Below are 45,751 nucleotides of genomic sequence, written 5' to 3'. Positions count from 1 at the left end.
TTGTCTGCTGCTGGTCGTCTTGGGACTCGTCGCCTGCGGCGGCGATTCTCCGACGGCGCCGACCCGGCGGAACCCGAGGACCCCCACGACCCCGACGACCCCGCCCACGGGCACTCTGACGGCTACGTTGTCTAGTATTCAGACAGAGCTGTTCAATCCGTCGTGCGTCGGGCACCACGGCCCCTCCGTGACTGAGGCCGATCTCGACATCTCGGAGGGTCGCTCGTTCGAGAATCTCGTGAATGTGATGAGCACCCAGGTGGGATTGGACCTCGTCGAACCGGGCGATGCAGAGAACAGCTACCTGATTCACAAGCTCGACGGCCGGGCGGGGATCGTCGGCGCACGAATGCCCCCGAACGGTCCCTTCATCACGGACGAGGCGCTCGACATCATCAAGCGGTGGATCAACGACGGCGCACGGGACAATTGATTCTCGGCCGGCCGCGGGGCACTGCGGGCGGTCGGGCGGACGCCGCTGCAGCCTGTCGCCGAAGAGGATGGCTGCCAGGGAGGCAAAGGTGAAGGGACACTCCGGTTGGCTGGTGGGGACGACGCTGCCATTGCTTCTGCTGCTCGCGCCGTACACGGCCACCGCATCCGACGACTGGCCGCAGTTCCGGGGACCCGAGGGGACGGCCGTGGTGGCCGACGACCCCGCGCTCCCCGAGATCTGGAGCGCAACGGAGAACGTAGCCTGGAAGACGCCGATCCCGGGTCGGGGATGGTCGAGCCCCATCGTCCGGGGCGATCGCGTCTTCGTGACGTCGGTGGTCGCCGAGGAGGACTACCAGGGTCCGCGGCCGGGGCTGTACCTGCCGGAAACCGGCAACGAGACACCGCCCGATCCGCCGCCGGGCACCCATCACTGGATGGTGTTCTGCCTCGACCTGGAGAGCGGCGCGCTCGTCTGGCAGCGCACGGCGCATTCCGGCCTCGTCGCGTCGACCATCCACCCGAAAAACTCCTTCGCGTCGGCCACGCCGGTCACCGACGGCGAGCGGGTCTACGCCCTGTTCGGCAATCTCGGCCTGTTCGCCTACGACCTCGACGGCAACCTCGTCTGGTCCCGCCCGGTGGAGCACCACATGGATCAGTGGGGATGGGGCGCCGGCTCGTCGCCCACCCTGCTGGACGATCAGGTGCTCGTGATGCACGACAACGACGAGGAGTCCTACCTGGCGTCGTTCGACACGGCCACCGGCGAGCAGAACTGGCGGGTAGCGCGCGACGAGGTGAGCGCCTGGTCGACGCCGTTCATCTGGCGCAACGACCTGCGCACCGAGATCGTGACGGTCGCCAAGACCCAGGTGCGGTCGTACGACCCGTCCGGCAAACTGCTCTGGTGGTTCGCGGGCCGCATGACGAACGTGACGGTGCCGACCCCGATCCCGGGCGACGGGATCCTCTACGTCAGCTCCGGCTACGTCGGCAACAACCACCGGCCGGTCTACGCCGTGCTGCCGGGCGCCGAGGGCGACATCACCCTCGGGCCCAATCAGCGCGCCAACGAATACATCCGCTGGTACCAGCCGCGCATCGGGTCCTACAACCCGTCGCCGCTGCTCTACCGGGGCATCTACTACACGCTGCACGACCGGGGGTTCTTCACCGCCCACGACGCGCGCACGGGCCGCACGGTCTACGACCGCGTCCGCATCGAGCGCGGCGCGACCTTCACGTCGTCGCCCTGGGCCTACAACGGCAAGATCTTCGCCCTGAGCGAGGACGGCGACACCTACGTCATCGCGGCCGGGCCGGACTTCTCGGTGCTCGGCAAAAACGTCCTCGGCGAAATGGCGCTCGCTTCCCCCGCTGTGGTGGGGCGCACCCTGCTGCTGCGCACAGCGTCGCACCTGTACGCCGTCCGGCGGTAGATGGCGGCGATGAGCTCGCTGGCCGATGTCTTTCCGCGTGCTGAACCGGATGCGCGACGAGCGAATCGTAGCGCAGTACCCCGTAGGCGGCGCGACCGCTGTCCTGTTCTACGCCGACCGGGAGCGCCTGCGACGGATCCTGACCACCCACGCCATCGCGGCGGAGATCCCGAACGATGCCTGATCACCTGCCGGCCGAGGTGAAGGACCTCCTGCAACGAAAGCGGCGTTGGCACCGGGAGCAATCGAAGGCGCCCCTCCAGGAAAAGGTACGTATCCTCCTGGAGTTGCAGCGGCAGGATCTGCCCCTCCTCGCCCGCCAACGCCCGCTCCGACCGTGGGAGCGCCCGTGGGACGTAATCCCGTAGAAGCGGATGCGATCCGGCGCCGGAACCGCGCTCCACGCGGTCTACGGAACGAATGCCGGGGTCCGCACAAGCACGTACGTGACGTGACCGCCATCCGGCACCAGGTAGCCGTGCGGCGTTCGCGCCGGGATATGGAGCACGTCGCCGGCCGCTACCGGATGACGTTCACCACCCGCGATGCCGCTGCCCCGGCTGCCGTCCCGGTCCAGCATCTCTCCGCCCACCAGTAGGCTCCCGGCACCGCTCTGAATCAGCACCACGTCGATGATCTCGTCGTGGATCTCCGGCACCCCATCCGCATCGCGGTGGATGAAGCGGAAGCGGTGGGCGCCGCTCGGGTTGCCGTAGTCGGCCAGCGTCTCGCGGGCGGAGCGGTCCGGGCGAATCCTGGTCGCCAGGGCCGCGTTGCGCCGATCCAGCTCCGCCGCGCTCCACATCGCGAACCCCGGCGGCTCGAAGTCGAGCACCGGTGTGTCGGCGCGCGCCACCGGCTCGCCGGTGAACGCCGGGAGCCTGACCAGCACGTAAGTCAGGTGGCCGCCCTCCGGCACCAGGTAACGGTGCGGCGTGTCCGCCGGAATATGGGCAACGTCACCCGCACCGACCGGATATTCCACCCCACCGGCTATGTCACTTCCCCGGTACTCGCCGTTGGCGCCGGCCCGGTCGACCATCTCACCGCCGACCACGAGCGTGCCCGCCCCGCTCTGGATGAACACCACGTCCTCAATGTTCGCGTGCTGCTCGGGCATGCCATCGACATCCCGCCGAATAAAGCGAAACCGGTGGGCGCCGCCCGGGTTGCCGTAGTCGGCCAGCGTCTCGCGGGCGGAGCCGTCCGGGCGTGCCTGCTCCGCAAGAGCCGCGTTCCGTTGCGCGAGCTCCGCCGCGCTCCACATGACGAATCCAGGCGGCTCGGTCTGCGCGGCGCCGAGAGCGGGGAAGATCATGATTGCAGCAAGAACGCGGTGAAGAAGCGTCTGAATCGTCATTGAGGTTTCCTGTTCCGGCTCCACTCGTACGTGCAGACCGTCGACGCCGTTACCCGTTCTCCGCCTTCAGTATCCTCCGTTATAGTAGGTACTCTCGTCCAGCACGTCCCTACATGCCTGCAGCAGGTCGTCTCTGCGAGAACGAGTGAAGAAGCTCCCGACAACACCGCTCATCGGGTTCAAGCCAAACCCGGGGTTCGTTCTTGTGCCAATTCTTACAATATGCTCCTTGGCTTCTTCGTCCGTCGCAGCCGTTATACCTTCGTCACGTAGAATGCGCTCAACTTCCAGGGCGACGGCGAGAGGACACCAAGTGCGGCTCACCGGATCATAGTTGCACCCGTCAACGACCATGGGATCGCCAGACTCCACCGACTCGACAAGCACCGTCAACTGATTCCGGTTGAGCTGTTCGATCCCTTTTCTCAGGGCCATGTAGCGCGGATCATCTCTAGAGCTATGGTGTCTTTCTGACATATCACATACCCTCCATCCTGGCCTCTCAGTCCATCTCTAACCCATCACCAGCATTGCCACGATACTACCAACAACACTGATAACGAAAGTAATCACTCCCGTAACGATATGCGGGCGGGCCTTGATCAGCTTCTCGGCCCAGCCATCAGAGATCCCCTCCGGGTCCGGTCTACGGGTCTCACCCTGGCACTCTCCGTCAGTCTGACAGAAAACGACCGCACAAAAAGGGTATCCCGGTTCGAGCGGAATACTTCCAGTGCCGGCATTAAACACGGTGATGTAAAGCGTATCGCTGTAATTTGGATCTACCTTCAGGTTAGAAACAATGAGGCCCTTGGACGCCAAAGAAGCCCGAGAACATATGAAGCCCAGCACTTGAGGACCAGTCGTTATATGTTCCATTGTTTCAAGAACAACGCATCGTTCGGCTTGAGGACGAAGTCTTCGTGCACTTTGTGAACGGACGCACCGCCCCTCTTTACGTGAACGCCCTTTATCGAGAGATCGCGGCTCATTCCGCCCGCACCGGTGTACTCGAGAACCCTCAATTCCCCATCAGGTTTCTTTTCTCGTATCTCTACATTGTGCGTCGCCCACTCAGATGTCCTGATGAATGTCAAGTCTCGCGTCCTCCCATCTGGTCAGTATAGTATCCGAACACCGAATCAACCAATCTGCCGTGCGGGAGCGTTCAGGAAGGAATCACCGGCGAGATCACGCAGCGGTTGCCGGAGACGTTTCCGACCGATGACAGTGCGGGGCTGCGGCGGAAGTGCGAAGCGCGACCAACGTCGCCTAGCCACACATTGACCTCAGCGAGAATGGACTTCGCGGTCGACGTCATCTTCGTCGAGGAGCCGCTGGGCGCGACCGCCTCTCAGTCGACGCAGAATGGGCCCCGTGGCGCCGCTAACGAGCGGGAACACGCAACCGTCGCCGAGCTCTGATCCGTCGAGCGTCGAACCACCCGCCACATCAGCCAAGCGCTCATCACCCGCCAAATGATCCTTCCAACCCATCGCGCACGAGGTCTTGCTGCGGCCGCCCCAAAGAAAAAGCCCCGGGCGGTGGTCGAACCGGACCAGCCGCCCGAGGCGTTTGCTGTAGTTCCGTGCAAGAGCGGCTAACGCACCTGCGGCTGCGCCTTGGCAGCCTGGTCGGACTTCTCCTGCTTCTCCTCGGGCTTGGCAGGCTGCGCCGGAGGCGGCTGCGGCTGCTGCGCGGGCAGCGAGTACTGGTCGATGAGCTCCGGCCGCGGCCCGGCCGTGGAAATGCCGGCGCCGTCCATCAGGAACGTGACCACCTCGATGGTGGCGCGCGACGGCCGCGGGAGCCCGCCACGGAACCCCTCGGCGATGAACAGCGGCGTGCGGCCCTGCTCGTTCGGCTGCGTCCAGACGTGGATATCGGCTCCGTAGTCGGCGAGCTGCTGCACCACCGTCGGGAAGCTGGCGAACGCGGCGCCGTGCACCGCGGTGTCGCCGTTGTCGTCGACGGCGTCGAGGTTGGCGCCGAGCTCGACCAGCAACTCGACCGCGTCACGCGCCTCGGCCTCCGAGCCGGCTTCCTCCTCCGGCGCCGTGGTGCCGAGCCCGGCTGCCGCCATCAGCGGCGTGGAGCCCTCGACGTTCGGAATGAACGGGTCCGCACCGAGTTCCAGCAGCAACTGCATGAACGGCGCGTCGGCCCTGTCCGCGGCCATCAGGAACGCCGTTGCTCCCTCCATGCCGAGCCGCGACGCGGTGTGCGGCGGACGGACGGCGCTGTTGAGCTGCAGGTTGACGTCCGCACCCAGATCCGCGAGCTTGCGCACGAACTGCAGCCCGGTCAGGCTGCCGGACCCGATGGGCGGCGGGTCGCCGCGGTCGCTTGCATCCGGCTTCCTCACCCACGACATCGTGTGCAGCGGAGCGAATCCGCTGCGCTGGTCGTTCGGGTCGGCGCCGGCCTCGATCAAGTCGACCGCGAGCTCGAAGTGGCCATTGCGGACCGCAAAGAGCAGCGGGCTCATGCCGTCGTCGATCGGCCGGTAGCTGGCGTTGTTGACCGCAGCGTCAGGACCGTCCTTCACGCGTTCGAGGACCGCGTTCACATCCACTCCTGCCTCGAGGAGCCGGTGCACGACGTCGATGTTGCCCTCGCGCACCGCGAAGAACAGCGGTGTGAACCCGGACCTCAGAGACGCGTGCACATCCCCGCCCGCGTCGAGCAGGGCATTGACGATGCCCAGGTGCCCCTCCGAGGCAGCCCACATCAGCGCGGTCTGCTCCCGCCGCTCGCGAGCATCCGGGTCGGCGCCCGCGGACAGCAGCGCCTTCACCGCGGCGAGGCTTCCGGTGCGCGCCGCGGTCATCAGCACCGTCTCTCCGCCCAGCAGCGCCACGTTCGGGTCGGCCCCTGCGTCGAGCAGGAGACGCACGAAGTCGGCGTTGCCGTTGGTGGCAACCAGCGACAGCGCCGGCACGCCGTAGCGGTTCACCGCGTTGGCGTCGGCGCCCGCCTCGAGCAGCAGCCGGGCCGTATCGAGGTCGTCGTGGTAGGCCGCCCAGTGCAGGGCGGTCGTTCCGTCGACCTGCGGGGCGTTCACGTCCGCGCCGTCGGCGAGCAGGGTGCGGACGATCTTGCCCTGCCCCTGCTCGGCCGCGTCTGCGAGGGTGGTCTCCTCCGCCGCCGTGGCCGCACCGGCCGCGGCGAGCGTCAGGACGGAGAGTCCAGCGATCAGTCGTCGCCAATCCATGTGTCGTCTCCCGTCACTTCCAGGTGACCGAACCACCGCTAGACCGGCACCGCGTCGACCAGCCTCTCGATCCGGCCGTCGCCGTCGCCGAACGAATCCAGGTGCACGCCCACCCGGTCGAGCAGCGTCAGATGCAGGTTGCCTAGCGAGACACCCTTGTCGTAGCGGATGTGCTGCCCGCCGTTCATGCCGCACGCGGCACCGCCGGTCACCAGGATCGGCAGGTTCTCGTGGTCGTGCAGACTGGAGTTGCCCATCCCGCTGCCATACATGTAGACGGTGTTGTCGAGCAGCGACCCGTCCCCGTCCGGCGTGTTCTTCAGCTTCTCGAGGAACTCGGCGAACAGCGACAGGTGGAACGTGTTGATCATGGAGATCTTCAGCAGCTTCTCCGGATCGTTCCCGTGGTGGCTGGTCGGGTGGTGCGGGTCCGGCACCCCAATCTCGGGATACGTGCGGTTGCTCAGCTCGCGGGTGAGCTGGAAACTGACTACACGCGTGATGTCCGCCTGGAAAGCGAGCGCCTGCAGGTCGAACATGAGCCGCGCGTGATCCGCGAACGAGGCAGGAACCCCGACGGGGCGATCCACGTCAGGCATCTCGTTGTCGATGGCGCTGTTCTCCGCCCGCTGGATCTGCCGCTCGATCTCGCGGACGCTGTCGATGTACTGGTCGACGCGCACGCGGTCGGCCGCCCCCACCTCGCGCTTCAGGCGCGCGATGTCGGCGCTGAACGAATCGAGCAGGCTGCCTCGGCTCCGGAGTGCCGCCTGCCGCTCGGCGGCCGTGCCGCCCTCGCCGAACAGGCGCTCGAAGACGATGCGCGGATGCGCCTCGGACGGCAGCGGCGTGGTCGGCGACGACCACGACAGGCAGTTCTGGTAGACGCAGGCGTAGCCGTTGTTGCACACCCCGGCGAGCGGGTTCAGGTCCATCGACAGCTCCAGCGAGGGAAGCTGCGTGTCCCGCCCGATCTTCTTCGCCGCGATCTGGTCGACCGTCGTCCCCAGGTGATAGTCGGAGCTCTCGGTGTGCTTGGCGTAGGCCGCGCTGAGGAATCCGGAGTTCGACGTGTCGTGCGTCCCCGGATACGAGAGCTGCAGCTCAAGGTTGGTGACGACCGTCAACTGCTCCTTGACCGGCTCGAGCGGACTCAGTATCGGGGTCAACTGCCCCAGGGGCCCGTCCTCGGCCGGCGTCCAGCGCCCGTGGTCGCATCCCATCGGGATGAACACGAAGCCGAGCCTCGACACCGGACGGGCCGGCGTGTTGGCCAGCGCGGTCGCCGCGGGCACCATCGCGTCGAGCAGCGGCAACGCCAGGGTGGCCTGCAGCCCGCGCAGGAAAGTACGCCGCGGGAGGGCCTTCTTCGTGATGATCATGACGATCTCCTCATCTGGAATGGAACGCTCTTGACGATTTCCACTACGAGCGACGACAGGCGGTAACCGTCCTGCTCGGTGGCGCGCAGGATCCGGCGAATGGTCGGCTGGTCGTAGTACTCGACGCCGCGCCCGAGCGCGAACGTGAGCAGCTTCTCGGCAATCGTGCCGGCGAACAGGTCGGTGCGGGTCAGCAGTCCCGCTTCCAGGCCGTCGATCCCGTTGAACTCACCCACCAGGGGCAGGCCCCCGGAGACGTCGATGGACGCGGTGTCGCCCTCGTGATCGCGCCAGCGGCCGACGGCGTCGAAATTCTCGAGCGCGAAACCGACCGGATCGATGGTGCGGTGACAGTTCGCGCAGACCGGGTTGCTGCGGTGTGCGGCGAGCCGCTCCCGCATCGGCAGGTTGGCGACGACCTCGTTCTCTTCGAGCGCCGGCACGTTCGGCAGCGGCGGCGGAGGCGGCGCACCGAAGATGTTCGACAGCACCCACACGCCGCGGATCACCGGCGAGGTGCGCGTTGCGTAAGAGGTCACCGACAGGATGCTGCCGTGCCGCAGCAGCCCGCCGCGCCGGCTCTCCGGATCGAGCTGCACGCGGCGGAAGCGCGTCCCGTACACGCCGGGAATGCCGTAGTGCTTGGCGAGCCGCTCGTTGAGGAACGTGTAGTCCGCGTCGAGCAGCTCCGCCACGCCGCGGTCCTCGCGCAGCACGCTGTCGAAGAAGCGCTCCGTCTCCTCCCGCATCGCCCGGCGCAGGTTGTCGTCGAAGTCCGTGAACAGGCGCGGGTTCGGGCTGACGGAGACCAGGTTGCGGAGTTGCAGCCACTGTCCCGCGAAGTTGCTCGCGAGGTTGTAGGAGCGCGGATCGGCCAGCATCCGGCGGGTCTGCCGCTCCAACTCGTCGGGATTGCTCAACTCGCCGCGAACCGCGGCATCGAGGAGCTCGTCGTCCGGGACGCTGCTCCACAGGAAAAACGACAGGCGGGACGCCAGCTCGAGATCGCCTATCGGGTACGCGCCGCCGGCGATGTCCAGCGGATCCAGCTCCACGCGGAAGAGGAACTCCGGATTGATGAGGACCGCGCCGAGCGCTTTCTCGATACCGCTGTCGAAGTCGCCCGCCGCGCGCCCTTCGCGGTAGAAGGCCAGCGGCCCTTCGAGGTCCTCCACGGAAACGGGCCGGCGGTAGGCGCGGCGCATCAGGGTCGAGAGGATCTCCCGCGCGCACGGTTCTTCGTCGGCCGACCCATCCGGCCGGCAGACGAAGATGCGGTTGCGGCTCGGCGTCTCGGTCGCGCCCTGCGGCGCGTACGGTCCGGTCACCGTCACCTGGTAGACGGCGGGCGTCTGCCGGGGATGCCGGGTCTCGTTGAAGTGCGACTGCAGGGGCTGGCGCTCGGTCTCGGGCACCGAGTCTCCGTCCCGCGCGAACGTCACGCCGAGCTGGTGCGGACCGGCGGCGACGGGCACGCGTACCTTCAGGTTCCGATCCAGCAGCGTGTCGTCGTTGCCTTCCGGCCGCGCGATCGTGAAGCTCGCTATCGGCATGCGGTCGAGCAGGAACTGCAGCTCGTGCGACCGCGGATCGCGCAGGCCGCCGATGTTGCCGCTGCGATTGCGGGCGAGGAGCACCTGTATGTCGTACTGTCCGTCCTGCGGGAAGGTGTGCGACACGACCACGCCGCCCCGCGTGCCGATCGGCAGCCCCGGCACGTGCGCTTCCTGCGTGGTGTCCGGAGGCACGCGGATCACGGCGCTCTCGACGGATTCCTGCTGCGCGCCGACGGCCAGCCGGCTGATCTTGCGCGCCGCGGAGATGTAGCGGTCCAGAAGCGCCGGCGAGAGATTCCCCACCGTCACGTTGTCGAAACCGTATCCGCTCTCGTCCGGCAGCAGCAGCGTGGTGGCGTCGATGTCCAGCGCCAGCAGATCGCGGATGGAGTTCTGATACTCGGTGCGATTGAGACGCCGGAGCGTCTCCGTCCGACCCGGATTCGGATTCGCCTCCGACGCGGCATCGAGCGACGTCTCCAGCCACTCGAGCATCGCCTGACGGGCCTCGGCGGGCGGCTGCGGCCGATTGGACGGCGGCATGGTGCCGGTGCGCAGCTTCTGCACCACCTTTTCCCACGTCTCGGCACCCTCGGCGACGTGCAGCGTATCGAGTTCCTGCAGGGTGAGACCCGCTGTCTCGAGCCTGTCGTTGTGGCAGGTCACGCAGTAGCGGTTGAGCAACTGCCGGCTGTCGGTCGCACCGGCCGGCACCTCGGCTGCCGCCGGCGCGCCGGCGCTCGCCGGCGGCGAAGCCGGCTCCTGTGCGGAGAGTTCGGCGGGCAAACCCGCCGACGCCGCCAGGACCAGCCCCGCGTACAGGATTCCGATCCTGGGGATGCACTTCCGCATGCTGTGAGTCATCCGCGCATTGTAGGTTTCGACCCGGTGAAATTCAAGGAAGAAGTCGCAAGCGTCGGCGTCTATCTGGCTTCGCCGGTGCGCTCCTGCGCCCGGTAACCGGCCAGAATGCCCTCCATGCCGAGGTTACCCTCGTGGCAGGCGTATTCGAACAGCGGATCCTCGCTGCGTCGGAGCGGAATCATTACCGTCCAGGGACGAGTCCACGTAGTGGAGTCCTCGAACGTGACCTCGTAGTTGAGCGTGTCCGGTCCGACGCGCGTGAATCGCTCCACAACAGTCAGATCCTCGGACGCGCCCCAGAAGGCCCCCAGGCGCGAGTAGTTCTTCGTCTCCACCACCAGGGTGTCGCGTTCCCAGCGGCCGCGCGAATCGCCGTGCAACTGCCGGATCCGGCTGCTCGGGTGCGGCGGTCCGTCAATCGGAATCACGCGCGCGTCGTGGATCATCTCCATCAGGACCACCGCGTAGTCGCGACTCTGAAAGATCTGGTAATAGCTGTTGTAGCCGGCGAAGAGCGACGGCACGCCGAACGTGATGCAGCGCTCGCTCAGCGGCCGGTCGACCCACGAGTCGGCCTTTTCGGCTATGGGCGCCGGGGGCTGTCCGCGCCCGACGCGCTCGGCGTCCGGCGTCCGCGCCGGAATGCGCCCGTCGGGAGGGTCGACAATCAGCGAGGTCCGGTTGTCGAAGTCACGCTCCACCAGCCAGAACTGGTTGTAGTTTCCGGTCCCCGCATCGTACGACTCGACGTCGGTGATCCCGGCCAAGGCCGCCAGCGCCAACTGATCGCCGAAGACGGCGTCGAGGCCGCTCGCCGTGACGTCGGCCGCGGCCGCCCTGAACGCCGCGAGCTCCTCGTCGGTCAACCGGGACCGGCCGGCCCACACCTCCGGCCGCTCCAAGGGCGTCGCACTGTTGTTCGCCCAGACGCCCTGCAGATCCGGGTAGCCGTCGGGGGTTCGGGGGACTCTCCACTCGTCAGCGGCCGGTTGCGCCCACACCAGGGAAGGGGCGAGCATCGTCAACACGACGGCCGCTCCGACGCCGGCAACGACAAACCGTCCAGCCATCGGTACCCTCGCTTTCTCGACCGTCCGCTGTCGTGTCCGGCGCGCCCGGACCGTTCCCTACGGCACTGGAATTCCGAGCCCTGCGGCGCTGACTTCCGAGCTCTCCGCTGCAACAGACTGCCGCGGCCGGGTCACTCCGGGATCGTGTAGTCGGCCGCCCACTCGTGGACGCCCCAATGAATGACCAGCCGACCGGCGTCAGCCGTTGCCGGCACGAGAGCGGCGCCGAGCGGGCGGGTGTCGAGCCCATCCTGCGAATAGGCCAAGTCGATCTCGGCGGCGTCGAAGGCCGGATCGTGCTGCGTGCCCCACGAGTCCGCCTCGTGGTTGAAGACGAGGCGCCACCCGCTCCCGCTCCGCTTCAGCCACAGGCCGTACGAGCCGGCAAACCCCGGGGCGAGATTGCCGGTCGGAAGCGTCACGTCGCCGAAACGTAGCGGGGTCTCGTTCCGGAGCCGAATTACCGCCGCGCGCGTCAACCTCACGACTTCTCCCTCAGCCAGCGTCTCGACCCCGGCGAAGTCCTCGAGATCCGCGCTCTGCTCCTGCCAGAAGAGCACCGCGAGGCGCGCGTCGCCCGGCAACTCGACGGCCGATTCGTGCCTCTCGGAGAGCCGCAGGAAGCGGGCGCCGGCGCTCGTGTCGGAGTCGAACCGAAGCGATTCCGTCTCGTTGGCAACGCGAGGGCCCTCGTCCTCCTCCGGTTCTTCCCCTTCCGTTTCGTCCCCCTCCGACTCGACGACAGCCGCGTTGGCTTCGTCGCTCTCCTCCGCCAGCTCCGGCGCCTCTTCCTCCTCGCCCTCGTCGGGTTCCGGAGGATCGGCGAAGCGGAAATCGGCCGCCCAGCGGTGGTCGCGCCAGCGCAACACCAACTGCCCGGTGGACTCCCCGGTGGGAACCAGCGCGGCAGAGAAGGCCTCCTGCATGCCCGCGGCCGCACGGGCCAGCGCGACCTGACCGAGCACGGTCGTGTCCCGCCCGGCGGCGTCGGCGTCCGCGCCCGCCTCGTGCCCGTCTTCCCCAGCGTCGCCCGTCTCGTCCCGGTCGGCGTCCGGTTTCCCCCGCAGGTCGACCGACCAACCGCCGGCGGTGCGCGCCAGCCACAGTTCCAGGGTCTTCGTGGCGGGGTCCGGCGACTCGCTGCCGCCGGGCTGCGAACCGTCGAGCGTACCGATGCGCAGCCGCGGCATGGCCTCGATTTCGCCGACGCGGACCCGCGTGCTCGACGCGGAATCGTTAGCCGTCAACAGCCCCCGATAAACGGGGTCACCGGCGTCGAGTCCCGGCTCGAAGGAGACCGCGACCGGGCGCAGGTTCAGGGTGAGCTCCGTGCGGACGACGTCCACCGGCGCGGAATCGGCACTGCCCTGCTGGGCCCCGGCGGCAACCGGAACCAGCAGGCACGCGCCGAGTCCGCACACCAGCAGACCTGACTTCGTCGAAGACATCGGCTATCCGTGCGTGTCGGCGAGCCTCGTCTAGTCCTGATCGTTCGTCGTCGAGGCGTCGTCGAGCTCGGTGTAGCTGAGGAACGCGAGGGCCATCTCGTCGTTGGTTCGCTGTCCGAAGCCGACGCTGCGGTCGGCGTTGAAGCCGCGCCGCACCCCACGCTCCTCCGTGCTGTCGTACCAGAAGCTCGCCTCGATGCGGGTGCCCTTCGGCAGCAGCTTCGGCTCGCGGTACTTGTAGGTCACCTGCCAGCCCTGGTCGTAGTGCGGCACGTCGAGCAACAGCTCCTCCGTACCGTCGGGATAGTAGGCGGTGTAGCGGGACGCGATCGCGCGCAGGTGCGCGTGCGGCCACAGGTTCAGCACCAGGATGTCCTTCTCGAGCGTGCGGGCCATGCCGACCCGGTAGCGGGGGTGGTTCGGCGGAATTTCGAACCCGTTGTTGCCGAGGGTATCGGTGATCACCTGGTGGGCGACCGGCCGATCCTCGACGAAGAACCCGACCTCCGCCTGGCTCGTGAACGACGTCCCGGGGCCCGGCTCCTTGTTGAAGTGCATGTTGAAGTTGAGGACCGACCCCTTCTCGACCAGCAGGCCGTAGCCGTCGGGGAGCATACCCGACTCGCCGCCCTCCGCCACGCAGCTCAGCAGGCCGCCCAGGGCCACCGCCGACTTGTTCGCGCCCGTGATGACCTTGCCGTCCTCGGGCCGCACGAACGCGCACATGTGATGCACGCCCGAGCCCTCGGCGCCGGTCCGCAGCTCCCAGCCGCGCACCCAGACGTCCTCCGGCACCACGTCCTCCGGGATCCGGACGTCGAACGAGATGTTGATGTCGAAGGCGTCGTCCGGCACCACGAACGGCTCTTCCATGCGCACGACGAAGTCGGGCGTGCCGTGGGACCAGCCGTCATGCAGGTCTTCCGGCCAGACCGGCGCCGGCGGCGCAGCGGCCCGGTCGCCGGCGGGCGCGCCCGCGTCGACCCAGGTCAGGATCGTGTCGATCTCGGCGTCGGTCAGCCCGCGCTCGTTCTCGAAGACCCCCTTCGGCTCGGAAGCGAACCAGGGCGGCATCTCGCGCGACTCGACCTTGCGGGCGATGGCGCGGGCCCAGGGGCGGGTCTCCTCGTAGGTCATGAACGACATGGGAGCTACCAGACCGCTGATGTTGTGGCCCGACGGACGGTGACAGGTCTGGCAGTTCTCCTGGACGATGGGCAGCACGTCCTTGTAGTACGTCGCCGCAGCCTCGTTGGCCGCCGACGCCGGACCCGCCAACCCGATCACGACGCCGAGCGCCGCGACGACCGACACGATGCGTGAAAACGTGGTCATTCCTGGATCTCCTCACCGTCCGCGGAAGGCCGACTGATGCATCTCGACTCACAAGGGTACACGATCTACCCGACACCCGAACAAGCGCCCCTGTCGACACCTCCATCGACCATCGACGGGGGTTCAACGTGCCGTCTTCTACTGCTCGGACGCTTCCCGCTCTTGCGCGCGGGCGCCGGAGAGCAGATTGAGCATCCCGTAGTTCCCCTCGTGGCAGGCGTACTCGAACAACGGCGCCGCCCCGCGCTTCATCGGTATCGCCGCCGTGAACGGCCGCGTGAAGCTGGTCGGGTCGTCGACGGTGAACTCGTAGAGAAGCGTATCCTCCGCCACCCGCCGGAACCGCTCCGTCAGGTGGAGGGTTCGTCCTGTCCCGATCGCCGATACCACCGATGGACTGAAGCTGGAGGTGAGGCCGGTGAAGTTGGTGGTCTCGACGACCAGCGTGTCACCCTCCCAGTGGCCGCGCGAGCTGCCCATCCACTGCCGCATGTCCTCGGGCAGCGCGTCACGCCCGTCGAGCGGCACGATGCGCGCGTCGTGGACCATCTCGTTGAGGATGACCACGTGGTCCGACGTCTGGAAGAGCTGCATGTTCTGGTTGTAGCCGCCGGGCACGATAGGCGGGCCGGTGTTGAATCCGAGCAGGCAGCGCTCGGCGAGCCCGCGGTCCTCCGGACCGTGCGTCCCGATGCCGCCCACCCGGAACCGTACCGGGCGATCCGGCGGCGCCGTGTCGTCGTTGGACGTGGCCTGCCGCTTCGCTTCCGGCCGCGGCTCGGGGAGCCGGCCGGTCGGCGGCTCGACAATCAGCGACGTGCGGCGGTCATCCACCACGCCGGCTCCGCGGTCGAACCAGAAGTTGTTGTAGGCGCCGACGTCGCCGCCGACCGGCAACGGCTCGGTGCGGATCTCGCTCGGCCGATCCGCCTCGATGGCCCGCTGCACCGCGGCCGTTTCGATCTCCGCGGCCTCTTCCGGCGTCAGCAGCGCCTGGTCGGCGCGGTCCTCGGGCCGCTGCAACGGCGTCAGCGTGCGGAAGTCCCAGACCCCCTGCAGGTTCGGCTTGCCGTCGGCGAGGCGCGGCGGCTCGAACCTGGGCTGGGCCGCGGCCGGCGCCGTCGAGCCCAGGGCGAGCGCGAATACGATCAGCGCTACGGCGCATCGTCGGTTACTCATAGCAAGCTCCTGGATGTTCATGGGGGCAAGTCGCAACTCGTGCGGATCAACGAGCGTCGCCGCATTATAGGCGCTACGGACGCTCGCCTCATCGAATCCGGACTGCCGTGGTCCACGCGAGCCCGCTGCGTCGGGGTTGACGTCGCTCGTCTGCAGTTGCAGCGCAACCGAGTCGGCTGTTCCGACTGTCCGGATGCCGGGTCAGGAAGGCGCGCCTCGGCGTCCGATCTGCGCGCGGATACGTGTGATACTATAGACATGAACCCCCCGGGAGAGAGACCATGACGGACCAACAGGCTCTGCTCAGCGCCGCACTGGGGGTTGGGGCCATCTGCGCCACTGTCGCGGGATCCTCGTGCTCGACGAACGCGCGGATCGGTGATCTCCAGGCGAACCTGCTCGATTTCCGAGCAGAGGTCAGATCGGAGATCCAAAGCGTGCGCGACGAGATACAGGGCGTGCGGAGCCTCTTGATCGACCACCTCGAGGGGCACGATCAAGGCGCGCCGGACGACTGACACGCGGCTAAAGCTAAACGGCGGTCACCGTCCTTGCGGCGGGTCCAGCACCGACAGCGCGTTGTCTGCGAGCCGGCGTCCGGTCAGTCCGGATTGACGCAGGCGAAGTTCGCCGCGTCGTCGATGCTGCCGCTGCCGTCGTAGCGGGCCACCCGCGGATAGACGCAGAGCGGGCGTGAACGGCGCACCTCGCCGTTCACCACCTTCGACGCGATGATCCGGTCCGGCGCCTCGCCCTGTTCCACCCAGCGCTCGATGGCCGCCACCGCGTCGAAGCGGTCGGGACCGGGACCGCCGCGGCAGTGCGCCACCCCCGGCGCCATGAACAGGCGGTAGAAGTCGGTGGTCTGCTCCAGGCCGCCCATCGCGGCCAGCACGTCCTCGTAGTACTGCACCGCGTAGTGACCGGTGATGAGCGCGTCGGCCCAACCGTGGTAGCTGATGAGCTTGCCGCCCCGCGCCTTGAACGCCGACAGGTCCGGGTCGATGGCGTTCAGCGCCGTGGCCAGCGTTTCGTCGTTGCCCAGGGAACGGTTGTTGGCGCGGTCCCAGTCCGCGTCGAAGTCGAAGCGGTTGAGGTCGTAGTCCGGATCCTCGAAAACGCTGTACTTCATGAACTGGGCGGTGCTGCCGCCCGGCTCGGTGATGCCCGACCAATAGCGGGCCCAGCCGCCGAGGCCGTCCGGCGCCTCGAAGTGCTCGCTGCCCAGCGCGTAGCCGGGAAACAGCGACTCCCCGGTGCTTGGCCGCACCGGTCCGGCGTAGATCGCCCGCGCCGCGGCGACCTGTCCCGCGGTCAGGCAGTCCCCGGCGTCCTCCCCCTCGCACTGCAGCACGCCGGGATCGAAGTCGCAGTTGCGGGGATCGTCGATCAATTCGTCCTCCAGCCCGTCCAGTCCGTCGCACGCCGCCATCACGGCGGCTCCGAGCACGGGCAGCTTGGCGCGCGGGAGGTCCTGCTCCGGGTCCCGAGTGGTAGCGAGCCCGGCCCAGAGCTCAGCGGTCATCAGGCCGATCCAGTGGTTGGCCGGCGCGCCCGCCACGATGCCGTCGTAATCTTCGGGGTAGCGTTGCGCCTCCATCAACGCGTGATGACCGCCCTGCGAGCAACCGACGAAGTATGAGAAGTCGGCATCGCGGCCGTAGTAGGCGCGGGCAACCGCTTTTCCGGCCACGGTTGCCTCGTGCTGCGCGCGGTACCCGAAGTCGACCAGCCGCACCGGGTGTCCCAGCGACCAGCTTCCGTCGAAGCCGCTCGTGCTGGTGTGGCCGTTGTCGGTCGCCACCGCCGCGTACCCTCCGGCCACCGCCGCGGCGAGCTGCCGGTAGCGGATGGCGCCGGCCGAGCCCCCGGATCCGATGCCCTGGAACCGGCCGTTCCAGTCGTCCGCGGGAGGCAGCCAGACCTCGAACCGGATCTCCGAGCCTGCCTCCGGACTCGCCAGGCCCGCCACACGGCAGAAGGAGACGTCCTCCACCGTGAAGCCGCGCGAACTGAAGGTCTCGGGCGGCGCAAAGGGAGGCGTTATCTCCTCCGCGACGGTGATCGTCGTATGCGGCAGGCCGAGGTCGGCCCCCATGACGGCGGCGCAGGCGTCACCCTGAGCGGCGGCTGCGACGGCCGGCGCCCCAACCGCGCGGTGAGCGCCGATTCCGACGGACGACAGCGTCCCGAGAGTGGCACAGACCGTCGCGAGACAGAACGCATGGAACAACCGGGCCGTCATGGAACCTCCCCGCCGGACGTGACCCGGCTACTGCTCGGACGCCTCCCGCTCCTGCGCGCGGGCGCCGGAGAGCAGATTGAGCATCCCGTAGTTCCCCTCGTGGCAGGCGTACTCGAAGAGCGGCGCCGCCCCGCGCTTCATCGGTATCGCCGCCGTGAACGGCCGGGTGAAGCTGGCCGGGTCGTTGACGGTGAACTCGTAGAGAAGCGTGTCCTCGGCAATGCGGCTGAACCGCTCGGTCAGATGCAGCGTGGCGCCGGTTCCCACTGCCGAACGCACCGAGGGAGCAAAGCTCGCGGTCAGGCCGGTGAAGTTGGTGGTCTGCACCACCAGGGTGTCGCCCTCCCAGTGGCCGCGCGAGCTGCCCATCCACTGCCGCATGTCCTCGGGCAGCGCGTCACGCCCGTCGAGCGGCACGATGCGCGCGTCGTGGACCATCTCGTTGAGGATGACCACGTGGTCCGACGTCTGGAAGAGCTGCATGTTCTGGTTGTAGCCGCCGGGCACGATAGGCGGGCCGGTGTTGAATCCGAGCAGGCAGCGCTCGGCCAGACCGCGGTCCTCGGGACCGTGCGTCCCGATGCCGCCCACGCGGAAGCGCACCGGCCGGTCCGGCAGCGACGTGTCGTCGTTGGTCGTCTCCTGCCGCCTGGCCTCCGGCTTCGGCTCGGGAATCCGCCCGTTCGGCGGGTCGACGATGAGGGACGTGCGGTGGTCGTCCACCACGCCGGCCCCGCGGTCGAACCAGAAGTTGTTGTACCCGCCGACATTGCCGCCGACCGGCAACGGCTCGGTGCGAATCTCGCTCGGCCGATCCGCCTCGATGGCCCGCTGCACCGCGGCCGCCTCGATCTCCGCCGCCTCCTCCGGCGTCAGCAACGCCTGGTCGGCGCGGTCCTCGGGCCGCTGCAGCGGGGTCAGCGTGCGGAAGTCCCAGACCCCCTGCAGGTCCGGCTTGCCGTCCGCGAGGCGCGGCGGCTCGAACTCGGACTGGGCCGCGGCCGGCGCGGCGGACACCGGCGCGAAGGCGAGCAAAATCAGAACGAAGGCGAATCCCCGGTTACTCATCGCATGCTCCTCGCTTGGCCGTGCCGGCGGGACGCTCCGCCTCCGGCGGGTTCCAGGCACTCTTTCGCATTATAGGCGCTGGGCGCGAAGGCGCATGACGCCCGCCCGATGATACGTGCCATACTATAGGCATGAACCCCCGGGAGTGACGACATGACGGACAGGCAGGTTCTGCTCAGCGCTGCGCTGGGGGTTGGCGCCATCTGCACGACGGTCGCAGGCTCCTCGAGCTCGACGAACGCGAGAATCGACGATCTCCACGCCAACCTGATGGATTTCCGAGCGGCTGTTCGCGCGGAGTTCCAGAGCGTGCGCGACGAAGTGCGCGGCGAGATTCAGAGCGTGCGCGGCGAGATTCGGAGCGTGCGCGACGAACTGGAGGGCGTCCGAGCGGAGATCCGGGACGTACGAGTTGAACTCCGGGACGTGCGCGACGAACTGGGGGGCGTGCGCGGATTGTTGATCGATCACCTCGACGGGCATGAGCGAGACGGACCCGGCGAGTGAGCGGTCCGGATCCTGCTGTTGGCAGGCGATGGAGACGCCCTCACCGGAGCGCATTGGAGCCGGCCCGGAACGCCGCCATCACCTGCCTCGTCTAACGCGTTGCCGTTCGGCAACAGCGTCGGCCAGCCGCCGGGCGGCATCGCCGGGCGGACCGGTTGAGGAGACACCGCTCGAACGGGTCGTCGCGACGGCGCGTCAGTCCTCGGCCGGCCGTAGCGTCAACCGGTGCGCGGCCCGCTCCTCCACCGCCCCACGCGTAAAGAGCAGGGGGAAGTACTCGCCGTTGCCGAGGTTCGGCGCCAGGTTGCCGTAGTACGGGCTGCCGGGCTGGGCCGACTGCCCCGGGGCGTTGCTCGCGACGGAGCGATCCGGATCCGCAAGGTCGATGATGCGCCGGAAGTTGGCGCCGGTGGCGTTGAGCGAGCCGAAGCCGCCGGGACGCTCCACCGCCGGCAGGTCGAACGCCGGGGCCAGCATGTGCGCCAGCTCGCTGGCGTGGACCCGGCCGTGGCGCCACTCGGCCCGGTCGGGACCGAGCTCCTCGCCAAGCCGCTCGATCGCGGCCGTCAAGCCCTGCTCGACAAGCGCCTGCCGCTCGGCCGCGGGCGTTTCATCGTCCCGGACGGCATCGTCGACTGCGGCGTTCCAGCGCACGTAGAGCGCTCCCGCGATGCTCTCCCGCGAGACCGTAGCGTCCCAGTCGGCGATCAGGCCGCGCGCCCATTCCACATCCGGGTCGTCGGACGTCCAGCCCCGGAAGGCCGGGATGTCCCGCTCGGCCGCGAGCAGGCGAGAGTCGTGCTGGATGCGCTTGTGGTCCTCCACGGAGAGCACCTCGCCCGCGCCGAGGATCTGGTGCAGGCGCGCTATGCGCGACGTCTCCACGCCGCGCGAGGTGTGGTAGAAGACCGGCCGCCCCTCGTAGCCGGGCGGGTGAACATTGTTGTTGGCCGTCGCGACGTAGCCCCGCTCGGGATTGAACTCCCGCGGCAGGTCCTCCCGAAACCCTTGCCACTCGTAGTCGCCGTTGCCGGGCACCGGCAGCCGGCCATTCCAGCCGTCGCGGTCCGGGGTCAGGCCGGTCACCTGCAGGGCGATGTTGCCGTCCGCGTCGCCGCAGACCAGGCTGTGCGTCGGGACCAACCAGTGCATCGCGCGCTCGAAGAAATCGGCGCAGCTCTCCGCCTGGGCGAGCTGGAAGCTGCCCTTGTAGGCGGCGGTGCCGGGCTCTTGCACGACCGAGCGCACGGCGTAGGCGACGCGGTTCTCCAGATCCTCGTAGAAGACGGGGCCGTGCCGGCTGAACTTCAGCACCACCGGCTCGGGCTCCTGCCCCTTGACCGGGATCTCCTCCTCGATGACCCGCAGCGGCTCCCAGCCGTCCTGCCAGCGCACCAGGTCCGGATCCTCCGGGTGCAGCTCCTCGACGTAGACGTCGACCATGTCGGTGCCGGCGAAGGTGAAGCCCCACGCCATGCGGTCGTTGCTGCCCGCGTCGACCCCGGCGAAGGGCGGCTCGCCGCCCCCGATGACGTTCCAGCCGGGCGCCACCAGGTGCACGAAGTAGCGCAGCGCCGGCATTTCGATGCGCCGGTGGGGATCGTTGGCGAGAATCGGCACCCCGGACGGCGAGCGCTCGCCGGTCATGACCCAGTTGTTGCTCCCTTCGGTCGCGATCGGCCGGGGCGAGACCTGGCGGGTCTGCAACCCCGGAGCCGCGACCAGTGCACGGTACGGCTCGACGATCTCCAGCGCGGGCAGACGCCCCGTCACGAACGGGTCGCCGTCCCCGGCGCGCATGGCGTCGAGGATCTCCTCGGTGATGATGCTGACGTCGAGCCCCTCCGGTACGACCAGGTTGTCCCACGGGTCCGGGGCGAAGCGCCGGTTCGCCTCCTCCGCGCCGTAACGGGCGACGTCGAGGGCGAGCTGCATCTCGTGGATGGCGTGCCCCCGCACGCTCGGCACGCCGAGCGCGGCCCAGCGCAGCACGGCAGTCTCCGCCGTCCAGGGCAACGGCTCGACGCCGGTGAGCTGGAACTCCACCGGCAGATTGTCTCGGTTCTGCTCGATGAAGGCGTTGACCCCGCTGGCGTGCGCGGTGAACAGCCGGTGGGCGTCGGGGTGATAGCTGGTCCACTCGGTCTCGTCCCACGGCCCGCGGAACATCATCAGCCGGGTGCGGCGGTCGTAGTCGAGCGCCTCCGGCCCGAAGACCTCGGCCAGCCGCCCCTCGCGCCAGCGGCGCCACATCTCCATCTGCCACAGCCGGTCCTGGGCCATGACGTAGCCCTGCGCGAAGAACAGGTCGTCGTCGTTCTGCGCGTAGATGTGCGGCACGCCCCACTCGTCGCGGATCACCTCGACCGGCTCCTTCAGGCCGGGCACCGCCAACTCCCCGTCGATCGTGGCCAGCGCGCCTCGTGCGAGCTCGTCGAGCGAGGCGGGGCCTCCGGATTCATCGGCGGCGCAGCCGGCCGTGGCCGCCGCCAACGCGATCAGCGCCGCGCGGGCGAACCACGCGAGCCCGAACCCGGGGCCGCGGTGTCCGAACCGGCGGCCGAAACCTTCCGACGTCCTTGCGAAGAGTTCTGACATCGTCTGCATCCTCGACGTTCTCGAGCGTTCCCGGCGGCTCGACCGCATGCGCTCGGGGAGAGACCGTGACCGCCAGGCAGCGGTTCGTCCGGCGGCACGGATTGCGCCGGCGCGCGGTCCACCGGCGCCTGCCACCGATCATCGCCTTTCCGCGGCGCGGGCGCAATCCCTCCGACGCGCGCCAGGCCGCGGCAGCACGTGGGGCCCGCTTCCACGGGCGGACGCCATCCCGACCACGTGACATAATCGCGGCGGGTTCGGGCACGTAGCCCGCGAAAGGAGGACTCATGAGGGCGCGGATGTACCTGATGTCAGCGGTGGCGGCCGCCTGCCTGCTCATTCTGCCCGCCGCGGGTGCGGCGCAGTGCGATCCGGACGGCGACGTCGAGTTCGTCTGCGGGCCGGTGAGTCCCGAAGACCTGGCCGCGGTGCCGGACTCTCCCTGGGTCATCGTCTCGAGCATGATGGATGATGGCCACCTTTATGCGACCGATGCCCGCGACCACTCCTCGCGGCCGATCTTCCCGCTCGACACCTCGGCGCCGCGCCACGACACCGCGCTGTACGGCGCCTGCCCCGGTCCGGACACCAGCGGCTTCCAGCCGCACGGGCTCGGCCTGCGCCCCGGCGACGAGGGGGTGCACACCCTGTACGTGGTGCGCCACGGCGCCCGCGAGTCGGTGGAGGTCTTCGAGCTCGACGCGCGCGGCGAGGTGCCCGCCGCCACCTGGATCGGTTGCGCCGTGGCGCCCGCAGGCGTCGGCCTGAACTCGGTAGCGGCGCTCCCGGACGGCGCCTTCGTCGCCACCAACTTCCAGCGCTCGACCGGCGAGCTGTGGGAATGGCAGCCGGGCGCCGGCTGGACGGAGGTGCCGGGCAGCGCGACCGCCGGCCCCAACGGCATCGAAGCGTCGCCCGACGGTGAATGGCTCTACATCGGCGGCTGGGGCACGCAGTCGCTGATCCGACTGTCGCGGGGCCGGACGCCGGTGGTGGTCGACTCGGTCGACGTCGGTTTCCACGTCGACAACGTCCACTGGGCGCCGGACGGCACGCTGCTGGCGGCCGGCCACGCGGGCACTGGGCCGGACTCCATTTTCGCCTGTCTCGGCCAGGGCGCGTGCGACGGGGTCACGTCGCGGGTGGCGAAGATCATCCCCAACAGCCTTGCCCAGGAGGAGATCGTTCGTTATCCCTCGAACGATCGCATCATTCTGGGCACCGTCGGCATCCAGGTCGGCGACGAGATCTGGGTCGGCGCGGTCGGCGGCGGCACGCGCATCGGGCGCTTCCCCGCGCCGTAGCCTCCACGGAACCGGACGAGGCACGCCATGACCACCGGCATCCGGAAGTTCACCGTCTTCGCCGTCGCGATCCTGGTTTCCTGGATCGCCGGGGCCAGCGTCCCCCCGACGTGGACCGTCAACCGGGTCACGCTGGACGTGCTGACGGACGACGACGGCGGGCTGTACTACCTGTCCGAGGGCAGCCCCGCCTACTTCGACGCCGTCCCCATCGAGGAGGCGCAGCTCGATGCCGCGGCGCTCGCCGCCTCCGGCGGATCGCCGGACCTCACCGAGGAGTTCGTCTCGGCGGTGGAGACGCGCGACGGGCGGACCGAGACCGTCTACTACCGGCTCGAGGCGCGAGCGCACTGGGGCTGGTGGTCGCTGCTGCCGGCCGCGGTGGCCGTGATGCTCTGCTGGCTGACGCGCGAGCCGGTCACCTCCCTGGCCGCCGGCATCGTCTCTGGCGCGCTGCTGCTCGGCAAGTACGACATCACGGGCGAGGTGATGATCCCGTCGCTCGCATCCACCAACTCCGCTGGGGTCCTGCTGCTGTACCTCTGGCTGCTCGGCGGGCTGATGGGCGTCTGGTCGCGCACCGGCGCCGCGCAGGCGTTCGCCGAGTTCATGACCGCGAAGTTCGTTCGGGGACCGAAGACCGCGAAGCTGGTGGCGTGGGCGCTCGGCATCGTGTTTTTCCAGGGCGGGACGGTCAGCACCGTCGTGGTCGGCACCACCGTCAAGCCGATCGCCGACCAGCAGAAGGTCAGCCACGAAGAGCTGGCCTACATCGTCGACTCGACCGCTTCGCCGATCGCCTCGCAACTCGCCTTCAACGCCTGGCCGGGCTACGTGCAGGCGTTCATCTTCGTTTCCGGGGTCGGCTTCCTCGCCACCGAGGCGGACCGCATCGCCTTCTTCTTCCAGAGCGTGCCGTTCTGCTTCTACGCGATCTTCGCCGTCCTGGGCACGTTCCTGCTGAGCATCGAGAAGCCGATCTACCTCGGCAAGCGCCTGGGAGCGGCCATGCAGCGCGCCCGCACGACGGGCCAGCTCGACGCCGAAGGGGCCGACCCGCTGAGCACGAAGGAGCTGCAGGCGAGCAAGGTGCCGGCCGGCTACACGCCCCACGTCCTGGAGTTCTTCCTGCCGCTCGGCGTGCTCATCGCCATCGCCATCGGCACGTTCGTCGCCTACGGCTCTCCCAACGTGCAGTGGGCGTTCGGAACGGCGCTGCTGCTCGCCGCGGGCATGGCCCTGGGCAAGGGGATGTCGCTCAAGGACCTCATCTCGGGCTTCCACGACGGCATCAAGGGCGTGGTCCTCGGTTCGGTCATCCTCCTGCTCGCGATCACCATCGGCAACGTCAGCACCGAGACCGGCGGGGGCGTCTTCCTGGTGGAGCAGCTCGGGGACGCGTTGCCCTACTTCCTGCTGCCGGTGATGCTGCAACTGATGACGATGGTCATCGCCTTCTCCACCGGCACGAGCTGGGGCACCTACGCGGTGGCGTTCCCGCTGGCGATGCCGCTCGCGTGGGCGGTGGCGGGCGCACAAGGGCTGTCGCACCCGGAGTTGTTCATGACCCTCTGCTTCGCCTCGGTCATGGACGGCAGCGTCTACGGCGACCAGTGCTCGCCGATCTCGGACACCACCGTGCTCAGCTCGGTCTGCACCGGCTGCGACCTGATGGATCACGTGAAGACGCAGATCCCGCAGGCGTCGGTGGCCGCCGGACTGGCCGCGGTCTGCTGGACCGTGCTGGCGTTCTTCACGGCGTGAGCTGCGCGGGACCACTCACCGCCGGCGCGACGGGCCGCCATCCGCGTGCGCGAAGCGGGCGCCGCCCGAGCCGCGACGGTGTAGTCTCGTAGCATGCGCATCGGCATCCCTGCGGAGATCAAGGCGGACGAGCACCGCGTCGCCATCACCCCGTCCGGCGTCGCCGCGTTCATGGCGCGCGGGCACGAGGTGGTCATCGAGGCGGGAGCCGGGGTCGGCAGCGCGATCCCCGACCAGGCCTACCAGGCCGCCGGCGCCGGCGTGGTCGACGGTCCGGACGCGGTATGGGAACGCGCGGATCTCGTCCTCAAGGTGAAGGAACCGCTCGATCCCGAGTTCGACCGGATGCGGCCCGGCCAGATCGTCTTCACCTACCTCCATCTGGCCGCATCGCGTGAGTTGACCACCCGGCTGCTCGATCGCCGCGTGGTCGGAATCGGCTACGAGACGGTGCAGTTCGCCGACGGGACGCTCCCGTTGCTCGTGCCGATGTCAGAGGTCGCGGGGCGGCTGTCGATCCAGGCCGGCGCCACGTCGCTGGAGATGCGTTCCGGCGGCAAGGGCATCCTGCTGCCCGGGGTCTCGGGCGTCCGCCGCGGCCGCGTGACCATCATCGGGGCCGGCGTCGTCGGCCTCAACGCCTGCGTGGTGGGCGTCGGGTTCGGGGCGGACGTCACGATCATCGACATCAATCCGTTACGCCTGGCCTACGTCCGGGACGTCGTCCAGGGCCACGTCACCACGCTGATGTCGAACGCCGCCAACATCGAGGGCGCGGTGGCGTCCGCCGACCTGGTCCTCTGCTCCGTCCTCATCCCCGGCGCCCGCACCCCGCGCCTCGTCACCCGCGCCCACCTGGCGCAGATGGAACCGGGATCGGCGCTCGTCGATGTCGCCGTCGATCAGGGGGGCTGCGCCGAGACCAGCCGGCCGACCACCCACCACGACCCGCGCTACGTCGAGGAAGGCGTGGTCCACTACTGCGTCTCGAATATGCCCGGCGCCGTGCCCCATACGTCGACCTACGCCCTGACCAACGCCACGATGGCCTACGCACTGGAGATCGCCGACCGCGGCTGGCGCGTCGCCGCCGCGCGCGACCCGGCACTCGCGAAGGGCGTCAACGTCGTCGACGGGCACGTGACGCACGAGGCGGTGGCCGCCGCCCACGGTCTGAGCTGTGTCTCCCTCACTGAGACCTGATGGCCTGAGCAGCCGGTGCGCGTACCGTTCTGCTGGCAACTGTGTACGAAAACAACTACGGCGTTCATCGTGCGGCTACAATGATGGACTGAACAGGTCACGTTGAGGAAGCGCCAATGCCGGGCCAGGGTACTGTCCGAACGACGCCGACGAATGGACGGTGAGTTCGCCATCGCGGCGAAGTGGCCGGAATCCCAAGAAGCACAGAATGGTGAAACCAACCAAGGTTAAGGCTCTCGAGCGTCTCCAAGCAGCGCTGGACGAAATCCCCGATTTGAAGGCACTAAATGCTGAGTCTCCCAGATTCAGCAGGTGGACAAGAAACACCGAGGTAGCCATCACGAACACCTTCGGCGACGACACCCGCCACCTTCAGGACTTCACTTCTATCAACTATTGCGTTATGTTCGCTCCCGCATCCTTACACGAGACTCATGAAGCTTATGTCAAAGGCTTGGTGTCTGCTGCTTCTGTCCTCGCATCGATGATTGACGAAGTCACGGAATATTGGCCGAGCGATGATCAGTCCAAGCCCCCTGCTCGGAGCCAGCAGGAACGATTAGTAATGGGCCATGAGGTGTTTCTTGTTCACGGCCGCGATGACGGTGCCACGCAAACCGTGGCGAGATTTCTCGAGCAATTGACACTTGAAGCGGTGGTGTTGGGCGAGCAGCCGAGTCACGGACAGACAATCATCGAGAAATTCGAGAAATATGCGCACGTCAAGTTCGCCATTGCGTTGCTGACACCTGACGATACCGGGTCGCTTGAGGGTGAACTTCCGACGCATCGAGCCAGACAGAACGTGATCTTCGAACTCGGCTACTTCATAGGCAAGCTCGGTCGGAAAGGAGTCTGCGCGCTGACCAAGGGCGAGGTAGACATTCCCTCCGACTACTCGGGTGTCGTGTACATTACGTTGGACGAGCCTGGTGCGTGGAAGTTGACGCTCGTCAAGGAGCTCCAGACTGCCGGTTTCGACGTCGATGCGAACCGGGCCTTATGAGCACACGACGCTCGACTCGCCGAAGCTTCAATGGCTATTACCGACTGGGTCACATACCCGACGAGCGCTGCGCGACGACCGAACGAAACAGATCACAACCAGGCCAGCAGCCCTCGATCCGGCAACACGCGCCGCAGGAACTCCTCGACCGGCAGACACCAGACACCGTTGATCCGCAGACGCTCTCGGCCGCGGTAGAGCACCGCGGTCTCGGCCTCCGGGTAGTCGTCGCGGAATGCCCGCAGCGACCGCAGATCCGTGGAATGCACCCTGGCCGCGTTCTTGACCTCGAACGCCTGTACGCCCGCTTCCCCATAGACGACGAAGTCGACCTCCGCACCCGCCCGCGTCCGCCAGAAGAAGAGCTTCGCGTCGCGTCCGGAATACGCTACCCAAGCCCGAAGATGCTGGGCCACCAGTCCTTCCAGCGCCTGCCCGTCGATCTCCTCGGGACGGTCCAGCGGCCCCTTCGGGCGCAGCGACCGGAACACGCCAGCGTCGAACAGGTAGAGCTTGTCGTGCCTCACGGTCGCGCGCTTAGCCCGTTTCCGGAAGACCGGCAGCCGGAACGCCAGCAGCAGGTCCTCCAGAATGCCGACGTATCCGGCGACGACCTTCCGCTCGACCTCGCACTCGCGGGCGACCGCCGAAGCGTTGAGCTGCGCGCCGTGGGAGAAGCTGATCGCCTCCAGAAAGCGGGTGAAGCTCCCGACGTTGCGAGTCAGGCCCTCCGCCCGCACTTCCTGGTCGAGGTACAGGCTCGCGTAGCCGGCCAGGACCTCCGCGGGATCGAAAGCGCCGACCACGAGGGGTACCAGGCCGAATCGCAATGCCCGCTGAAGGTCGAATCCCGGCAGCTCGGCCGCCATGAACGGATGCAGCGTGCGTTGAACGGCCCGGCCACCGAGCAGGTCCACGCCGCCGCGTCGCAGCTTCCGGGCGCTCGATCCTGTCAGGATGAAGCGCGGCGGCGACGGCTCCTCCATGACTGCATGAACAACCGTGAGCAGCTCCGGCACGCGCTGGATCTCGTCGATGACCACCGTCTCTCTTCCGGGTGCGCCTGCGAGCAGTTCTCGCAGGCGCTCGGGGCGGGCACTCAGGTTGCGGTGAGTCGATGGATCGAGCAGGTCGACGAACAGGGCGTCGGGGATTCGGTCGTGCAACCACGTGGATTTCCCCGTTCCACGGGGGCCGAACAAGAAGCAGCTCTGGTTCGGAACCTTAAGAAATCGACCTATAAGTTCCATTATGAGTTGGAAAGTGGAGATACTGATTCCAGTTTAAGCACTGCGGGCATCCAGAATCAATCCTTCCCGCAGTGTCCGACACTGGCGGGGGACGAGGGCTGCGAAAGCCACCGCACGGGTGGCTTCCGTCCCCTCCGCGGCGTGCTATCGTGAACACATGGCGGAGCATGACGAACGGGTCGCGGCCGGCCGGGAGAACACGATGCAAACCGGGCCGCTCGGGTCCACGATCCACGTGCTGCGCGCCGACGCCGGAACTATCGCCGCGCTCGCCGGCATCGACTGGAACCGGTCGTTCTCGCGTGTGTGCCTCGATCCGCTACGGGGGCTCATCACCCTGATGACGCCCTCGCGGCTGCACGAGGATCTCACCGACATCCTCGCCCGTATCGTGGACGCCGCGGGAAACGCGATCACCGGCGCCGCCAGAGATCTCCGGCATACCCGTCTCCGTGCACCCGACGATCCGCCGGACACGGGAATGGAGCCGGACTGCGCCTTCTACCTCGGCGAGCGAGCGAGGGCATACCGCAACGCCCTCGCCGAGGGCGAAGCCGCGGCGGACGCCTTCCTGGAACGGACTCCGCTCGACCTCGTGGTCGAAGCCGAGATCACGCACGGCGACGAGAGCAGGATCGGACGCTACGCAGACTTGGGAGTGCGCGAGCTCTGGCGGCTGCACGGCCGCAAGGGCACCCGCGACCTGCGAGTGGAGTTCCTTGCCCTCCGGCCCGGGACGATGCCGCGCGAACTCGCGGCCTCCGAGGTTCTCGGCGGCCTCACGCCGGACGACATCTGCGAGGCCGTGGATGGAGTGCGCCTGAGTGTGACAATCGACGAGTGGACGTCAGCCGTCGCCCGCATCGTGCGCCGCCGCCGGCGCGCCAGCGTGCGCGTACGCGACGAGGCGCCGCCGTACGCGGCGCGCACCGGTTGAAGTGGCACGCCGCTCTTCGCAGCCTGGCCGACCGAGGCCCTGGCAAACGACCCGGCGCTGGTCCCCCGACGCAGAGACGTTGGACCGGTGCGGAGCAAATCGGCCAAGGCCGACGGTCGATCACCGCGCCGAGTACGGCGGCGGCTCGCGGTAGACGTTGCTCAGGTGCACCGCCGCCGACGCGTAGTCGGCCAACCCGACGGTTCCGGCCGGCGGATTGAATTCGATCGGCGCGCCTACCGACATCTTGCCTTCGCCCTGGTCCTCCGCGTCGAGGTGCAACTCGACCACGGTGAAGGCGGCCGCCGCAGGACCCGAGCCGTCGCTGCCCGCCCACGGTCCGTTGCGATCCCACCTTCCGAGGGGGCGGTCGGTCACCAGGACGATGCGCTCGCCGCCATCGTCGTCCTCGGTGCGGTGCGCGTACTTCAGGGCGTAGCCCAGGCTGCCGCCCGTCCAGATGAACCCCACCGTCGGCAGATCCTGCAACGCGCTCTCGAGGTCCTCACCCTCCCCGGCGGTCTGCCCGGCCGCCGGCGTGATCAGCGACAGGACCGTGCCCCGATCCTCGTCGCCGGTCCAGCGGAGGACGTTAATCCGCAACTCCACCCCTTCGGTGCTCACGGCGCCGGTGGTCGTGCCCCGGAAGGTCTCCAGGTCATCGGTCTGCGCAGCCGCCGGGGCCGGCGCAGCAATCGCGAACGCCAGGAGCGGAGCGAGGACGACGACGCGATTCACGAGAGTCGCGGGTGCAGGCATCGGACACCTCGGTATGAGTAGAGTGACGCAGTCGACGTCGAAGTATTCCCGTCCATCTGTGTCCGTGTCAAGAGTCTTGACCAAAAGACAGATGACGCTACACTCCGTGCATGGACCGCGGACCGGTCGAGGTGATGATCGAGCGCTGGGAGCGCGAGCGCCCCGACCTCGACGCCTCGTCGCTGCAGATCATCGCCCGCCTGTCGCGTCTGGCCCGTGCGATCGACGAGGACGCCGCCGCGGTGCTGCAGGAATACAACCTGACCGACGTCGAGTTCCAGTTGCTCGCCGCCATCCGCACCGCCCCCGAGAGCCGCGCCGCCCCGCGCACCCTGCTGCAGCCGCTGATGGTGACGTCGGGGGGATTGACCAACCGGATCGACCGGCTCGAGGCCGCGGGTTGGGTGGTGCGCGCGCCCAACCCGGACGACCGGCGCGGCGTCTTCCTGGAACTCACCACAAGCGGCCGCGAGCTGGTGGATCGCGTGACCGCGGCGTACCTGCGGAACCAGGGGGAGCTGCTGCGGGAAGCCCTCACCGCCGAGGAGCGCACGCGGCTGGCGCCGCTGTTGCGCAAGCTCCTCGACTCGCTCTCGGCGCGCAATACCAAGCGCAAGCCGATCCCGCCTGCGGAGTCCGCAATCTGACGGCAACCGGACCGCGCTTCTAGGAGAGGGGCACGACGACGTCGAGCGTGTCGCCGTCGCGCAGGATCGTCACCGTCACGTCGTCGCCGGGACTGTACCGGTCGAGGACGGCCCGCAATTCTCCCTGCGATCTGATCCGCTCGCCGTCGACGGCCTGGATGACGTCGCCGACCTGCGTGACCTGCCGGCCGTTGCGGGACAGCTCCGTGCCGCGCAACCCGGCTGCCGCGGCGCCGCCGCCGCGTTCCGTCCCGACCACCAGCACGCCGCTGGCGCGCAGCCGCCCGAGAACGTAGCGACTCAGGTAGCCACGCCCGTCCATCCTGATCCCGAGCCGGGGAGGCGTGTATTCGCCGGTGTCGATGATCTGCGGCACGACCCGACTTACCGTGTTGACCGGCACGGCGAAGCCGACGCCCGCCGACGCCCCCGACGGGCTGGCGATCTGCGTGTTGACGCCTATCAGGCGCCCCCCGCTGTCCAGCAGCGGTCCACCCGAGTTGCCCGTGTTGATTGCCGCGTCGGTCTGGATCACGTCCTCGATGGGCGTCCCGTCGAGTCCTTCGATACGCCGCCCGAGGGCCGACACGATTCCCGTGGTGAGCGTTGCGCTCAGACCGAAGGGGTTGCCGATGGCATAGACCCTCTGCCCCACCCGCAACCGGTCGCTGGCGCCGATGGTCACGGGGCGCAGCGCCGGCGCCTCGATGCGCAGCACGGCCAGATCGTGGGACGCCGACCCGCCGACCCACTCGGCATCGTAGGTGGTCTGGTCGGACATGACGACCTCGACGGCCTCTGCGCCCCGTACCACGTGGGCATTGGTGATCACGTGCCCGTCATCGTCCCAGACGAAGCCGGTCCCGGTGCCCTGCGGCACCTCGCCGCCCATGGGACGCCCGAACCAGTCCGTGCGCCTGGCGAGCGTGGTGATGTAGACCACCGACGGGCTGGTGCGCTCGAACAGCTCGACCGTCGCCCGCTCGTCCGGCCGCAGATCGGCCGGGATCGGCGGCAGGGCCCGCTGCGGCTGTCCGGCCGAAGGCAGCGGCGCGGCAATCCGATGCGCGGGCGGGGGTGGAAGCGGGCCGGGCGCGCAGGCGGCCGCGACGATCGCCGGCAGGATCGACAATGCCGCGAAGGGCAGGACGAGCCGGCCGGCGCGCGGGCGAGGTCGTGCGTCTCTCATTGTCCGGGCTCCTTCTTTCCGGCGTTCGATCAGATGAGCACGAGCTGGCCGCTGCGCACCCATCCGACCCTGCCGTCCTCCAGGACGATCTCGACCCACGCGTCGCTGCGCCGCTCGACCCGCACGCGGGTCCCCTCGTGCACGGTGAAGATCAGCAACTCCCGGTCGTCGGACGGCGCGCTGTGCACCGCCGCCGCCGCCGCCATGATAACCGCCTCGTCGGGCCGGCCCACGCCGAGCTCGCGCGCCATGAGGCTCAGGCCGAAGACGAGCGTCAAGCCTCCGGCCACCGCCGCGACACGCCGCGACCAGGCCAGGAGAGATTCGGCCCGCCCCGCGACGGCGACGATCAACGCGCCCATCGCCGTCAGCCAGGTCAGCGTCACGACGGCCAGCAGCACCGGGCGGGACAGCAGGTCGATCCACCAGCGGGCGACGCGCAACAACCAGAAGCCCGGCAGCGGCGTGATCTCGTCCACCGTCAGCGAGCGCGCCAGCTCCAGGTTCGCGCGCAGGTCGTCGTCGCGCGGCATCATCCGCCTCGCGCGCTCGTAGTGGAGCACGGCCGGGCCCATCTCGCCCAGGCGGAACCACGCATTGCCGAGGTTGTAGTGCAACTCGCCGCTCTCGACCCCGGTCTCCAGGATCCGCTCGTACAGCGCGACCGCGCCGGCGAAGTCACCCTCCTGGTACAGACGGTTCCCCTCCTCGAAGAACGCCTCCTGCGCCGCGAGCGGCGCCGAGCAGGCCACGAGCAGCAGCGCCGCGCCGACGGCGCGCGAGAGCTCGATGCGCCTCGTCATCGCAGCGCTTCCCCCAACGCGGTCATCGCCCGCTCGGCTTCTGCGAGCAGGGCGGCCGCCGCGCCGTCGCCGTCGTCCCCCGCCGCCGGCGGCGCGAACCGCCGCTGGTCGCACTTGTCGAGACACGCCAGGTAGCGCTCGACGACGTCGTCGGGCACGCCGCGCGCCGCCAGCGCACGCCGGATGTCGTCGCGCACCAGCCCGGCCTCGGCGACGTTCAGCGAGTCGCCCAGAAAGCCGAGCAGCGCCTGGCTGATACCGGCGACGAACGCCTGGTGCTGCTCCGGAGCGCGGAGCGTCCGGGCCTGGGCCAGCCGCGAGCGCGCCGTGCGCGACGCCCGCCGCCGGCGGGCGTAAGCGACGTTCCCCTCCAGACGGTCGCGGTGGCGGCGCAGCGCGAGCGCGCCCGCGAAACCGAGAAGCGGCACCAGGAGCAGGATCCAGAAGACGCCGCTCCCGAACAGTTGCCGGTCGATCGGCACGAACGCCGAGGTCGCGACGCGTATGAACCGGATATCCTCACGCGCCGTCTCCAGCGGCGCCCTGCCACTTCCGATGAGGGCCGGACCGCCGGCCGCCGCGTCGCCCGTCACCTCCACCGCGACGGGATTCGACGCGGCAACCGCGTAACGGCCGCCGGCCGCATCGAAGTAGGGCAGCTCCACGGCGGGAATGACGTGCGAGCCGGGAGCGCGGGGAACCAGGACGTACTCGTAGCGCTTGACCCCGCTCACACCGCCCGCGCCGGCGTCGATCTCTTCGCTCACATCCGGGGGATACACGTCGAAATCCGGCGGAAACGACACCTCGGGGTCGGTGAGCGCCCGCAGGTTGCCTGCACCGCGCACGGCGAGCCGGAAGGTGAGCGCCTCGTTGGTCGCCGCCGCCGTCGGATCCAGCGAGGCCGTGACGTCCACGCTGCCGACCAGGCCGCTGAAGGCGTCCGGGCGGCCCGCGGGAGGCAGCGGCCGCACCTCGATCTCGATCGCCTCGGACTGCACCGGCACCGGCACGCTGCGGCCGAACAGCCCGCCGCCGAAGGGATCGCCGAAACCGAAGGGATCGCTGAAGAACCGGCGGGAACGGACCCGCACCTGCGCCTCGAGCGCCAGCGGCTCGATGGTGCGCGAGCCGGCGCCGGTCGGAAACAGCGCCGCGCGGCGTACGACGGTGGTCGCATACTGCACCCCGCCCCGTACCGCCTGCTCCACGCGCGGCGCCCGCGGGACGGCAATCTCCTCGACCCAGAAGCCGGTCGTGGCGGGTAGCCGCGTGATGCCGTACGATTCGACGTCCACCCGCGTGAACAACCGGTACTCGACGAGCACCGACTCGTTCACCCACGGCCCCCGAGTGCTCACCGAAGCCTCGACGAACAGATCCTCGGGCCCGATGTCCACGCCGTTCCGCGACGCGTCCGGCGCGCTCTGCGCGGAGGCCGTTCCGGCGGGCGTCACCCGGATGGCGAGCGGCTCGGTCGCGTGGTCCTCTCCGCCGGCCCGCACCCGCACCGGACCGATCCGGTGCGTGCCTTCCGCAATCGCACGGAAACGGTACTGGTAGGTGAGCGACGTCGACGTACGGCCGTTCACGAACTGCATCGACGTCTGGGTGCCCACGCCCTCGTAGGCCGCGAAGTCGGACAAGTCCGGCAGACGCGGCTCCTCGTTCGGCCGCCCCGCCCCCGAAACCTCGACGTTCAGCGTGAACCGGCCGTCTACGTCCACCTCGGCACGGTCGAGGTAGGCGCGGACCTCCACCCCCTGGGCCGCCGTGGAAGCGGCCGCCCCGAGCACCAGCAGAACCAGGACGCTCCCGGTCAGGATGCACGCAGGGGTCCCCTTCACCTGCATCGTCTTCACCACGGTCGTCGCGTGCGCCGGCCGGGATCGGCGGACCGTCGCTGCCGCTGAATCCGGCCGGGATCCTCGGTAATCGCCTGCAGCAGCCGCTCCGCCTCCTCACGACTCATCTGCCCGGGCTGCGGCTGCGCGTCCCCCTCGCCGGTTTCCGGTTCGGGCTGCGCGCCGCTCGACTGCCGCTCCTCCTGCCCGTCCCGCCCCGGCTGATCCTCCGGGTTCTCCTCCGGCGGCTGCTCCGGGGGTTGCCGGGATTCGGACGCCTGCTCCTGTCCGTCCTGTCCCGATTGCTGCCGGTCCTGATTCTGCTGGTCCTGGTCCTCGGAGTCGTCGGACTGCTGTTGCTGTCGTTGCTGCTGCTGTTCCTGCTGCTGCAACTGCTCCAGGGCCACCTCCAGGTTGTGCTTCGCGTCGGTATCCCCGGGGTTGCGCCGCAGCGCCTCCTTGTAGGCCTCTCGCGCGCCCTCCACCTGCCGCTGCCGGTAGAGAGCGTTCCCCAGGTTGTACCAGGCCTGCGCCTGCAGCGCCGGGTCGGCCGCCTCGAGAGCCCCGCGATAGGCGTCGACGGCCCTCCCGAAATCGTCCGATTGGTACAGCGCGTTGGCGTCGTTGAAGCGGATCACCGGCGAGTCCGGAGCGGCGCGCAGGCCATCGAGGTACTTCTCGTGGGCCTCGTCGTAGCGGCCTTCGCGATAGAGACGGTTTCCCTCCTGCACGTCGGCCCGTCCCGCCTGCGCCACCGAGAACGACGGCAACCCGACGCTGACCATGGCCAGCACCAGCACGACGACCGGTGACACCCGCATCAGCGCAACCTCCCGATCCAGGCCTCCGCGGCCCGACGCCGCTCCGGAACCAACGTCTCGGCCAGCAGCAACACCAGTGCCAGGCCGAGAAAGATCTGGTACTGCTCCTCGTAGCGGGTCACCTCGCGCGACTCGATCTCCGCGCCCTCGCCGCCCGTCAGCTCCTCCACGAGCCGATCGAACGCGGCCCCCGCACCGGCCGCCGCGTGATAATAGGCGCCGCCCGTCCGGTCCGCCACCCGCCGCAGCGTTGCGTCGTCGAGACGCGTCGTGACGACGCTTCCCTCCGCGTCCCGCAGGAAGCCGTTCGGCTCGCCCGCCTCGTCGAAGCTCGGAATCGGCACGCCCTCGGTCGACCCCATGCCGACGGTGTGGACCTGTACGCCCTCGTCCACGGCGCGTTCGACGGCCGCGTCGATCGCGCCCTCGTGATCTTCCCCGTCCGTGATGACCACGAGTTGACGACTCCGCCCTTCCAGCTCGCCGAAGCCGTCGAGCGCCACTTCCAGGGCCTGGCCGAGATCGGTCCCCGGCACCGGCACCAGCCCCGGCTCCATCGCGTTGAGGAACAACGCCGCCGCTGCGTAGTCCAGCGTCAGGGGGCTCTGCACGAAAGCCTCGCCGGCGAACGCCACCAATCCGATCCTGTCCCCGTCGAGCCGCTGGATCAGACGGCCGACGGCCAGCTTGGCCGCGGCGAGCCGGTTGGGAGCGGCGTCCTCGGCCTCCATCGACGCCGACAGATCGAGCGCCACCACCACGTCCTGCCCCTCGCGCCGCACCGTCTCGACGCGGTCGCCGAACTGCGGTCGGGCGAGCGCCGTCACCAGCAGCATCACCGCCGCGAGCATCAGCGCCGTACGCGCCGCCCGGCCGCGGCGGCTGACCGCGGCGGTCAGCCGGTCGATCCGCCCGCGCTCACCGAACCGATCGAGCGCGCGCCGCCGCCGCGCGGCCGCCCACCACTCCAGCGCCGCCAGCGCCGGCAGTAGCAGGTACGCGTAGAGCAGGCCCTCGAACCCGAAACGGAACATCGGCTCGCCTCTTTCCCTTCCCCGAACGCTTACGGCAAGCGCCTCAGCACGGTCCGGCCGAGCGCCGCCTCCAGCAGCAGCAGCCCGAGCCCGGCGCCGAGCGGCAGGTGGAACAGCTCGCCGTAGCGCGTGAACGAGGTCATCTCGATCGCGGTCGTCTCCAGGGCGTCTATTTCCTCATAGACGCGCTCCAGGCTCTCCCGGTCGGTCGCCCGAAAGTAGCGGCCGCCGGTCAGCGATGCGATCCCCTCGAGCGCCTCGTCGTCGATGTCGACCTGCACCTGGACGGTGCGGCGGCCGAACAGCGGATCGTCCACCGGTATGGGCGCCGCGCCGCGCGTGCCCGCCCCGACGGCATAGATGCGTACTCCCAGCGCCTGGGCCATCTGGGCCGCCGTCGGCGGATCGATCGAGCCCCGGTTGTTCCGGCCGTCGGTGAGCAGCACGACGACCTTCGATTCGGCGCTCGAATCGTCGAGCCGCTTGACGGCGGTGGCCAGCCCCATGCCGATCGCCGTGCCGTCCTCGATGACGCCTACCTCCAGCTCCTCGATCAGCGTGGTCACCACGCGGTGGTCGAGGGTGAGCGGCGCCTGCGTGAACGCCTCGCCGGCGAAGACGACCAGCCCGATGCGATCGTTCGACCGCCGCCGCACGAAGCTCGCGGCCGCCTCCCGGGCCGCCCCGATGCGGTTCGGCTCCAGGTCCTCGGCCAGCATGGAACTCGACAGGTCCAGCACCAGCACGATGTCGATGCCGTCGGTGGCGACGTTCTCGGCCGTCACCCCGGTCTGCGGGCGGGCGAACGCGATCAGCAGCAGCGCCAGCGCCAGGATGCGCAACCCGAAGGGCACGTGCCGCCAGCGCCCGGTGCGGCGCCGGTCCGCACGCACCAGCCGGTCGACCACCGGGTACCGCACGGCGCCGAGCGAGCGCTCCGCGCGGGTGGCGTACCACCAGGCGAGCGGCGGCAACAGCAACAGGAGCAGCAGGTAGTGCGGGTCCACGAACCGGTCGATCATGCCGTGCCCGCCTCCGCGGGCGCCGGTGCCGCGTCCGGCGCGGCCTCCGCCGACGAGGCCACCACCCGCGTCCGATCCACCAGACTCCGCCCCAGCGGGATCACCTCGCGGCAACGTTCGAGGGCCGGCCGGTGCTTGGCGAACTTCACGAGATCGCAACCTTGGAGCAGCCGCCGGAAATCGAGCAACACCTCGTCGTCCACCTCCTGGCCGCGCAGCCCGTCGAGCACCTCGCCGGTCGTCATTTCCAGCGCGTCCATGCCGAAGCGTCCCTCGACGTACGCCCGGACGATGTCGGACGCCCGGATGTGGAAGACCTTGATCTCTCCCCTGTCGGGCAGGCGCTCGGCCTCCAGGGTACGAAATGCTTCGTAGGCCGTCTCGTGCGCGGGACGCGGCGGCTCGGCCGGCGCGAGGATGCTGCCCGGCGCACGCCGGCGGCTCCGCCGCCAGAGCCAGTACAGCCCGCCCGCCAGCAGCAGAATCCCGGCCAGCCACGGCAGGAGGGTCAGCACGCTCAAGGGAATGTCGAGAGGTCCCTTGATGGCGCGGATGTCGCCGCCCTCGTCGAGGCCGACGCTCACCACGGTGACCGTCCGGGACTCCGTCTCCAGATTCGTCGCGCTGCCGTTCGCGTCGAGCACCTCGATCCCGACCGCGGGCACTTCCAGGTCGCCCAGCTCGAACGCGGTGAGGATCAGTTCCGCGCTCGCTATCGCGCGGTCGCCCTCGACTGCCGGTGCGGCCACGCGCCGCTCCAGCACCTCGAACGGCCCCAGGCTCTCCAGCTCCGGCCAGACCACGGCCCCGTCGGCCTCGTGCTCGACCTCGATGGTGAGCCGTACGCGGTCCCCCACCGCGATCTGCGCCGGCGCCAGCGTGGTGCTGACCGCGGGCCTCCCGCTCTGCCCGGCAACCGCGGCGCCTGGCGCAAGACCGACCGACAGCGCCGCCGGGACGACGGACACGCCGGCGAGTAGCCACGCGGCGGCCGTCGAGCGCGGCCTCATCGGAACCGCCTCGCCCGCTCGCGGAAGAATCGCATCAACCGCTCGATGTAGGGACGGTCCGCGGCCACCTCGATCACGTCGACCCCGGTCCGCCGGAAGAGCTGCGTGCGCCCCTCCTCGGCCGACCGCGCGTCGGCCGCGAATGCCTCCCGGAACGCCCGATCCGACAGGTTCACGGTCAGCCGCGCTCCCGTCTCGGCGTCCTCGAAGTCGACCAGGCCGATGTCGGGCAGCTCGGCCTCCCGCCGGTCTCCGATGCGGATGGCGACCAGGTCGTGCCGACGCGCTGCGACGGCCAGCGCCTGGTGGTGGCCCCCGGCAAGGAAGTCGGAGACCACGAACACCACGGCGCGGCGCGAGACCACCCGCGCGAGGTATTCCAGCGCACCGCCGACGTCGGTGCCCCGCCCCTCCGCCCGCGTGTAGATCAGCTCGCGCAGCACCCGCAGCACGTGCCGCCGGCCCTTGCGCGGCGGGACGAACTTCTCGATGCGGTCGCTGAACAGGATCAATCCCACCTTGTCGTTGTTCTTGATCGCGCTGAACGCGAGGATCGCGCAGATCTCCGCCGCCACCTCTTCCTTCATGCGCCCGCCCGAGCCGAAGTCTCCCGAGCCGCTCACGTCCACCAGCAGCACGACGGTCAGCTCGCGCTCCTCCTCGAACACCTTCACGAACGGGGCGCCGGTGCGCGCGGTGACGTTCCAGTCGATGCTGCGGATGTCGTCACCGTACTGGTACTCGCGCACTTCGGCGAAGCTCATTCCGCGGCCCTTGAAGACGGAGTGGTACTCCCCGGAGAACACGTCGTTCACCAGACCGCGCGTCGCGATCTCCACCCGCCGCACCTGCCTGAGGACCTCGCGCGGAATCATGACCCGATCTACGGCACTTCCACCTTGCCCAGCACGCGGTTGACGACGTCGTCCGCGGACACCTCCTCGGCCTCCGCCTCGTAGGTGAGCAGCACCCGGTGGCGAAGCACGTCGAGGCCGATGGAGCGGACGTCCTCCGGCGTCACGTAGCCGCGCCGGCGGAGGAACGCATGGGCCCGCGCCGCCCGGGCCAGGTTGATCGTGGCGCGCGGCGAGGCGCCGAACGCGATGAGCTGGCCCAGGTCCTGCAGGCCGCAGCCCGCCGGCTCGCGGGTGGCGAACACCAGATCGACGATGTAGCGCTCCACCTGCGGGTCCATGTAGATCATCTCCACCGCGGACCGCGCGCGGCGGATGTCGTCGGGATGAACGACGGGCTCGATTTTCGCCTCGTCGCCGGTGGCCATCCGGCGCATAACCTCGATCTCGTCGTCCCTCCCCGGGTACCCGACGACGACCTTGAACATGAACCGGTCGACCTGCGCCTCGGGCAGCGGATACGTCCCCTCCTGCTCGATCGGGTTCTGGGTGGCGAGCACCAGAAACGGCTGCTCGAGCGGATACGTCGTGTCGCCGATCGTCACCGTCCGCTCCGCCATGGCCTCGAGCAGCGCCGACTGCACCTTGGCGGGCGAGCGGTTGATCTCGTCGGCGAGGATCAGGTTCGAGAAGATGGGCCCCTTCTTCGTCCGGAATGCCGAGTGCTGCGGGTCGTAGATCAGGGTCCCGATCAAGTCGGCGGGCAGCAGGTCGGGCGTGAACTGGATCCGCCGGAACGTCGTGTCGATGGCTCGCGCCAGGGTCCTGACGGTCAGGGTCTTGGCCAGCCCCGGCACCCCCTCCATCAGGACGTGCCCGTCGGCCAGCAGGCCGATGACGAGCCGCTCCACCATGGCCCGCTGCCCGACGATGACCCGTCCGACCTCGCCGAGCAACCGCTCGACGAAGGCGCTCTCCTGGTGGATCTTCTCCTGTATCGCTTCGATGTCGTGGTGCATGTCGCGTATCCGATCGTAACGGAGCAGCCCGGGGCGCAGGTCCCCGCGGCGTTCGACCGGCGGTGCACCCTGCCGGGACCCGCCGCGCCTCCGTCGAATATGCCCTGAATGTCGCTTGCGATCAAGAATCTTGACACAGAGTCATGGCGCGTGGTACCTCTCGACGTCGCGCGGAGCGAACCGGAGTCGACGGCAGGAGCGGAAGCGGGCTCTCGCGCCGCAGAGAGTAAGATCCGGGACAAGATCATGAACGAACTCAACAAGACGGCCATCTTCGTCGGCGTCGCCCTCGTCCTCGGCGTCGTGGCGTTCGCCAGCGCCCCGCGCCGGGCGGCTCCCGATCTCTTCTTCGACGTCGGCGAGGCGTTCTTCCCCGAGTTCGCCGACCCGGACGCGGCCGCGTCGCTGGAGGTGATGGAATTCGACGAGGATACCGCCTCGGCCACCCCGTTCCAGGTGACCAACCAGGGCGGGTTGTGGACCATCCCGTCGCACCACGACTACCAGGCCGACGGCGCCGAGCGGCTGTCCAACATCGCGGCGGACATCATCAGCCTGGTCAAGGAGGACTTCCGCTCGGACAACGTCGCCGACCACGAGGCGCTCGGAGTCATCGAGCCCTCCGATCTGACCACCTCCAGCCTGGTGGGCCGCGGCACCCGGGTGACCGTCCGGGACACCAACACCGAGATCCTCGCCGACCTGATCGTCGGCAACCGGGTCCCGAACCGGCCCGGACTGCGCTTCGTGCGAATCCCCGAGCAGAAACGGGTCTACACCGCCCGCTTCGAGGCCGACATCTCCACCCGCTTCGAGGACTGGATCGAGCGCAACCTGCTGGAGGTGGAGCGCGACCAGGTGGACCACATCGTGCTGAACGAGTACACCGTCGACGAGGTCACCCGCCGGGCCTCGCCGCCCAGCGAGTTCACGCTGGACAAGGTCGACGACACGACGTGGAACGGCTCCGGGGTCACGGAGGACCAGGAGGTCGACTTCGTCGAGGTCAACCGCCTCGTCGGCGCGATCATCGGCATGCGCATCGCCGGCGTCCGCCCCAAGCCGGCGGGGATGACCGGCAACCTGCGCGACGCCGCCATGGCCGGCCGCATCGGCCAGACCGACATCATCGACCTGATCAACAAGGGCTTCTACCCCACCGCCGAGGGGGGCCTGCTCTCCAACGAGGGCGAGCTGCTCGTGCGCACCACCGAGGGCGTGCTGTACACGCTGCGCTTCGGCGAGATCGTCTACGGCCGGGGCGACGCCATCCTGCTCGGCAGCGACGAGAGCGACGACGAGGAGGCCGGACCGGGCGAGAACCGCTACGTGTTCATCACCGCGGCGTTCGACGAGGCGGCCCTTCCCGAGCCGGACGCAGCGGACGCCGATGCGCACGCCTCGTGGGAACGGCGGGTCGCCGAGGGGCGCGAGAAGGCGGAACGACTGGCTGCGCGCTTCTCCCGCTGGTACTACGTCGTCGCGGCCAGCAGCTACGACCGCATCCACAAGCCGCGCGAGGACTTCCTGAAGGAAATCGAGGAAGTGGACGCAGCGGGCGCGTAGGAATTCAGGGGCCGCTCCACATGACAGTCCAGGCCGCTCCAGCGGAATCCGCTCCGCTCGCCACGGACGAGAGCAATGCGCCGGCCGCGGTGCACCGACTTTCCCTGGAGAACGGCGACCGGCTCACCCGGCGGGAGTTCGAGCGGCGGTACGCGACGCGGCCCGACATCAAGAAGGCGGAGTTGATCGAAGGAGTCGTCTACGTGTCAGCCGCCGTTCGTCTCACCAGCCACGCGGAGCCGCACTCCGTGGCTCTGACCTGGCTCGGAAACTACTGCGCCCACACACCGAGAGTTCGGGTGGCAGACAACGCCACGGTGCGTCTCGACCTCGACAACGAGCCCCAGCCGGACGTCCTGCTGCGCATCGAGCCGCAGGCCGGCGGCCAGTCGCAAGTCAGCGACGACGACTACCTCGACGGGGCGCCGGAGCTGATCGTCGAGATAGCAGCCAGCAGCGCGACGTACGACCTGCACGACAAGCTGCGGGTATACCGCCGCAACGGGGTCCGGGAGTACGTCGTCTGGCGCGTCCACGACCGGCGGATCGACTGGTTCGTGCTGGCGGACGACGAGTACCGCCGGCTGGAGCCCGACACGGACGGGGTTCTCCACAGCACCGTCTTCCCCGGCCTGCGGCTCGCCGCAAAGGCGCTGTTGGCCGGTAACGTCGCGACCGTGCTCGCCGAGCTGCGGCGCGGTCTCGACACCGACGAGCATGCCGCGTTCGTCAAGCGCATGGCGGCCGCGTCGTAGGCCCCCGGGCGCTCCCTCACTGTCCCCAGGCACCCTCTGCTCCAGGCCGACATCCTGCATCACCGCTCCCGACCTGCGTCGGCAAGGGGTCCGCTCGATTCGACGACTGGCTGATCGGCCAGACGGCCGATGTCGGGTACGCTTCCCCACAATGATCGTCGATCCGTACTTCTATCTCGCCGCCACCGTCGCCGTGCTCATCGTCGGCATGGCCAAGGGCGGCTTCGGCGGGGGCATCGCCGTCGTCGGCGTGCCGCTGATGGCCATGGTCGTCAGCCCCTTCCAGGCGGCCGCCGTGATGCTGCCGATCCTGATGGTGATGGACGTCCTGGCGATGCGCGCCTACTGGGGCCGGTGGGACTGGCGCAACCTCAGGATCCTGCTGCCGGCCGCGATGCTGGGCACGCTTCTCGGCTTCGTGACCGCCCGCGCGATCTCCGCCGACGGTCTTCGCGTCCTGGTCGCCGTCGTCGCGCTCGTCTACGCGATCCAGTACTTCCGCCGCCGCCCCGGCGACCGTAGCCGTCCACCGCGGACCGGCCCCGGCGTGTTCTGGGGCGCCACGGCCGGGTTCACCAGCTTCTCGATCCACGCCGGCGGGCCGCCGCTGCAGGCGTTCCTGCTGCCGCAGCGCATGCACCGGACGACGTTCCAGGCCACCAGCGTGATGTTCTTCTTCGTGGTCAACTGGTCGAAGGTGGGTCCGTACTACTGGCTCGGCCAGTGGACGACGGACAACCTGCTGACGTCGCTGGTTCTCTTGCCGTTGGCGCCGGTGGGCGTTTTCCTCGGCCGCTATCTGCACGACCGGGTGGACGACGAGCTCTTCTTCCGCGTCGTTCACGCGTCGCTGTTCGTGATCGGGGTCAAGCTGTTGTACGACGCAACGGGCGCCTGAAGCTCGTCGAGATAGACCAACTCCGGATCGCCGGCCAGTGCAAACGCGCCGTGCTGTCCGCCCTGGCTACCTATAATCGCTGTTGGATGATCGACTCCACGCCGGGCGCCATCGCGCACCCACGGCGGCACCGGCCGCCAATCTTCGTTCTCGTCCTGCTCGTTGTCTGCCTCGGCCCGGCCGCCTGCCGCGGACTGCAATGGGAGGACTACATGGAGGCCGCCTACCACGCCCGCCAGGACGGCCGCTACCGCGAGGCCGAGGAGCTGCTTCTCGTGGCGGCCGACCAGGCGGCGACCTTTCCCCCGGATGACCTGCGGCGAGCCATGACGCTGAACGACCTCGCGGAGATCTGCATCGCGGAACAGCGCCATTCGGAGGTCGAGGTGCTCTACCGACAGGCTACCGAGGTCATCGAGGCGGCACTCGGTCCGGAGCACCTCGATCTGGCCGCTCACCTCGCGACGGTCGCCGCGTTCTATGCGGCGCAGGGGATCTACACCGAGGCCGAGCCGCGCTACGAGCGCGCCGTAGCGATCATGGAGCCGGCGCTCGGGTGGGCGCACCCCGACCTGGCCGCCCACTTCGCCTCTCTGGCCTCCGTCTACCACCGCCAGGGCCTGCACGCGGAGGCCGAGCCGCTCTTCGAGCGGGCCCTGGCCGTCCTGGATCTCGCACTGGAACCGGACAACGTGCGGCTGGCCGAGATACTGGAGGAATACGCGGAGCTGCTGCGGGCGACCAACCGGGGGGTCGAGGCGGGCCCGCTCGAAGCGCGCGCGCGGCGCATCCGCGCCACGCCGTAGTCTTTCGCTGGCTGGATTTGCTTTAGGAACAACCGTCGCCGAACTCAGTTCACCCCGGGCTCGGCGCCGACCTCGACGAGATACTCGACGACGCTCTCGTACTGAAGCGCCTCGGCCTCGTCGAGCACGGTGCGGCCGGCGGCGTCGACCGCGTTGACGTCGATGCCGAGATCGACGGCGAGCATGACCGCTTCGAGGGTTCGCAATTCCGCCGTGGGAGCACCGCCGTACGGCACCCAGGGCCGGGCGCGGCGGCCGCCCATCCCGAAGGCAGCCATCAGGGCCGTGGTGCGCTCCGTCTGCCACTGCATGCGGCCGTCGACGATGTAGTCGACCTCGTGCACGAAGTGCGGGTCGGCGCCGTGATCCGCGAGCAGGCGCATCAGGTCGATGCGCGCGAACCGGGCGGCGAGCCAGAAGGGGCTGGCGCCGACGAGCGGCGGCGGGTAGTGATGGTCGCGTGACGCGCGCCGCGTCGGCGTCCAGGTCAGTAGGCGCTGGTTGGGGTCGGCTCCATGTGCGAGGAGCGCCGCGACCATCCGGCTGTCGTTGCGCATCACCGCGTCGTGCAGCGCCGCGAAGCCCGCAGCGGCGGCGTTCGGGTCGGCACCGTTCTCGAGGAGGAACTCCAACAGCTCGCGGTGGCCGCCGTGGGCTGCCAGCACGACCGCACCGACCCCCCAGGCGTCGGCGTCGTCGACGTCCGCTCCCGCCTCGACCAGGACGCGCGCAGACGCCAGATCGCCGGCGCGGACGGCGAACAGCAGCGCGGTGTTGCCGCCGTGGGGAATCTCGCGGTTGTACTCCGGCCGGCTGTGCGGGGGCACCGCCATGACCTGCGTCCAGACGTCCGAGCGCACGCCCAGGTCCGCACCGGCCCCGAGCAGCGCCTCGACGACGTCGGGATGCCCCTGTGCCGCAGCCCACATCAGGGCCGTCTGTCCGCGCGAGCCCTGCCGGTCGAGATCGGCGCCGGCGGCCGCGAGCTGCCGAACCACCTCGGTGCTCCCGGCGCGGGCCGCCACCATGATCGGCGTCTCGCCGCTCAGGAGCTCGCGGTTCGGGTCGGCGCCCGCTTCCAGCAACATCCGCACCACGGCGGTGCTCCGGTTCTCGCTGGCCGCCCAGACCGGGGTCGCACCCAGATCGTTCGCCGCGCTGACATCGGCGCCGGCGTCGATGAGGAGGCGTACGCTCTCGCGGTCGTCGCGGTGGCTCGCCCAGAGCAGTGCGGTCGAGCCGTCCAACTCGGCCGCGCCCGCATCGGCGCCGGCTTCCAGCAACGCCCGGACGCGGGCGGCGTCGCCCGCCCTGGCCGCATCGATCACGCCCCCATCGCCGACGGCGACACGAGTCTCCGCCGGGGCCGACTCACCCGCCTGTGCCAGCGCCCCTGACGGGGCCAGCAACAGCGCCGAGGCGAACGCGGCCACGACCGCGAGAGCCCCCCCCCCCCGCCCCCCGCGGGGGGGCGGGGGCGGGGAGCCGGGCGGGCGGGCGCCGGCGCGCGGCGGCGCGGGCCGGGGGGGGGGGGGGGGAGGGGGGGGGGGTGGTAGT

41 protein-coding genes and 1 pseudogene are annotated in these 45,751 nt (G+C 69.2%); 16 read left to right on the top strand and 26 right to left on the bottom strand.

From position 1 onward, the window contains the following. Window positions 1-187: 187 nt before the first annotated feature. The 3 genes from F4X11_09290 (at window position 188) to F4X11_09280 (ending at window position 2,245) form a co-directional block, all read left to right on the top strand. The gene (locus F4X11_09290) at window positions 188-433 is read left to right on the top strand and encodes a hypothetical protein (GenBank protein ID MYN65208.1); all 246 of its coding nucleotides are present in this window, start codon (window positions 188-190) and stop codon (window positions 431-433) included. A gap of 67 nt (window positions 434-500) precedes the next feature. Further along, complete coding sequence (locus F4X11_09285) at window positions 501-1,877, top strand: PQQ-binding-like beta-propeller repeat protein (protein MYN65207.1); 1,377 nt, start codon at window positions 501-503, stop codon at window positions 1,875-1,877. A gap of 176 nt (window positions 1,878-2,053) precedes the next feature. Further along, a complete protein-coding gene (locus tag F4X11_09280; protein ID MYN65206.1) occupies window positions 2,054-2,245 on the top strand; it encodes a hypothetical protein in 192 nt (63 codons plus the stop codon). A 41-nt stretch (window positions 2,246-2,286) separates the two neighbouring features. Here the strand turns inward: F4X11_09280 and F4X11_09275 are convergent, their stop codons facing one another. The 11 genes from F4X11_09275 to F4X11_09225 all read right to left on the bottom strand — a co-directional run bounded on the left by F4X11_09275 (window position 2,287) and on the right by F4X11_09225 (window position 15,285). Further along, window positions 2,287-3,237: a cupin domain-containing protein gene (locus F4X11_09275; GenBank protein ID MYN65205.1), complete on the bottom strand. Its 951-nt coding sequence runs from the start codon at window positions 3,235-3,237 to the stop codon at window positions 2,287-2,289. Between the two features lie 66 nt (window positions 3,238-3,303). Further along, window positions 3,304-3,672 carry a hypothetical protein gene (locus tag F4X11_09270; GenBank protein ID MYN65204.1) on the bottom strand — a complete coding sequence of 123 codons (369 nt, stop codon included), beginning with the start codon at window positions 3,670-3,672 and terminating at the stop codon, window positions 3,304-3,306. A gap of 78 nt (window positions 3,673-3,750) precedes the next feature. Beyond that, window positions 3,751-4,116, bottom strand: a complete 366-nt coding sequence (locus F4X11_09265; GenBank protein ID MYN65203.1) for a hypothetical protein — start codon at window positions 4,114-4,116, stop codon at window positions 3,751-3,753. Next, window positions 4,104-4,334: a hypothetical protein gene (locus tag F4X11_09260; protein MYN65202.1), complete on the bottom strand. Its 231-nt coding sequence runs from the start codon at window positions 4,332-4,334 to the stop codon at window positions 4,104-4,106. The genes F4X11_09265 and F4X11_09260 overlap by 13 nt, the downstream gene beginning before the upstream one ends. A 503-nt stretch (window positions 4,335-4,837) precedes the next feature. Then, entirely contained in the window at window positions 4,838-6,451 is a 1,614-nt protein-coding gene (locus tag F4X11_09255) for a hypothetical protein (protein MYN65201.1), read from the bottom strand. A gap of 38 nt (window positions 6,452-6,489) precedes the next feature. Further along, window positions 6,490-7,833: a DUF1552 domain-containing protein gene (locus tag F4X11_09250; protein ID MYN65200.1), complete on the bottom strand. Its 1,344-nt coding sequence runs from the start codon at window positions 7,831-7,833 to the stop codon at window positions 6,490-6,492. Beyond that, entirely contained in the window at window positions 7,830-10,241 is a 2,412-nt protein-coding gene (locus F4X11_09245; GenBank protein ID MYN65199.1) for a DUF1592 domain-containing protein, read from the bottom strand. The genes F4X11_09250 and F4X11_09245 overlap by 4 nt, the downstream gene beginning before the upstream one ends. 71 nt (window positions 10,242-10,312) lie before the next feature. After that, window positions 10,313-11,323 carry a hypothetical protein gene (locus F4X11_09240; protein MYN65198.1) on the bottom strand — a complete coding sequence of 337 codons (1,011 nt, stop codon included), beginning with the start codon at window positions 11,321-11,323 and terminating at the stop codon, window positions 10,313-10,315. Between the two features lie 131 nt (window positions 11,324-11,454). Further along, the gene (locus F4X11_09235; protein ID MYN65197.1) at window positions 11,455-12,771 is read right to left on the bottom strand and encodes a DUF2911 domain-containing protein; all 1,317 of its coding nucleotides are present in this window, start codon (window positions 12,769-12,771) and stop codon (window positions 11,455-11,457) included. 30 nt (window positions 12,772-12,801) lie between these two features. Continuing rightward, window positions 12,802-14,106: a hypothetical protein gene (locus F4X11_09230; GenBank protein MYN65196.1), complete on the bottom strand. Its 1,305-nt coding sequence runs from the start codon at window positions 14,104-14,106 to the stop codon at window positions 12,802-12,804. A gap of 138 nt (window positions 14,107-14,244) precedes the next feature. Then, window positions 14,245-15,285: a hypothetical protein gene (locus F4X11_09225; protein ID MYN65195.1), complete on the bottom strand. Its 1,041-nt coding sequence runs from the start codon at window positions 15,283-15,285 to the stop codon at window positions 14,245-14,247. Between the two features lie 281 nt (window positions 15,286-15,566). Here F4X11_09225 and F4X11_09220 point away from each other — a divergent pair, with 281 nt between their 5' ends. Next, window positions 15,567-15,803 carry a hypothetical protein gene (locus F4X11_09220; protein ID MYN65194.1) on the top strand — a complete coding sequence of 79 codons (237 nt, stop codon included), beginning with the start codon at window positions 15,567-15,569 and terminating at the stop codon, window positions 15,801-15,803. An 83-nt stretch (window positions 15,804-15,886) separates the two neighbouring features. Here F4X11_09220 and F4X11_09215 read toward each other — a convergent pair whose 3' ends face one another. Next, a complete protein-coding gene (locus tag F4X11_09215; protein ID MYN65193.1) occupies window positions 15,887-17,530 on the bottom strand; it encodes a tannase/feruloyl esterase family alpha/beta hydrolase in 1,644 nt (547 codons plus the stop codon). Between the two features lie 27 nt (window positions 17,531-17,557). Then, the gene (locus tag F4X11_09210; protein MYN65192.1) at window positions 17,558-18,598 is read right to left on the bottom strand and encodes a hypothetical protein; all 1,041 of its coding nucleotides are present in this window, start codon (window positions 18,596-18,598) and stop codon (window positions 17,558-17,560) included. Between the two features lie 153 nt (window positions 18,599-18,751). Between F4X11_09210 and F4X11_09205 the strand changes: the two genes are divergently transcribed. After that, window positions 18,752-19,105, top strand: a complete 354-nt coding sequence (locus F4X11_09205) for a hypothetical protein (protein MYN65191.1) — start codon at window positions 18,752-18,754, stop codon at window positions 19,103-19,105. 195 nt (window positions 19,106-19,300) lie between these two features. Here F4X11_09205 and F4X11_09200 read toward each other — a convergent pair whose 3' ends face one another. Continuing rightward, entirely contained in the window at window positions 19,301-21,751 is a 2,451-nt protein-coding gene (locus F4X11_09200) for a penicillin acylase family protein (protein ID MYN65190.1), read from the bottom strand. A 239-nt stretch (window positions 21,752-21,990) separates the two neighbouring features. Between F4X11_09200 and F4X11_09195 the strand changes: the two genes are divergently transcribed. The 4 genes from F4X11_09195 (at window position 21,991) to F4X11_09180 (ending at window position 26,980) form a co-directional block, all read left to right on the top strand. Beyond that, window positions 21,991-23,007 (top strand): WD40 repeat domain-containing protein, encoded by a 1,017-nt coding sequence (locus tag F4X11_09195; GenBank protein MYN65189.1) that lies wholly within the window; start codon window positions 21,991-21,993, stop codon window positions 23,005-23,007. Window positions 23,008-23,034: 27 nt separating this feature from the next. Continuing rightward, complete coding sequence (locus F4X11_09190) at window positions 23,035-24,771, top strand: sodium:proton antiporter (GenBank protein MYN65188.1); 1,737 nt, start codon at window positions 23,035-23,037, stop codon at window positions 24,769-24,771. 93 nt (window positions 24,772-24,864) lie between these two features. After that, a complete protein-coding gene (gene ald, locus F4X11_09185; protein MYN65187.1) occupies window positions 24,865-25,974 on the top strand; it encodes an alanine dehydrogenase in 1,110 nt (369 codons plus the stop codon). A gap of 208 nt (window positions 25,975-26,182) precedes the next feature. Then, window positions 26,183-26,980 carry a hypothetical protein gene (locus F4X11_09180; GenBank protein MYN65186.1) on the top strand — a complete coding sequence of 266 codons (798 nt, stop codon included), beginning with the start codon at window positions 26,183-26,185 and terminating at the stop codon, window positions 26,978-26,980. Window positions 26,981-27,072: 92 nt separating this feature from the next. Here the strand turns inward: F4X11_09180 and F4X11_09175 are convergent, their stop codons facing one another. Beyond that, on the bottom strand, window positions 27,073-28,230 hold the full coding sequence (locus tag F4X11_09175; GenBank protein MYN65185.1) for an ATP-binding protein: 1,158 nt from the start codon (window positions 28,228-28,230) through the stop codon (window positions 27,073-27,075). 157 nt (window positions 28,231-28,387) lie between these two features. Here F4X11_09175 and F4X11_09170 point away from each other — a divergent pair, with 157 nt between their 5' ends. Continuing rightward, window positions 28,388-29,167 (top strand): hypothetical protein, encoded by a 780-nt coding sequence (locus F4X11_09170; GenBank protein ID MYN65184.1) that lies wholly within the window; start codon window positions 28,388-28,390, stop codon window positions 29,165-29,167. 120 nt (window positions 29,168-29,287) lie between these two features. Here the strand turns inward: F4X11_09170 and F4X11_09165 are convergent, their stop codons facing one another. Then, window positions 29,288-29,926, bottom strand: coding sequence for a hypothetical protein (locus F4X11_09165; GenBank protein MYN65183.1), 639 nt, complete (start codon window positions 29,924-29,926; stop codon window positions 29,288-29,290). Between the two features lie 110 nt (window positions 29,927-30,036). Between F4X11_09165 and F4X11_09160 the strand changes: the two genes are divergently transcribed. Then, on the top strand, window positions 30,037-30,573 hold the full coding sequence (locus tag F4X11_09160; protein ID MYN65182.1) for a MarR family transcriptional regulator: 537 nt from the start codon (window positions 30,037-30,039) through the stop codon (window positions 30,571-30,573). 19 nt (window positions 30,574-30,592) lie between these two features. Here F4X11_09160 and F4X11_09155 read toward each other — a convergent pair whose 3' ends face one another. From F4X11_09155 to F4X11_09115, 9 genes are read right to left on the bottom strand one after another with little or no spacing between them, the layout of a single operon-like run. Next, window positions 30,593-31,762: a trypsin-like serine protease gene (locus F4X11_09155; protein ID MYN65181.1), complete on the bottom strand. Its 1,170-nt coding sequence runs from the start codon at window positions 31,760-31,762 to the stop codon at window positions 30,593-30,595. Window positions 31,763-31,791: 29 nt separating this feature from the next. Continuing rightward, the gene (locus F4X11_09150; protein ID MYN65180.1) at window positions 31,792-32,565 is read right to left on the bottom strand and encodes a tetratricopeptide repeat protein; all 774 of its coding nucleotides are present in this window, start codon (window positions 32,563-32,565) and stop codon (window positions 31,792-31,794) included. Next, entirely contained in the window at window positions 32,562-34,430 is a 1,869-nt protein-coding gene (locus F4X11_09145; GenBank protein MYN65179.1) for a protein BatD, read from the bottom strand. The genes F4X11_09150 and F4X11_09145 overlap by 4 nt, the downstream gene beginning before the upstream one ends. Further along, entirely contained in the window at window positions 34,424-35,230 is an 807-nt protein-coding gene (locus tag F4X11_09140) for a tetratricopeptide repeat protein (GenBank protein ID MYN65178.1), read from the bottom strand. Before F4X11_09140 ends, F4X11_09145 begins: the two co-directional genes overlap by 7 nt. Further along, the gene (locus F4X11_09135) at window positions 35,230-36,264 is read right to left on the bottom strand and encodes a VWA domain-containing protein (protein MYN65177.1); all 1,035 of its coding nucleotides are present in this window, start codon (window positions 36,262-36,264) and stop codon (window positions 35,230-35,232) included. Before F4X11_09135 ends, F4X11_09140 begins: the two co-directional genes overlap by 1 nt. Before the next feature lie 29 nt (window positions 36,265-36,293). Next, window positions 36,294-37,286: a VWA domain-containing protein gene (locus tag F4X11_09130; protein ID MYN65176.1), complete on the bottom strand. Its 993-nt coding sequence runs from the start codon at window positions 37,284-37,286 to the stop codon at window positions 36,294-36,296. Further along, entirely contained in the window at window positions 37,283-38,296 is a 1,014-nt protein-coding gene (locus tag F4X11_09125; GenBank protein MYN65175.1) for a hypothetical protein, read from the bottom strand. Before F4X11_09125 ends, F4X11_09130 begins: the two co-directional genes overlap by 4 nt. Next, window positions 38,293-39,171, bottom strand: coding sequence for a DUF58 domain-containing protein (locus F4X11_09120; GenBank protein MYN65174.1), 879 nt, complete (start codon window positions 39,169-39,171; stop codon window positions 38,293-38,295). The genes F4X11_09125 and F4X11_09120 overlap by 4 nt, the downstream gene beginning before the upstream one ends. A gap of 8 nt (window positions 39,172-39,179) precedes the next feature. Continuing rightward, entirely contained in the window at window positions 39,180-40,169 is a 990-nt protein-coding gene (locus tag F4X11_09115; protein MYN65173.1) for a MoxR family ATPase, read from the bottom strand. Between the two features lie 246 nt (window positions 40,170-40,415). Here F4X11_09115 and F4X11_09110 point away from each other — a divergent pair, with 246 nt between their 5' ends. From F4X11_09110 to F4X11_09095, 4 genes are all read left to right on the top strand, one after another. After that, window positions 40,416-41,735 carry a DUF4340 domain-containing protein gene (locus F4X11_09110; protein ID MYN65172.1) on the top strand — a complete coding sequence of 440 codons (1,320 nt, stop codon included), beginning with the start codon at window positions 40,416-40,418 and terminating at the stop codon, window positions 41,733-41,735. A 20-nt stretch (window positions 41,736-41,755) separates the two neighbouring features. Then, window positions 41,756-42,490, top strand: coding sequence for a Uma2 family endonuclease (locus tag F4X11_09105; GenBank protein MYN65171.1), 735 nt, complete (start codon window positions 41,756-41,758; stop codon window positions 42,488-42,490). A 151-nt stretch (window positions 42,491-42,641) separates the two neighbouring features. Then, window positions 42,642-43,388, top strand: coding sequence for a sulfite exporter TauE/SafE family protein (locus F4X11_09100; protein MYN65170.1), 747 nt, complete (start codon window positions 42,642-42,644; stop codon window positions 43,386-43,388). Between the two features lie 86 nt (window positions 43,389-43,474). Continuing rightward, window positions 43,475-44,194, top strand: a complete 720-nt coding sequence (locus F4X11_09095) for a tetratricopeptide repeat protein (GenBank protein ID MYN65169.1) — start codon at window positions 43,475-43,477, stop codon at window positions 44,192-44,194. A gap of 44 nt (window positions 44,195-44,238) precedes the next feature. On the opposite strand, the gene F4X11_09090 is transcribed toward F4X11_09095, so the two are convergent. Next, window positions 44,239-45,627, bottom strand: a complete 1,389-nt coding sequence (locus F4X11_09090; GenBank protein ID MYN65168.1) for an ankyrin repeat domain-containing protein — start codon at window positions 45,625-45,627, stop codon at window positions 44,239-44,241. Window positions 45,628-45,660: 33 nt separating this feature from the next. Here F4X11_09090 and F4X11_09085 point away from each other — a divergent pair. Continuing rightward, a pseudogene (locus F4X11_09085) lies at window positions 45,661-45,744 on the top strand (single-stranded DNA-binding protein). The last annotated feature ends 7 nt before the right edge of the window (window positions 45,745-45,751 follow it).

Source organism: Acidobacteriota bacterium (genome assembly GCA_009861545.1).
Lineage (GTDB): Bacteria > Acidobacteriota > Vicinamibacteria > Vicinamibacterales > UBA8438 > WTFV01.
The sequence above is the reverse complement of the archived record's forward strand: the minus strand, read 5'-3'. Positions and strand labels throughout refer to the sequence as shown.

Excerpts from the sequence above, each read along its gene's own strand:
- F4X11_09120 (MYN65174.1), bottom strand. The coding sequence starts at position 39,171 with ATGATTCCGCGCGAGGTCCTCAGGCAGGTGCGGCGGGTGGAGATCGCG.
- F4X11_09195 (MYN65189.1), top strand. The coding sequence starts at position 21,991 with ATGAGGGCGCGGATGTACCTGATGTCAGCGGTGGCGGCCGCCTGCCTG.
- F4X11_09255 (MYN65201.1), bottom strand. The coding sequence starts at position 6,451 with ATGGATTGGCGACGACTGATCGCTGGACTCTCCGTCCTGACGCTCGCC.
- F4X11_09175 (MYN65185.1), bottom strand. The coding sequence starts at position 28,230 with ATGGAACTTATAGGTCGATTTCTTAAGGTTCCGAACCAGAGCTGCTTC.
- F4X11_09155 (MYN65181.1), bottom strand. The coding sequence starts at position 31,762 with ATGAGAGACGCACGACCTCGCCCGCGCGCCGGCCGGCTCGTCCTGCCC.
- F4X11_09170 (MYN65184.1), top strand. The coding sequence starts at position 28,388 with ATGGCGGAGCATGACGAACGGGTCGCGGCCGGCCGGGAGAACACGATG.
- F4X11_09280 (MYN65206.1), top strand. The coding sequence starts at position 2,054 with ATGCCTGATCACCTGCCGGCCGAGGTGAAGGACCTCCTGCAACGAAAG.
- F4X11_09215 (MYN65193.1), bottom strand. The coding sequence starts at position 17,530 with ATGACGGCCCGGTTGTTCCATGCGTTCTGTCTCGCGACGGTCTGTGCC.
- F4X11_09240 (MYN65198.1), bottom strand. The coding sequence starts at position 11,323 with ATGGCTGGACGGTTTGTCGTTGCCGGCGTCGGAGCGGCCGTCGTGTTG.
- F4X11_09230 (MYN65196.1), bottom strand. The coding sequence starts at position 14,106 with ATGACCACGTTTTCACGCATCGTGTCGGTCGTCGCGGCGCTCGGCGTC.
- F4X11_09285 (MYN65207.1), top strand. The coding sequence starts at position 501 with ATGGCTGCCAGGGAGGCAAAGGTGAAGGGACACTCCGGTTGGCTGGTG.
- F4X11_09205 (MYN65191.1), top strand. The coding sequence starts at position 18,752 with ATGACGGACAGGCAGGTTCTGCTCAGCGCTGCGCTGGGGGTTGGCGCC.
- F4X11_09210 (MYN65192.1), bottom strand. The coding sequence starts at position 18,598 with ATGAGTAACCGGGGATTCGCCTTCGTTCTGATTTTGCTCGCCTTCGCG.
- F4X11_09250 (MYN65200.1), bottom strand. The coding sequence starts at position 7,833 with ATGATCATCACGAAGAAGGCCCTCCCGCGGCGTACTTTCCTGCGCGGG.
- F4X11_09245 (MYN65199.1), bottom strand. The coding sequence starts at position 10,241 with ATGCGGAAGTGCATCCCCAGGATCGGAATCCTGTACGCGGGGCTGGTC.
- F4X11_09140 (MYN65178.1), bottom strand. The coding sequence starts at position 35,230 with ATGCGGGTGTCACCGGTCGTCGTGCTGGTGCTGGCCATGGTCAGCGTC.
- F4X11_09100 (MYN65170.1), top strand. The coding sequence starts at position 42,642 with ATGATCGTCGATCCGTACTTCTATCTCGCCGCCACCGTCGCCGTGCTC.
- F4X11_09270 (MYN65204.1), bottom strand. The coding sequence starts at position 3,672 with ATGGCCCTGAGAAAAGGGATCGAACAGCTCAACCGGAATCAGTTGACG.
- F4X11_09135 (MYN65177.1), bottom strand. The coding sequence starts at position 36,264 with ATGTTCCGTTTCGGGTTCGAGGGCCTGCTCTACGCGTACCTGCTACTG.
- F4X11_09165 (MYN65183.1), bottom strand. The coding sequence starts at position 29,926 with ATGCCTGCACCCGCGACTCTCGTGAATCGCGTCGTCGTCCTCGCTCCG.
- F4X11_09225 (MYN65195.1), bottom strand. The coding sequence starts at position 15,285 with ATGAGTAACCGACGATGCGCCGTAGCGCTGATCGTATTCGCGCTCGCC.
- F4X11_09150 (MYN65180.1), bottom strand. The coding sequence starts at position 32,565 with ATGACGAGGCGCATCGAGCTCTCGCGCGCCGTCGGCGCGGCGCTGCTG.
- F4X11_09275 (MYN65205.1), bottom strand. The coding sequence starts at position 3,237 with ATGACGATTCAGACGCTTCTTCACCGCGTTCTTGCTGCAATCATGATC.
- F4X11_09200 (MYN65190.1), bottom strand. The coding sequence starts at position 21,751 with ATGCGGTCGAGCCGCCGGGAACGCTCGAGAACGTCGAGGATGCAGACG.
- F4X11_09105 (MYN65171.1), top strand. The coding sequence starts at position 41,756 with ATGACAGTCCAGGCCGCTCCAGCGGAATCCGCTCCGCTCGCCACGGAC.
- F4X11_09220 (MYN65194.1), top strand. The coding sequence starts at position 15,567 with ATGACGGACCAACAGGCTCTGCTCAGCGCCGCACTGGGGGTTGGGGCC.
- F4X11_09235 (MYN65197.1), bottom strand. The coding sequence starts at position 12,771 with ATGTCTTCGACGAAGTCAGGTCTGCTGGTGTGCGGACTCGGCGCGTGC.
- F4X11_09125 (MYN65175.1), bottom strand. The coding sequence starts at position 38,296 with ATGAGGCCGCGCTCGACGGCCGCCGCGTGGCTACTCGCCGGCGTGTCC.
- F4X11_09110 (MYN65172.1), top strand. The coding sequence starts at position 40,416 with ATGAACGAACTCAACAAGACGGCCATCTTCGTCGGCGTCGCCCTCGTC.
- F4X11_09190 (MYN65188.1), top strand. The coding sequence starts at position 23,035 with ATGACCACCGGCATCCGGAAGTTCACCGTCTTCGCCGTCGCGATCCTG.
- F4X11_09095 (MYN65169.1), top strand. The coding sequence starts at position 43,475 with ATGATCGACTCCACGCCGGGCGCCATCGCGCACCCACGGCGGCACCGG.
- ald (MYN65187.1), top strand. The coding sequence starts at position 24,865 with ATGCGCATCGGCATCCCTGCGGAGATCAAGGCGGACGAGCACCGCGTC.
- F4X11_09160 (MYN65182.1), top strand. The coding sequence starts at position 30,037 with ATGGACCGCGGACCGGTCGAGGTGATGATCGAGCGCTGGGAGCGCGAG.
- F4X11_09130 (MYN65176.1), bottom strand. The coding sequence starts at position 37,286 with ATGATCGACCGGTTCGTGGACCCGCACTACCTGCTGCTCCTGTTGCTG.
- F4X11_09265 (MYN65203.1), bottom strand. The coding sequence starts at position 4,116 with ATGGAACATATAACGACTGGTCCTCAAGTGCTGGGCTTCATATGTTCT.
- F4X11_09180 (MYN65186.1), top strand. The coding sequence starts at position 26,183 with ATGGTGAAACCAACCAAGGTTAAGGCTCTCGAGCGTCTCCAAGCAGCG.
- F4X11_09115 (MYN65173.1), bottom strand. The coding sequence starts at position 40,169 with ATGCACCACGACATCGAAGCGATACAGGAGAAGATCCACCAGGAGAGC.